The sequence below is a fragment of the Faecalibacterium prausnitzii genome (genome assembly GCF_049532945.1).
In the GTDB taxonomy this organism is placed as follows: Bacteria; Bacillota; Clostridia; order Oscillospirales; family Ruminococcaceae; genus Faecalibacterium; species Faecalibacterium prausnitzii_N.
Genome location: NZ_CP186691.1, coordinates 1023493 through 1081163, shown reverse-complemented (window position 1 = coordinate 1081163; position 57671 = coordinate 1023493). Strand labels below are relative to the sequence as shown.

At 56.2% G+C, this 57671-nt stretch carries 51 protein-coding genes, 1 pseudogene and 1 riboswitch (1 of these 53 running past the window's edge); of the genes and pseudogenes, 27 read left to right on the top strand and 25 right to left on the bottom strand.

Annotation, left to right across the window (positions count from 1 at the left end; translation table 11 throughout):
- Window positions 1-295 precede the first annotated feature (295 nt).
- From ACNQFG_RS05405 to ACNQFG_RS05375, 7 genes are all read right to left on the bottom strand, one after another.
- Window positions 296-1651, bottom strand: coding sequence for a GntP family permease (locus ACNQFG_RS05405; RefSeq protein WP_249236492.1), 1356 nt, complete (start codon window positions 1649-1651; stop codon window positions 296-298).
- A 97-nt stretch (window positions 1652-1748) separates the two neighbouring features.
- Entirely contained in the window at window positions 1749-3536 is a 1788-nt protein-coding gene (gene ilvD, locus ACNQFG_RS05400; protein WP_423406266.1) for a dihydroxy-acid dehydratase, read from the bottom strand.
- 282 nt (window positions 3537-3818) lie between these two features.
- Window positions 3819-4559 (bottom strand): FadR/GntR family transcriptional regulator, encoded by a 741-nt coding sequence (locus ACNQFG_RS05395; RefSeq protein ID WP_423406265.1) that lies wholly within the window; start codon window positions 4557-4559, stop codon window positions 3819-3821.
- Between the two features lie 88 nt (window positions 4560-4647).
- Window positions 4648-5658: a hypothetical protein gene (locus tag ACNQFG_RS05390; RefSeq protein WP_423406264.1), complete on the bottom strand. Its 1011-nt coding sequence runs from the start codon at window positions 5656-5658 to the stop codon at window positions 4648-4650.
- 18 nt (window positions 5659-5676) lie between these two features.
- On the bottom strand, window positions 5677-6024 hold the full coding sequence (locus tag ACNQFG_RS05385) for a hypothetical protein (protein WP_423406263.1): 348 nt from the start codon (window positions 6022-6024) through the stop codon (window positions 5677-5679).
- A gap of 196 nt (window positions 6025-6220) precedes the next feature.
- Window positions 6221-7378, bottom strand: coding sequence for a 23S rRNA (uracil(1939)-C(5))-methyltransferase RlmD (rlmD, locus tag ACNQFG_RS05380; protein ID WP_423406262.1), 1158 nt, complete (start codon window positions 7376-7378; stop codon window positions 6221-6223).
- 151 nt (window positions 7379-7529) lie between these two features.
- Window positions 7530-7952, bottom strand: coding sequence for a BlaI/MecI/CopY family transcriptional regulator (locus ACNQFG_RS05375; protein WP_118552500.1), 423 nt, complete (start codon window positions 7950-7952; stop codon window positions 7530-7532).
- Between the two features lie 317 nt (window positions 7953-8269).
- Here ACNQFG_RS05375 and serC point away from each other — a divergent pair, with 317 nt between their 5' ends.
- From serC to ACNQFG_RS05330, 9 genes are all read left to right on the top strand, one after another.
- Window positions 8270-9352 (top strand): 3-phosphoserine/phosphohydroxythreonine transaminase, encoded by a 1083-nt coding sequence (gene serC, locus ACNQFG_RS05370; protein WP_423406261.1) that lies wholly within the window; start codon window positions 8270-8272, stop codon window positions 9350-9352.
- The gene (locus tag ACNQFG_RS05365) at window positions 9352-10512 is read left to right on the top strand and encodes a phosphoglycerate dehydrogenase (RefSeq protein ID WP_423406260.1); all 1161 of its coding nucleotides are present in this window, start codon (window positions 9352-9354) and stop codon (window positions 10510-10512) included. Before serC ends, ACNQFG_RS05365 begins: the two co-directional genes overlap by 1 nt.
- Window positions 10513-10789: 277 nt before the next feature.
- Window positions 10790-12577, top strand: a complete 1788-nt coding sequence (locus tag ACNQFG_RS05360; RefSeq protein ID WP_423406259.1) for an extracellular solute-binding protein — start codon at window positions 10790-10792, stop codon at window positions 12575-12577.
- 37 nt (window positions 12578-12614) lie between these two features.
- The gene (locus ACNQFG_RS05355; protein WP_423406258.1) at window positions 12615-14903 is read left to right on the top strand and encodes a hybrid sensor histidine kinase/response regulator; all 2289 of its coding nucleotides are present in this window, start codon (window positions 12615-12617) and stop codon (window positions 14901-14903) included.
- A 334-nt stretch (window positions 14904-15237) separates the two neighbouring features.
- A complete protein-coding gene (locus ACNQFG_RS05350) occupies window positions 15238-16944 on the top strand; it encodes a diguanylate cyclase (protein ID WP_423406257.1) in 1707 nt (568 codons plus the stop codon).
- A 22-nt stretch (window positions 16945-16966) separates the two neighbouring features.
- The gene (locus ACNQFG_RS05345; RefSeq protein WP_423406256.1) at window positions 16967-17794 is read left to right on the top strand and encodes a substrate-binding periplasmic protein; all 828 of its coding nucleotides are present in this window, start codon (window positions 16967-16969) and stop codon (window positions 17792-17794) included.
- The gene (locus tag ACNQFG_RS05340; RefSeq protein WP_423406255.1) at window positions 17784-20363 is read left to right on the top strand and encodes a response regulator; all 2580 of its coding nucleotides are present in this window, start codon (window positions 17784-17786) and stop codon (window positions 20361-20363) included. The genes ACNQFG_RS05345 and ACNQFG_RS05340 overlap by 11 nt, the downstream gene beginning before the upstream one ends.
- Before the next feature lie 56 nt (window positions 20364-20419).
- Window positions 20420-21496, top strand: coding sequence for an AvaI/BsoBI family type II restriction endonuclease (locus ACNQFG_RS05335; RefSeq protein WP_423406254.1), 1077 nt, complete (start codon window positions 20420-20422; stop codon window positions 21494-21496).
- Between the two features lie 20 nt (window positions 21497-21516).
- Window positions 21517-23016, top strand: a complete 1500-nt coding sequence (locus ACNQFG_RS05330) for a DNA methyltransferase (RefSeq protein WP_423406253.1) — start codon at window positions 21517-21519, stop codon at window positions 23014-23016.
- Window positions 23017-23071: 55 nt separating this feature from the next.
- Here ACNQFG_RS05330 and tig read toward each other — a convergent pair whose 3' ends face one another.
- On the bottom strand, window positions 23072-24214 hold the full coding sequence (gene tig, locus ACNQFG_RS05325; RefSeq protein ID WP_423406252.1) for a trigger factor: 1143 nt from the start codon (window positions 24212-24214) through the stop codon (window positions 23072-23074).
- 190 nt (window positions 24215-24404) lie between these two features.
- Here tig and ACNQFG_RS05320 point away from each other — a divergent pair, with 190 nt between their 5' ends.
- The 4 genes from ACNQFG_RS05320 to ACNQFG_RS05305 all read left to right on the top strand — a co-directional run bounded on the left by ACNQFG_RS05320 (window position 24405) and on the right by ACNQFG_RS05305 (window position 27555).
- Window positions 24405-25577: an NAD(P)-dependent malic enzyme gene (locus tag ACNQFG_RS05320; protein ID WP_005937919.1), complete on the top strand. Its 1173-nt coding sequence runs from the start codon at window positions 24405-24407 to the stop codon at window positions 25575-25577.
- Between the two features lie 15 nt (window positions 25578-25592).
- Window positions 25593-26432, top strand: a complete 840-nt coding sequence (locus ACNQFG_RS05315) for a fumarate hydratase (RefSeq protein ID WP_423406251.1) — start codon at window positions 25593-25595, stop codon at window positions 26430-26432.
- Window positions 26433-26482: 50 nt separating this feature from the next.
- Entirely contained in the window at window positions 26483-27037 is a 555-nt protein-coding gene (locus ACNQFG_RS05310) for a Fe-S-containing hydro-lyase (protein ID WP_423406250.1), read from the top strand.
- A 167-nt stretch (window positions 27038-27204) separates the two neighbouring features.
- Window positions 27205-27555 (top strand): metal-dependent transcriptional regulator, encoded by a 351-nt coding sequence (locus tag ACNQFG_RS05305; RefSeq protein ID WP_423406249.1) that lies wholly within the window; start codon window positions 27205-27207, stop codon window positions 27553-27555.
- 57 nt (window positions 27556-27612) lie between these two features.
- On the opposite strand, the gene ACNQFG_RS05300 is transcribed toward ACNQFG_RS05305, so the two are convergent.
- Window positions 27613-27963, bottom strand: a complete 351-nt coding sequence (locus tag ACNQFG_RS05300) for a type II toxin-antitoxin system PemK/MazF family toxin (RefSeq protein WP_423406248.1) — start codon at window positions 27961-27963, stop codon at window positions 27613-27615.
- A 93-nt stretch (window positions 27964-28056) separates the two neighbouring features.
- Window positions 28057-28476, bottom strand: a complete 420-nt coding sequence (locus ACNQFG_RS05295) for a holo-ACP synthase (RefSeq protein ID WP_423406247.1) — start codon at window positions 28474-28476, stop codon at window positions 28057-28059.
- A 186-nt stretch (window positions 28477-28662) separates the two neighbouring features.
- Here ACNQFG_RS05295 and ACNQFG_RS05290 point away from each other — a divergent pair, with 186 nt between their 5' ends.
- Entirely contained in the window at window positions 28663-28908 is a 246-nt protein-coding gene (locus ACNQFG_RS05290; protein WP_005936452.1) for an IreB family regulatory phosphoprotein, read from the top strand.
- Between the two features lie 51 nt (window positions 28909-28959).
- On the opposite strand, the gene ACNQFG_RS05285 is transcribed toward ACNQFG_RS05290, so the two are convergent.
- Both ACNQFG_RS05285 and cysK read right to left on the bottom strand, forming a co-directional pair.
- Window positions 28960-29901 (bottom strand): tRNA dihydrouridine synthase, encoded by a 942-nt coding sequence (locus ACNQFG_RS05285; RefSeq protein WP_423406246.1) that lies wholly within the window; start codon window positions 29899-29901, stop codon window positions 28960-28962.
- 94 nt (window positions 29902-29995) lie between these two features.
- A complete protein-coding gene (gene cysK, locus ACNQFG_RS05280) occupies window positions 29996-30928 on the bottom strand; it encodes a cysteine synthase A (RefSeq protein WP_423406245.1) in 933 nt (310 codons plus the stop codon).
- Between the two features lie 326 nt (window positions 30929-31254).
- Here cysK and ACNQFG_RS05275 point away from each other — a divergent pair, with 326 nt between their 5' ends.
- Window positions 31255-31686, top strand: a complete 432-nt coding sequence (locus ACNQFG_RS05275; protein ID WP_423406244.1) for an RrF2 family transcriptional regulator — start codon at window positions 31255-31257, stop codon at window positions 31684-31686.
- 118 nt (window positions 31687-31804) lie between these two features.
- Window positions 31805-32218: an EamA family transporter gene (locus tag ACNQFG_RS05270; protein WP_423406243.1), complete on the top strand. Its 414-nt coding sequence runs from the start codon at window positions 31805-31807 to the stop codon at window positions 32216-32218.
- A gap of 149 nt (window positions 32219-32367) precedes the next feature.
- Here the strand turns inward: ACNQFG_RS05270 and ACNQFG_RS05265 are convergent, their stop codons facing one another.
- From ACNQFG_RS05265 to ACNQFG_RS05245, 5 genes are read right to left on the bottom strand one after another with little or no spacing between them, the layout of a single operon-like run.
- Entirely contained in the window at window positions 32368-34200 is a 1833-nt protein-coding gene (locus ACNQFG_RS05265; RefSeq protein ID WP_423406242.1) for an amylosucrase, read from the bottom strand.
- A gap of 3 nt (window positions 34201-34203) precedes the next feature.
- Window positions 34204-35136: a carbohydrate kinase family protein gene (locus tag ACNQFG_RS05260; protein ID WP_423406241.1), complete on the bottom strand. Its 933-nt coding sequence runs from the start codon at window positions 35134-35136 to the stop codon at window positions 34204-34206.
- Between the two features lie 43 nt (window positions 35137-35179).
- On the bottom strand, window positions 35180-35797 hold the full coding sequence (locus ACNQFG_RS05255; RefSeq protein ID WP_423406240.1) for a hypothetical protein: 618 nt from the start codon (window positions 35795-35797) through the stop codon (window positions 35180-35182).
- A complete protein-coding gene (locus tag ACNQFG_RS05250; protein ID WP_390509612.1) occupies window positions 35784-36434 on the bottom strand; it encodes a YesL family protein in 651 nt (216 codons plus the stop codon). Before ACNQFG_RS05250 ends, ACNQFG_RS05255 begins: the two co-directional genes overlap by 14 nt.
- A 17-nt stretch (window positions 36435-36451) precedes the next feature.
- Window positions 36452-37507: a LacI family DNA-binding transcriptional regulator gene (locus ACNQFG_RS05245; protein WP_097781456.1), complete on the bottom strand. Its 1056-nt coding sequence runs from the start codon at window positions 37505-37507 to the stop codon at window positions 36452-36454.
- Window positions 37508-37865: 358 nt separating this feature from the next.
- On the opposite strand from ACNQFG_RS05245, the gene ACNQFG_RS05240 reads away from it, so the two are divergent.
- The 4 genes from ACNQFG_RS05240 (at window position 37866) to ACNQFG_RS05225 (ending at window position 42979) form a co-directional block, all read left to right on the top strand.
- A complete protein-coding gene (locus tag ACNQFG_RS05240; protein ID WP_005945026.1) occupies window positions 37866-38813 on the top strand; it encodes an ABC transporter permease in 948 nt (315 codons plus the stop codon).
- On the top strand, window positions 38797-39732 hold the full coding sequence (locus tag ACNQFG_RS05235) for a carbohydrate ABC transporter permease (protein ID WP_005945023.1): 936 nt from the start codon (window positions 38797-38799) through the stop codon (window positions 39730-39732). Before ACNQFG_RS05240 ends, ACNQFG_RS05235 begins: the two co-directional genes overlap by 17 nt.
- A 76-nt stretch (window positions 39733-39808) precedes the next feature.
- Window positions 39809-41479, top strand: a complete 1671-nt coding sequence (locus ACNQFG_RS05230) for an extracellular solute-binding protein (protein WP_097781458.1) — start codon at window positions 39809-39811, stop codon at window positions 41477-41479.
- A 24-nt stretch (window positions 41480-41503) separates the two neighbouring features.
- A complete protein-coding gene (locus tag ACNQFG_RS05225; protein WP_423406239.1) occupies window positions 41504-42979 on the top strand; it encodes a glycoside hydrolase family 32 protein in 1476 nt (491 codons plus the stop codon).
- Between the two features lie 85 nt (window positions 42980-43064).
- Here ACNQFG_RS05225 and ACNQFG_RS05220 read toward each other — a convergent pair.
- The 5 genes and pseudogenes from ACNQFG_RS05220 to ACNQFG_RS05200 all read right to left on the bottom strand — a co-directional run.
- Window positions 43065-43220: pseudogene (locus ACNQFG_RS05220) on the bottom strand (DUF6061 family protein); the annotation flags it as partial.
- A gap of 382 nt (window positions 43221-43602) precedes the next feature.
- Window positions 43603-44835 carry a tyrosine-type recombinase/integrase gene (locus tag ACNQFG_RS05215; protein ID WP_423406238.1) on the bottom strand — a complete coding sequence of 411 codons (1233 nt, stop codon included), beginning with the start codon at window positions 44833-44835 and terminating at the stop codon, window positions 43603-43605.
- Window positions 44836-44943: 108 nt separating this feature from the next.
- Window positions 44944-45165 carry an excisionase gene (locus tag ACNQFG_RS05210; RefSeq protein WP_173015371.1) on the bottom strand — a complete coding sequence of 74 codons (222 nt, stop codon included), beginning with the start codon at window positions 45163-45165 and terminating at the stop codon, window positions 44944-44946.
- A gap of 143 nt (window positions 45166-45308) precedes the next feature.
- Window positions 45309-46649, bottom strand: a complete 1341-nt coding sequence (locus tag ACNQFG_RS05205; RefSeq protein ID WP_423406548.1) for a hypothetical protein — start codon at window positions 46647-46649, stop codon at window positions 45309-45311.
- 396 nt (window positions 46650-47045) lie between these two features.
- Entirely contained in the window at window positions 47046-48365 is a 1320-nt protein-coding gene (locus tag ACNQFG_RS05200; RefSeq protein ID WP_423406237.1) for a DNA primase family protein, read from the bottom strand.
- On the opposite strand from ACNQFG_RS05200, the gene ACNQFG_RS05195 reads away from it, so the two are divergent.
- The 7 genes from ACNQFG_RS05195 to ACNQFG_RS05165 all read left to right on the top strand — a co-directional run bounded on the left by ACNQFG_RS05195 (window position 48337) and on the right by ACNQFG_RS05165 (window position 53566).
- Window positions 48337-48708 carry a hypothetical protein gene (locus tag ACNQFG_RS05195; protein WP_162789056.1) on the top strand — a complete coding sequence of 124 codons (372 nt, stop codon included), beginning with the start codon at window positions 48337-48339 and terminating at the stop codon, window positions 48706-48708. The genes ACNQFG_RS05200 and ACNQFG_RS05195 overlap by 29 nt on opposite strands.
- Before the next feature lie 272 nt (window positions 48709-48980).
- A riboswitch (FMN riboswitch) is annotated at window positions 48981-49095 on the top strand.
- A gap of 151 nt (window positions 49096-49246) precedes the next feature.
- Window positions 49247-50371 (top strand): bifunctional diaminohydroxyphosphoribosylaminopyrimidine deaminase/5-amino-6-(5-phosphoribosylamino)uracil reductase RibD, encoded by a 1125-nt coding sequence (gene ribD, locus ACNQFG_RS05190; RefSeq protein WP_005920567.1) that lies wholly within the window; start codon window positions 49247-49249, stop codon window positions 50369-50371.
- Complete coding sequence (locus ACNQFG_RS05185; protein ID WP_423406236.1) at window positions 50335-50976, top strand: riboflavin synthase; 642 nt, start codon at window positions 50335-50337, stop codon at window positions 50974-50976. The genes ribD and ACNQFG_RS05185 overlap by 37 nt, the downstream gene beginning before the upstream one ends.
- 12 nt (window positions 50977-50988) lie before the next feature.
- Complete coding sequence (locus tag ACNQFG_RS05180; RefSeq protein ID WP_349935482.1) at window positions 50989-52185, top strand: bifunctional 3,4-dihydroxy-2-butanone-4-phosphate synthase/GTP cyclohydrolase II; 1197 nt, start codon at window positions 50989-50991, stop codon at window positions 52183-52185.
- A gap of 21 nt (window positions 52186-52206) precedes the next feature.
- Window positions 52207-52683: a 6,7-dimethyl-8-ribityllumazine synthase gene (gene ribE, locus ACNQFG_RS05175; RefSeq protein ID WP_097781396.1), complete on the top strand. Its 477-nt coding sequence runs from the start codon at window positions 52207-52209 to the stop codon at window positions 52681-52683.
- A gap of 20 nt (window positions 52684-52703) precedes the next feature.
- The gene (locus ACNQFG_RS05170) at window positions 52704-53120 is read left to right on the top strand and encodes a winged helix-turn-helix domain-containing protein (protein WP_097781395.1); all 417 of its coding nucleotides are present in this window, start codon (window positions 52704-52706) and stop codon (window positions 53118-53120) included.
- A complete protein-coding gene (locus tag ACNQFG_RS05165; RefSeq protein ID WP_015565338.1) occupies window positions 53117-53566 on the top strand; it encodes a low molecular weight protein-tyrosine-phosphatase in 450 nt (149 codons plus the stop codon). Before ACNQFG_RS05170 ends, ACNQFG_RS05165 begins: the two co-directional genes overlap by 4 nt.
- A 341-nt stretch (window positions 53567-53907) precedes the next feature.
- Here the strand turns inward: ACNQFG_RS05165 and lysS are convergent, their stop codons facing one another.
- The 3 genes from lysS to ACNQFG_RS05150 all read right to left on the bottom strand — a co-directional run.
- The gene (lysS, locus tag ACNQFG_RS05160; RefSeq protein WP_417338133.1) at window positions 53908-55419 is read right to left on the bottom strand and encodes a lysine--tRNA ligase; all 1512 of its coding nucleotides are present in this window, start codon (window positions 55417-55419) and stop codon (window positions 53908-53910) included.
- A gap of 25 nt (window positions 55420-55444) precedes the next feature.
- Window positions 55445-55930, bottom strand: coding sequence for a transcription elongation factor GreA (greA, locus tag ACNQFG_RS05155; protein WP_005945007.1), 486 nt, complete (start codon window positions 55928-55930; stop codon window positions 55445-55447).
- A gap of 307 nt (window positions 55931-56237) precedes the next feature.
- A protein-coding gene (locus tag ACNQFG_RS05150) for an elongation factor G (RefSeq protein ID WP_423406235.1) crosses the window boundary here: on the bottom strand, window positions 56238-57671 show its 3' portion. Its footprint extends 651 nt past the window's final position; only the last 1434 of its 2085 coding nucleotides appear in the window; its start codon lies beyond the right edge, outside the window — the gene reads right to left on this strand; the stop codon is at window positions 56238-56240.

Sequence of the window (57671 nt, the reverse complement as noted above, 5' to 3'; positions counted from 1 at the left end):
TGTTTTTTTCAAAGGGGGCCGCAGCATCGGTTTTCTGCCGAGGTGTGCGGTTTTCATTGCCTGCATTGGCATCCTGCGGGAGGATCGTTCGTTCCTCCCTGACTGCACCCTTATTGTACCGGATAAAAATGGAGTTTCTTTGTGAGGTTTTTGAACAAATTGAAAATATAAAAATCAGCCGCTCCGGGCAAAGCAAAAACCGGAGCGGCTGATTTCGAAGGAGGTAAACAGGTAAACGAATCGGATCGGAGAACATCCAGACGCTCATCCGGGGGTGCAGGCCCCGGACGGGCGGTCAGGCAAAGAAGGAGATGATGAGTGCTACCAGGAAGCCCACACCGCCAACCAGAGTTTCCATGATGGTCCAGGTCTTGAGGGTGGTCTTTTCATCCATGCCCACCAGGCTCTTCACCAGCCAGAAGCCGGAGTCGTTGAAGTGAGAGCAGACGGTGGAGCCGCCTGCAATGGCAGCGGTGACACAGGCCAGGTACAGCGGACTCAGCTCGCTGAGGCCGGGCATGGCGGAGATGATGCCGGCTGCCATGGTCATAGCCACGGTAGCGGAACCCACCGAGATACGCACCAGAGCAGCCACGATGAAGGCCACCAGCACCAGCGGCAGGCTGGCGTTTGCCACGGCGTTGCCGATGACATCGCCCAGACCGGAGTTCTGCAGCATATAGCGCAGCACGCCGCCGCAGGCAGTGACCAGCAGGATCATACCGGTGGGCTCCAGAGACTTGGTCATGATCTTTTCCAGCTGGGCGTTAGTGTAGCCGTGGCGGGTGCCCAGCAGGTACATAGCAGCGATGGTAGCCAGCAGCAGCGCCATGAAGGGCTCGCCGAGGAAGGCCAGAACGGGCTGGATGCCTGCCAGTGCGGGCACTACCTTTGCCACGGAGTTTGCGATGATGAGCAGCAGCGGGATCATGATGATGCCCACGATGGTGCCAAACTTGGGCAGCTTGCTCTCGTCAATGTCTGCCTGCTGTGCAACGTGCTCGGGGACTTCAACCATGTACTTTTTGCCGCAGATGCTGCCCCAGATGGGACCGGCGGCGATCATGGCGAAGATGCCGCAGAAGATGCCGATGAGGATGACCCAGCCCAGATCAACGCCCAGCATGCTGGCCACCAGAACGGGGCCCGGCGTGGGAGGGATGAAGGCGTGGCCGACAGCCAGACCGGCCAGCAGAGGGATGACATAGTACAGGACCGAGCGCTTGGTGCGCTTTGCCAGAGAGAAGGCCAGCGGGATCAGGATGATCAGACCGGCATCAAAGAACACCGGCATGGCCACCACCAGACCTGTGATACCCAGCGCCCATGCGGCTTTTTCGTCGCCGAACTTGCGCACCATGGTCACGGCCAGCGTCTGTGCGCCGCCGGATTCTTCCAGAATGGCACCGAACATGGAGCCAAGGCCCACCAGAAGAGCGATGCCCTTTAAGGTGTTGCCGATGCCTTCGTTGACCGAGCCGATGATGTCAGACAGGGGCATACCGGCCATCAGGCCGATGCCCACCGCACCGATCAGGATGGAGATCATGGCATGCACTTTGAACTTGATGATAAGGATGAGCAAAAGGATCAGGCCTGCTACGGCAGCAAATACCAGCCGTGCCGCATCGGGAGTCGCAACTGCTGTCATAATAGTTCCTCCATTTTTTGATTTTTGGTTGCACTTATCCAAGCCGTCCGGAAAAACGCACCGGGCAGTTTCCTTTTTGTTATTTCTTCGGCGTGTTTTACTCCATGTATGCACCCTTCATGGGGCTGACAGCGTGCTGAGAGTAGAGCTTCAGCAGGCCCTTGGTGTACTTGGGAGCCTTGGGCTTCCAGTTGGCACGGCGCTGGGCAAGGATAGCCTCCATCTCTTCGGGGGTCTTCGGCTCGCCCTTCACGCCCACAATGGCCAGCTTGCGGTTGTGGACGTCGATCTGGATCAGGTCGTCCGGCTCCACCAGAGCGATGGGGCCGCCCACAGCGGCCTCCGGGCTGACATGGCCAATGACCGGGCCGCGGCTTGCGCCGGAGAAGCGGCCGTCGGTGATGAGCGCCACGCTGGAAGCCAGCTTCGGGTCGGCGCAGATGGCCTCGCCGGTGTAGAACATCTCGGGCATGCCGCTGCCGCGGGGGCCTTCGTAACGGATGAAGATGGCGTCGCCGGGCTTCACCTCGCCGTGCAGGACAGCGGAGATGCACTCTTCCTCGCTGTCAAAGGGCCTTGCGCGCAGGGTGGCGTGGAACATGTTCTTGGGGCAGGCGGTGTGCTTGATGACACTGCCCTCCGGGGCCAGATTGCCCTTCAGGATAGCGATGCTGCCGTCGGTGCCCTTGGCGTTGTCAAAGCTGTGGATGATATCCTCGCGGCTGACCGGGCGGGCAAAGTCGGCGGTCTTTTCGGCCAGGATGGCGTCGCAGTGCTCGTAGAAGCCGTTCTTCTTCAGGTCTTCCAGGTTTTCGCCCAGCGTCTTGCCGGTGACAGTCATCACGTCCAGATGCAGCATGGACTTGATCTCTTCCATCACGCGGGGCACGCCGCCTGCATAGTAGAAGTACTGCGCGGGCCAGTCGCCGGAAGGACGGATGTTCAGCAGATAGTGTGCGCCGCGGTGCATCCGGTCAAAGGTGTCGGCATCGATCTCAAAGCCGAACTCGTGGGCAATGGCGGGCAGATGCATGGTGGCATTGGTGGAGCCGGAGATGGCGGCGTGCACCATGATGGCGTTTTCAAAGCTCTTCATGGTGACGATGTCCTTGGCCTTGATGCCCTTGGCCACCAGCTTCATCACCTGAACGCCGGCATCATAGGCAGCCTGCTTCAGCTCCGGGGCGGTGGCCGGCATCAGGGCGGTACCGGGCAGCATCAGGCCCAGAGCCTCGGCCATGATCTGCATGGTAGAAGCGGTGCCCATAAAGGAGCAGGCACCGCAGCTGGGGCAGGCATTGTGCTTGTAGTAGTCCAGCTGCTCGTTGGGGATCACGCCCGTCTTTTCCCATGCGTCGAACTTGCCGATCTGTTCCAGCGTCAGCAGGTCGTTGATGGCGCAGGCGGGGTCGTTGACCACGTACTTCTTGGGCAGGGTGTGGGCTTCCATCACGCCGCCGGTGACCACGATGGCGCTCATATCCTTCAGGCGGCCAATGCTCATCAGCATGGCGGGCATGGACTTGTCGCAGCTGGCGATGAACACGCCGCCGTCGTACACGGTGGCGTTAGCCTGAGCCTCCACCAGATTCACGATGGCGTCACGGTGGGGCAGCGAGTAGTTGATGCCGTCGTGGCCCTGTGCGATGCCGTCGCACATATCGGTTGCAAAATAGCGTGCAGCCTTGCCGCCGTGGGTGTTGACTGCCTGTACAGCCTCCTTCACGAACTGATCCAGATGGGCGCTGCCGGGGTGGCTGTCGCCAAAGGTGCTCTCCACCATGATCTGGGGCTTTGCAAGGTCGTCCACCTTCCAGCCCATGCCGATCTTCAGCGGATCGTTTTCCGGTGCCAGCGTGCGGACTTCCTGTGAACGAAGTTCCATAATCCTTACCTCCAAATATCGCTTGTTTCCGTTCTTTTTTCCGTAGAGCCTTTTGTGATTTCATTGTAAATCTGCGGACATCTTTTTGCAAGTTGTTCCATATACGTCCTGCTATTTGTGCAAAAAATCTGGGATACATCATGCACTTTGCCCAATTTCGGGCGACTTTTTCATAAAATTCACCCTCACAGCCGGGTTTTGCAAACTGCCGGAGCAAAAAGTCATCAGATGACTTTGGATATAAAAATACCCTGCACGGTATTTCGCCGTGCAGGGCCGGTATCATTTGAGAAATCCCGCCATTCCAACTGTCCCGTCATCGGGATCTTCGCCGTCGTAGATCTTCTTGATATAGGTGCGGTTGAAGTTCAGGTGCATCACCATGGCAGACCGGGCGCCAATGGGGTCATGCCGGGCAATGGCTTCAGTGATCATGCGGTGGGTCAGGATGGTCTCCTCCGTCAGCTTTTTGTGGGTGACGTTCACGAACATCATGACCGCCGTATCGATAATGGGGATCAGCTGCTCCACCACCATGTTCTTGCTGCTCTCTGCGATGCAGGTATGGAATGCGATGTCGTCCTCAATGTAGCGGTCGCCATTGTGGATCTTGCTCTCCACCCGGTCGCACAGGCGCTGGATGCGCTCGATGTCCTCGTCGGAAGCGTTCAGCGCTGCCATCTCGGCCATGCCCGGTTCCAGCAGCAGGCGCACGTTCACCAGATCCAGCGCCAGTGCGTTCTTGTCCTGCACGCTGCGCAGGTTCAGCGGGTCCGAAAGGCCCTTGGCGGTCGTGACCACATAGGTGCCGGAGCCCCGCCGCACCTCCACGATGCCCTTGCTGGAAAGCAGCTTCACCGCTTCGCGCACCGTGCTGCGGCCCACACCGAATTTTTCGCCCAGCTCAAATTCATTGGGCAACTTGGCTCCCGGCTCCAGCGGGGTATCCAGAATATAGTGGTAGATCTGGTCTTCGACCTGCTCAGCCAGCAGCTTGTTTTTTAAGTGTGAAAATTCGCTCATTTTTGTTTTACCTTCTTATAGTGCTCCATCGTCCTGCACAACCCACAGACTACTTCCGCGCAATTCTACTCAATCAAAAGCTGCCATGTTATTCGGGTATCTCATCGACTTCTCTTGCAATTGATTCAAAAATTTCGGATTCTTCTTTTGTTTCCACGTGATTCGGATTTGACAACATTGTATCCATTAGACTCGTTTTCAGCCTCTCACAGCAGGGCTTAAAGGAGACATATGTAATGCCTCCACCAATGATCCCACCAGCAACTGGGATAGCCTTCTTGAAGAAGCCAGAGAACACTTCTTTTGTCATTTTGACACCGAACCATTTCGCAATACTTTTTACGATTGGGTAGATTGCTCCTTTTGTCAGGGCTTTTTTCATCAGTTGCTTCTCAACACCTGCACCAAGTGCTTTCGCCATCGCTTTGATTGCATTATTGGCACCTGCCACCCCAAACATCACACCCATAGCCAGAATCAAGGTGTTCATCGTAGAGGTATCGATCTGTGCTTCATTATCAGCAGATATAATTTCCGGAAAGCCATATAGATACATCAGTTCCTGTGCCGCCCTAAGCGTGTATCCATAATACTGCATAATATCTGTTGGAATGGTCGCCGCCATAGCTGCACCGCCGGGTGCTCCCAGTGCGGCTGAGATTCCAGACACAAAATACCGCTCGTGCTGAATCATTGCATCTGCAATTTTATTGATTTCCTCTATTGGTATACCAGCTTCCATCGGGGTTATTGCAATCGCTTTCTCAATGATTTCAGTCTCATAATGTACTCGAAACTCATTCGTCAAGAACTTGCTTCGTTCCACTTTCACGCCCGGTGTTTTTAATCCAAGAACGATAATGTCTTCAATATCTACCTTGCCATCGTGGTTTGCATCCAGTTGTTCCATAAGAGCGGCTTTGATATTCGAGCCAGCATCCAACACCACAGTTTTTCCAGCTGTCAGTGTATTCCCTGTCTTCTGAACTGTATCTCCGATATTCTGAACTATTTTAGGCGTCACTGTATCATTGAATTTCTTTGCACCAGATTGTACAGAACTCAAACTTTTGCTAAAAACATCTTTTATTGTAGCCATTGCGATTTTCCTTTCTCCTCAGTCTATCACGTTTTCTGCCGTTACATCATTTGTCCACTGACACCGAACACAAGCCCATTCTCCATTCGCTGTCGTAAACCCCGGTTGAACATTCAAAAACTCACCACATCCATCGCAGAACCAGAACACTGCACCGTTGAGCATATCATTTTGTGATATGCAGTACGCGCAATTCTGGCATTGCCACACATTCTCCATAAGAAACATCGTTCCGAAACAGGATGGGCAGTCCATCGTTTCAAGTTGTTTGAATTTTTCGGTCTGCTCCCGCTTTGCCGCATAAGCTCCCAATTTTTTAGAAGTGTTCACTACTTTATGACGGGCAGAAAGTTTGATTTTTTTCATTTTGTACCTCCATGATAAGGTGTGTATTCGTATCATAAGGGAAAATGAAAATTTCGCGTGTGCTCTGTTTATGGCTTGCCACATTCGTTCCGCTCAACCTACGCACCATATCAACACGCTCCGCGCAAAGGCCAGAAAAACTATTTCTGCTTTTTGTTCCGGAACTTGCTGAACGTTGTCCGGATGCACAGGAAGCTCAGCGCTTCTGTCGGGACAGGGCACAGACCACTTCAATATGTTCGCTGTTCGGGAACATATCGACCGGGGTGAAGCCCTCGGCCCGGTAGCCTTTTTTCGTCAGCAGGGCCAGGTCACGGGCCATGGTCTCCGGGTTGCAGCTCACGTAGACCACACGTTTCGGGGCCATGCGGGCCACGCTTTCGATAAACTGCGGCGTAGAGCCCTCCCGCGGCGGGTCCATAAAGATCACGTCTGCGCGTTCACCAGCCGCAGCGGCTTCGCCGATCCAGGCCGTGGCGTCGGCGGCAAAGAAGCGGGCGTTCTTCACGCCATTGTGCTTTGCATTGCCTATGGCATCGTGCACCGCTTCGCGGTTCACCTCCACGCCCACTACCTGCTTTGCATGGTCGGCGGCGGTCAGGCCGATGGTTCCGATGCCGCAGTAGGCATCCAGCACCACTTCTCTGCCGGTCAGCTGGGCAGCCTCCACGGCCAGACCGTAGAGCACCGCCGTCTGCACCGGGTTCACCTGATAGAAGCTGCGCGGGCTGAGCGCATACGTCTTGCCGCAAAGCTCGTCCAGAATGAATCCCTTGCCGTACAGCACCTTTTCCATATCGCCCAGCACCACGCTGGTGCGGCGGGGGTTGTAGTTCTGCACGATGGTCGTCACGGGGACCTTCCGCTTTTCAGCCTCTGCCAGCAGGGCGCGGACAAAGTTCTTTGCGCCGGGCAGAATGGGCTGAGCCGTCACCAGCACCACCATCACCTGCCCGGTGGCGGCGCCCCGGCGCAGCAGGCAGTGACGCAGAAGGCCGGTGCCCTGATCTTCCCGGAAAGGCTGATACCGGCAGGCCGCTGCCGCTGCGCGGACGGCTTCCAGCACGGTATCCAGCACCTCGTCTTCCAGCAGGCAGCGCTCCACCGGCAGCACCTTATGGGTCCCGGCGGCATAGATGCCGGACACGAGTTTTCCACCCTGCCCGGCGGCAAAGGTGGAGATCACCTTGTTCCGATAGTGGTACGGCGTTTCCATGCCCCGGATGGGGTGCACCGGGCCGTATCTGCCCAGCAGGGCGCGGACTTTTTCCTCCTTCTGCTTCAGCTGGTCTGCATAGGGCAGTTCCAGCAACGGGCAGCCGCCGCAGTTCTTTGCACGATTTTTACAGTTCATTTTACTCTCCTTTATCTCTGCTCCCGCTGCCCAATCAGCGGAGCCCTGTCGTTCCTCATTTACAAAAGCCTTTTCACCCAGCACAACTTGACCGGCCTGCCAATGGCTCTCCCTTCGGGAGAGCTGGCACGCGAAGCGTGACTGAGAGGGCTCACCCATACGGGTCATACAGATCGTATTCTTCGGCCTCGGCGTGCTTTTCTTCCAGCACGGCCATCGCCTGTTCCAGCTGGCTCTGGGAGCAGCCGCTCTCGCTGACAAGGGCGCGGACGGCCTCGGCCAGGTCGCCGCCAAAAACGGCATCCAGACGCTGGCGCATGGTCCAGACGCCGTAGGCGCGTTTCGTGAGGGTGGGCGTGTAGGTGTTACGGTTCTGTTCCTTGCCGCTCTTCACCCAGCCCTTGTCTTCCAGCCGGTAGAGAAAATTCAGCACGGTGGCCGGCCGCCAGCCTTTTGCGGCCAGCTTCTCTCCGATGTCCCGCCGGGAGGCGGGCTGTTTGCAGCTCCACACGGCCAGCAGCACCTGTTCTTCCGCCGCCGAAAGCGGTCTCAGACGGTCCGGGATGCCATACATTGCAGGGTTCGCCCTCCTTTTTTGATTTTACATTTGTCTCTGTTTGTTTGATTTTACCGAAAAGTCCCGCTTTTTTCAAGGGCAGAATTTCGGCTGTTCTGCCCTGTTTTTCCGTCTATTTTACATTTGTCTCCGTTTCTGTATTTGTATCAAACACATTTGTGCGTTCCGTGCTTTCAGTGCACGGTCAGACGCGCATCTTTGTGCAAAGATGCTCTTGTTTTCGCACCCTCAAAACCATTATACTACGGACAAAACCAGAGCACAATGCCGCCGGAGATTCGGGCGGCGCGGAATCAGGAAAGGGAGAGTTCATTATGGCACGAGTTTACAACTTCAGCGCAGGCCCCAGCATGCTGCCCGAGAAGGTGCTCAGGCAGGCACAGGCAGAGCTGCTCGAGTATGGCGACAGCGGTCAGAGCGTGATGGAGATGAGCCACCGCAGCAAGTGGTTCGATGCCATCATCAAGGACACCGAGGCCACCCTGCGCCGGGTAATGGACATTCCCGACAACTACAAGGTCGGTTTCTTTCAGGGCGGTGCCACCCAGCAATTTGCCATGGTCCCGCTGAATTTCATGACCACCGGCAAAGCAGATTACCTTGTCACCGGCAACTTCTCGAACCTTGCCGCCAAGGAAGCCGCCAAGTTCGGTGAGGTGAACATCGTTGCTTCCAGCAAGGACAAGAACTTCACCTACATCCCGAACGTGAACGCCATCAACTATGATAAGGATGCCAGCTACATCCACATCTGCCAGAACAACACCATCTTCGGCACTCAGTTTGTCGAGGTACCGCAGGTGGAGGGTGTGCCTCTGGTAGCCGACATGAGCTCCATGATCCTCTCCAAGCCCGTGGATGTGACCAAGTACGGCTGCATCTACTTCGGCGTGCAGAAGAATGTAGCTCCCGCCGGCATGGCAATTGCCATCGTCCGCGACGACCTGCTGGGCCATGCCGCCGACAATGTGCCCACCATGATGAACTACACCACCCTGCTGGGCAAGGACAGCATGTACAACACGCCCCCCTGCTGGTGCATCTATATGACCGGTCTGGTGCTCAAGTATCTGGAAAACGACATCGGCGGTCTTGCCAACATGCAGAAGATCAACGAAGCCAAGGCCAAAGTGCTGTACGACTATCTGGACGGTCAGGGCTTCTTCACGAATCCTGTGGAGCACCGCTACCGCAGCACCATGAATGTCACCTTCACCAGCCCCAATGCAGATCTGGACAAGAAGTTCTGCGCCGAAGCTGCAGAAGCAGGCTTCGTGAACCTAAAGGGCCACCGTCTGGTGGGCGGCATGCGCGCTTCCATCTACAACGCCATGCCTGCCGAGGGCGTGGATAAGCTGGTGGACTTCATGGAGAAGTTCCGCAAGGAGAATGCGTAATGTTTACCATCAAAACTTTGAACGCCATCAGCCCGGTGGGTCTGGCAAAGCTGAATAAAAACCTTTTTGACGTCTCGGTGGGTGCCGACGCGCCGGACGGCATCCTCGTTCGCAGCGCCGACATGCTGAATACCGCCTTCAACGACAATCTTCTGGCCATCGCCCGCGCCGGTGCCGGCGTGAACAACATCCCGCTGGACCGCTGCAGTGAGCAGGGCATCGTGGTGTTCAACACCCCCGGTGCCAACGCCAACGCTGTGGCCGAGCTGGTGATCGGCATGCTGATCGCCGGCAGCCGCAATGTGGCTGTTGCTGCCCAGTGGTGTCAGGGTCTTGTCGGCGACCCCGCCATGGCAAAGACCGTGGAAAAGGGCAAGAAGCAGTTCGTGGGCAACGAGATCAAGGGCAAGACGCTGGGTGTCATCGGTCTGGGTGCCATCGGCTCCCGCGTGGCCAACTGCGCCATTGAGCTGGGCATGGAGGTCTACGGCTACGACCCCTACATCTCCATTGACGCCGCCTGGAACCTGAGCAGTCAGGTACGCCACTGCGTGAACCTGAACGACATGCTGCCCCTGTGCGACTACATCACCATCCATGTGCCCTACCTGCCCACCACCAAGGACACCATCAACGCCCAGACCCTTGCCCTGTGCAAGGACGGCGTGAAGATCCTGAACTACGCCCGCGGGGAACTGGTGAACACCGAAGCCCTGCTGGAAGCCATGGAGACCGGCAAGGTGTCCGGCTACATGACCGACTTCCCGTCTGAGGCCATTCTGGGCAAGTCCGGCATCGTGTGCACCCCCCATCTGGGCGCTTCCACCCCGGAAGCCGAGGACAACTGCGCTGTCATGGCCGCAAAGGAGCTGAGCGACTACCTGAAGAACGGCAACATCATCCACTCGGTGAACATGCCGGAGGTCAACCAGCCCCGCGCCGGCGGCAAGCGCATCTGCATCATCCACAAAAATGAGCCGGGCATGATCAGCCAGATCACCGCCCTGACCACCGAAGCCGGTCTGAACATCGAGAACATGGTGAACAAGAGCAAAAAGAACATGGCCTACACCATGCTGGATGCTACCGGTGCTGTGGACAAGAAGCTGGCCGAAAAGCTGGCTGCCATCCCCGCCGTGATCCGGGTGCGCATCCTGTAATTTTCTGCCATTCTCCATTTCCTATATTCCTGATCGCTGCATCCGCAGCCAAAAAAGCCTGGGGCCTTTTCTGCAAGGTCTCAGGCTTTTTTGGCTCTATTCTCCCGCAAAGAGGACGGTGCGGCCGTCCTCCTGCGCTCTAATGTGCCGCATTTTGCCAAAATCCGCATGGGTTTGCAGAAATATGAACGAATTTTATGTTGCGTTTGTTCCAACTTTGCTGTAAAATGAAGAAATGACAGTCTTGGAAATATCAGGAAACCGCGAGGACGATACTATGATGAAAAAGATCTCCCGCCGCTCTTTTTTGCAGGCGTCCGGCGTGCTGGCAGCCATGGCGGCTCTGACCGCCTGCGGCGGCAGCCAGACCGAGACCGGCAAAACAGCGGATGCGCACGAAGCCATCACCTTTATGGCACCTTATAAGGAGATAGAAGCCTTTATTGAGCAGGTACACAGCGTTTACCCGGAAGTGAACATCGAGGTCGTGCCCTACAGCGGCGATAACACCACCACCTGTTTGCAGAATATGTTTGCGGCGGGCGACCTGCCGGACGTCTGCACCTTGACCTACTACGACCCCCGGATCGATCTGGTCTCCGACAAACTGCTGGACCTTTCCGGCTACGATTTTACGGATAACTATGTGGAGTCCCGTCTGCAGGACGTGTTCGACAACGGTGCCATCTACCTGCTGCCCTCGACCTACAACTGCTACGGCATCACCTACAACAAGACCCTGCTGAAAAAATACGGCTGGGAGCTGCCCAATTCTTTCGCTGAGCTGGAAGAACTGGCTGCAAAGGCCAAGAAAGCAGAGGTCGATCTCTGTCTGCCGCAGATCCAGTATCCGGGCTATGGTTTCCAGTATCTGTGCAACATTGCGGACGCCGATTTCCTCGGCACACTGGACGGCAGGCTGTGGCAGCGGGATTATCTGTCCGGTAAGGCGAATGTCAGCAATACCCCCGGCATGATGCAGGCGATGGCCTATGTCCAGAAGTGGAAGGACATCGGGATGCTGAACGACACCGGCGACGCTCTTGACGACAATGTGACCCGGCAGAGGATGACCGAAGGTAACACCCTGTTTTTGATGGGCGGCACCAACGGCATCGTGGAGGCAGACGGCAACGCCGATAAATACGGGCTGATGCCGTTTCTCTCGGAGGACGGCACCCAGAACGTTTTTGTGCTGAATGTGAACCGCTTCTACGGTCTGAATAAAAAGCTGGAGCAGGACCCCCAGAAGCTGGAAGATGCGCTCAAGGTGATGCGTGTGCTTTCCACCGTTGCAGGCACCAGCGCTCTGCAGCCCGCAACGGCGCTGAAAAGCAGCCTGCTGCCCTTCAAGGACGCAAAAGCGGACGGCACCTACTATGCCGACATCGCCGATGCCCTGAATGCAGGCAACACCGCGCCCTTTATCTATTCCGGCTGGGAAAACACCATCGTGACCACCGGCCTTAAAATGCTGGACTTCATGAAGGGCAATGCCACCATGGAGGATGTGGTCCGTCAGCTGGACGAGGATCAGGATAGTGTGGTGAACAACACCCCGGATACCATCACTACCGTTACGGAGGAGCTTTCGCAGGAGGACTGCGCCATGCTGGTGGGCCGCTGTTTTGCACAGGCTACCGGCAGCGACCTTGCGCTGGTGTCGCTGAGCACATGGATCCCCGGCAACCCCACCGATCAGAACCATCACGGCGTAGCGGCCAAGCTGTACGCCAAGGGCATTACGGATTACGACCTTTCGGTGATCCTGCCCACCGGCTGGAACCGCACCATCCAGACCGTTACCCTGACCGGGCAGCAGATCAACGACCTGCTGGCCACGGGCTACGATGCCTACGGCAACGGCAAGGGATACCCCTATGTGCTGGTAAGCCCGGTGCAGCCGGATGCGGGCAAGACCTATCAGGTTGCCATCTGCGGTGTGAGCGACCAGTTGGCTGCGGAGACCACGGTCACAGACAGCGGCGTGGTGGGCATGGATGCTGCAAAAGCCTTCTTTGGTGCATACACCACCATCAGCCGGGCAGATACCGCATGGAGCTAGGGTGCGTCTGAAACAGAACAGACAGGAGATACCAGATGTGAACAACAAACTATATATAAAGCTGCTTTGGGGCACCGGCTTTGTCATTGTTGCGGTCATCCTGACCCTTTTTATCATGAGCCAGACCTACATCCAGAACCTTGTCTACCATGAGCGGCTGAACCAGATGGAAGAGGTCACCCACCAGATGTTCCGCAGTCTGGAGGATGTGATCGACACCCACTGGGACGAGGTGAATGTACAATGCAATTATTTGTACTGCACTCCGTTAAAGACCGATACCGAGTTCTATCGCTATCTGAAAAAGCTGTCGGAGCTTTCCAATTACCATGAAAGACAGATCGAACTGGTTGCCGTGGACTCTGACGGACATTACTATACCGAGAATGGCGGCATGGGGCTGCTAAGGGAAATGAACTATCTGGCAGACTCTCCGCAGTGGGTCAGCTACGTTTCCAACTCGCTGACCGTGGACGACTCCCGGATGGTGTTTCTGGAAAAGCTCTCCACCCCCATCACACTGCAAAGCGGAGAAAAAGAGATCACCCTGTGCTACTTTGGTATTTCGCAAAGCATGACCCAACTGAACGATTATTTCCGCTGTGATGCCTACGAAAATAACAACAGTGTCTATGTGCTGGACGACAACGGTTTCAAGCTGTTCAACGCCAATGATACCGAGCTGCTGAAGGGGCATAACGTATACACCGTGCTCTCCCGGATGTCCTATCTGCACGGTTCTTCCTTTGCGGAGGCAAAGGAGCGGCTTGACCGCACAGGCTCCTGCTATTCCAACGCCGTGCTGGACGGGACCGAGTATTTCTACGCCCTGAAGCAGATGGAAAACGCCCAGTGGACACTGGCGTTCCTTGTTCCGGCAAAATATGTGGCCGTGAATACGCAGAAGCTGGTCAGCATCGTCATGATCATCATCATCGTCATTGCAATGGTGTTCTCGGTCATAACAGTTTTCGTCGGCTGGTTTCTCCTGCGGCAAAAGCAGCAGCAGGAGCTGCAGGCAGAAAAAGAAGCGAACCTCCGTCTGGAGCAATACAACATCCATCTGACGCAGGTAAACGATGAGCTGCGGCAGGCACAGGACATTGCCGCAGAGGCGTTACAGTCCGCCGAGCGCGCCAGCAAGGCTAAGACGGACTTCCTTGCCAACATGAGCCACGATATCCGCACCCCCATGAACGCCATCATCGGCATTACCACTCTGATGAAAAACGAGCTGCACCAGCCGGAAAAGCTGGCCGAACATCTGGGCAAGCTGGAAAATTCCGGCCAGTTGTTGCTGGGCATCATAAACGATATTCTGGACATGAGCCGCATCGAGAGCGGCAAGACCACCCTGAATGTGGAAAAAATGAATCTGCCCCAGCAGATCAGCCAGCTAGACAGCATCATCCGCCAGCAGGCAGGCCAGCGCCGCCAGACCTTTACGGTAAACACCCATCTGCAGCACGAAAACGTGCTGGCAGACCCCAACCGTCTGAATCGGGTGCTGATGAACATCCTCTCCAACGCAGTCAAGTATACGCCCACCGGCGGGCATATCCGGTTTGAGGTGGACGAGCTGCCCCGAAACGAGCACTACGCCCGATACCGCTTTGTGGTGCAGGATGACGGCATTGGCATGAGCGAGGCCTACCAGAAGACCCTTTTTGACCCCTTTACCCGCGAGGAACGCTCCGGCACCAACAAGGTGCAGGGCACCGGCCTTGGTATGGCCATCACCAAGAACATTGTGGACCTGATGGGCGGCTCTATCAATGTGGAGAGTACCACCGGCAAGGGCACTCGCTTTGAGGTGGTGCTGGAATTTCCCATCGACACCGAAGCGGATGCGGTACCAAAGGTGCAGGCGCTCCCGGAGGAGCCGGAGGACGTCTCTCCCCTGTGCGGGATGAAGTTCCTCTGCGCCGAGGATAACGCCATCAACGCCGAAATTCTGGAAATGCTGCTGGAAGCCAATGGCGCACACTGCAAAATTTACCCCAACGGGCAGGAGCTTGTGGATGCCTTTGCCAGCGTAAAGCCCGGCGAGTACGACATGATCCTGATGGATGTGCAGATGCCGGTGATGGACGGCTTGGAAGCCACCCGCCGCATCCGCAGCGGTGAAAACCCGCTGGGCAGGATCATTCCCATCCTTGCCATGACCGCCAATGCCTTCCTTGAGGATATGCAGAAGAGCAGGGAAGCCGGCATGGACGAGCACCTGTCCAAACCTGTAGATATCGCTGCGCTGGAGCAGACGGTAAAACGCTTCCGTGTTATCCCCCCGAAAATAAATAGTGGAATCGCACGGTTTCGCAGATGACCGACACCCACGACCTGGCAGGGCCGCCCATTTGCGGCCCTGCTCTTTTTTGTGAGAGAGCAATCATGATGAATCAAAGGATTGGATGGTATTGCGTATGGAACAACAGCCAAATAAAATTCAGCCTATGTTGCTATCGGCACTTGCCCAATTGAGCGCCTGCCTGATCGTCTGGAATTTTCATATTCCAAATCCAAATATCGTGCTTTTTGTTGTTCTTTCTGCTGTGCTCGTGAAATGCGGCTATGCAGCAGGAATCGTAAGCGGCCTCATTGCATTCCTATACTCCGCGTTTTTCTTTTCTACCGACCACAGCTTTTTTCTTTACACCTCTTTGAACCTTCAAAAGCTCATCGTGATCGGCCTTGGTATCGCTGCGAACATTCTGCTGATCGGTCACCTGCAAAGGCAGTTCGAGCGCTCCAACATGGAAAAGATGCAGGCCGAAACCGAGGAAAAGCTTCAAGAAACAACAGAGAGCTACCGTGCAAAACTTTACCACGATGCCTTGACTGGCACATACAACCGCCGCTACTATGAGGATATCGCATCCCGTATCGTCGGCCCCGCAGGCATCGCGCTGATCGATGTGGACGATTTCAAAATCTGCAACGACACCTATGGGCATCACGCCGGAGATCTGGCGCTGGAAGCAGCGGCAAACGCCATCCGCTCCTGCATCCGAAACGCCGACCTGCTCATCCGCTACGGCGGGGATGAATTTCTGCTGGTGCTGCCCGGCATTCCGAGCGACATCCTGCAAGCCAAGCTGGAGCAGATCAGAGCCGCCGTGCAGCAGGCTACTGTACCCGGTTATCCGCATTTTCGCCTCTCACTGAGCATCGGCGGAACGATGCAGGCCATCACCGACTCGATGGAGAATGCGGTTCGCCGGGCAGACCGGCTGATGTATCAGGCAAAGGGCCGCAAGAATGCCGTCATGGTGGAGGTTCCGGGGCATAGTCTTGCAGCGCTGGAAAAACTTTTACAGAAGAAGTCGCAGATCTTACTTGTGGATGACTCCGCAATGAACCGCATGATACTAAAGGAGATCCTGGGCGGCGATTACAGCATTCTTGAAGCAGAAAACGGACAAGAATGCCTGGAAAAAATGCAGGCGGAGGCCGGGAACATCGCACTGGTGCTGCTGGACATCAACATGCCGGTCATGGATGGCTTCGAGGTGCTAAAGGCCATGAACACCAACCACACCATCGAGGACATCCCGGTCATCATGATCTCCAGCGACGACTCCGACGACGCGATCCGGCGCTCCTATGAGCTGGGAGCCAGCGATTACGTCAACCGCCCCTTCGATGCTCGCATCGTCTACCGCCGCGTGACCAACACCATCAAGCTGTACGCCAAGCAGCGGCGGCTGGTGCAGATGGTGTCGGACCAGATCCGCGCTCGTGAAAATAATACGGATACGCTGGTGGGTGTGCTGAGCCATGTGGTGGAGTTCCGCAACAGCGAGAGCGGCCAGCATGTGCTGCACATCCGCATCATCACCGAGCTGCTGCTCCACCGCCTGCTGGAGATCAGCAGCCAGTACCCCATCACCGCCGAGCAGCAGGACAACATCCCGCTGGCCTCCGCCCTGCACGACATCGGCAAGATCGGCATCGACGAAAAGATCCTCAACAAACCCGGCAAGCTGACCCCGGAAGAATACGAGGTCATCAAGACCCACAGTATGCTGGGGGCCGAGATGCTGCACCAGCTGGGAAACTTCAACGAGCAGCCGCTGCTGCAGACCGCCTACGAGATCACCCGCTGGCACCACGAGCGCTGGGACGGGCGCGGCTACCCGGATGGGCTGAAGGGCGATGAAATTCCCATCAGCGCACAACTGGTCGCGCTGGCCGATGTGTACGATGCACTGACCAGCGAACGCTGCTACAAAAAAGCCTTCTCCCACGAAAAAGCCGTGCAGATGATCCTGAACGGCGAGTGCGGAGCGTTCAACCCTTTGCTGCTGCAATGCCTGACGGATATGCAGACCGACCTGAAAGTCCAGTTGCAGCAGCGGACGCAATAACAACAGGAGAACGAAAGCCCCCATGAAACACATCCTCTCACGCCGTGCATTCCTGAACGGATGCACGCTGCTGGCGGCCTCGGCGGCCCTCGGCGGCCTGACTGCCTGCGGCGGAACGGACGCGAAGAACAGCGATCTGCCGCAGATCCTCATCGGAAGCGACACCTACCCGCCCTATATTTATCTGAACAATGACGGCACCCCGGCCGGGATCGATGTGGAGATCGCCACCGAGGCGTTCCGCCGCATGGGGTATGCTGCCCGGTTTGAAACGATCAACTGGGAGCAGAAAACAAATCTTGTGGAAAGCGGCGCCATCGACTGCATCTGGGGCTGCTTTTCCATGGATGGACGCGAAGAGGTATACCGCTGGGCGGGGCCTTACATGGTGAGCCGTCAGGTGGTTGCGGTGGATGCCCACAGCAGCATCCGATCCCTCAGCGACCTTGCCGGCAAGACCATCGCCGTGCAGAGCACCGGAAAGCCGGAGGAGATCTTTCTCAGCGGCTCCGACCCGCGCATCCCGCAGACGGTGGAGGTGCTCAGCATCGAAAACCGCAGTGTGCAGTACGCAATGCTGGCCTGCGGCTATGTGGACGGCATCGCCGCCCACGAGACAGGCATCCTGCAATATATGAAGGACAATGCCATAGACTTCCGCATTTTGGAGGAACCGCTGCTGGTCACCGGGCTGGGCATCGCCTTTGCCAAGAACGACACCCGCGGGCTGGACAGCCAGCTGACCGATACCCTTGCGCAGATGCGCGCGGACGGCACGCTGGAGCGGATCATTGGCCGATACCTTGAAAATGCTTCGCAGTATCTGGAGGTGGACACAATTGGCGCGTAACAACAAAGCCACTCCGAACACGCGGACCTGGGTGCTCTACGTTCTCGTCGGTGTGTTCTTCATGGCGGGGGTCATCCTGGCCTCCGGCTGGAAAGCCCTGCATGTGACCGAAGAGCATTTCTGCCAGACGATCAAGTTCGTCAAATCCCAGTCCACCAGCTTTGAAAAGCACAACGATACCATCACGGCAAAGGCACTCCGCCGCACGGCGGTCTCGGTGCACCAGCTGGCCGGTGACGCCGCACTCGACCTCTCCGACCCGCAGTGCCTGAACAGGCAGACAGAAAAGCTCTGGCTCACCGGCATTTCGGTTCTGGGACCGGATGGCACACTCCTGTGTGAGTACACAGCGAACGGCATCGGCTATGCCCAGCTGGAAGACCAGCTCAAAAAGGAGACCGCGCTGGACGTCTTCCGCTTCCCGCAGAAGACCTACCTGAAGCGCGTCCTGCTGGAAGATGGCTCTGCTGTGGATGTTGCGGCGCACCGGGCCGACCACGAAGAGGTCATCCTGCTGGCCTATCGCTGCACCCCGGCCAGATTTGTCGAGGGGACGGCACTGTCGGTACAGAGCATACTGGATGGCTACCCGGCAGAAACCAGCGGCACGCTGTTCATCGTGCAGAACAATCAGGTCGTTGCCGCAAACCGCCCGGAGCTGATTGGGCAGGACACCACCGACAGCCCGCCGGTGCAGGAGATCCGCAGCACCGGGCTTGCGGAAAAACTGACGCACACCCACGGCTGGAACGGCTCCGGCTGCTATTTCGGCATGTACAGCCACGGCCAGTCGTTCGATCTCTATGCATACACGGATGAAAAAGCCGTGTTCCACGAGTCGCTCACGCTGGTCTTAACGGCGCTGGTCTGTTACATCCTGCTCGTTTCGGTCTTGCAGATGCTGCGCCGCCGCTCCGTGCAGGAGATGGAGCTGCAGAAAAAAGAGCAGGAGAGGAAGTATCAGACCCAGCTGGAGGAACAGAACCGCAAGCTGGAGATCGCGCTTCAGCACGAAGGGGCGGCAAACCGCGCCAAGCGGGAGTTCCTGTTCAATATGAGCCACGATATCCGCACCCCCATGAACGCCATCATCGGCTTCACCTCGCTGGCTGCGACCCATATCGACAATAGGGAACAGGTGCTGGACTACCTCAAAAAGATCTCCACCTCCAGCCAGCATCTGCTTTCCCTCATCAATGATGTGCTGGATATGAGCCGCATCGAGAGCGGAAAGGTAAAGATCGAGGAAAAAGCGGTGCATCTGCCGGACCTCGTCCACGATGTGCGCTCCATTATTCAGCCCAATGTTTCGGCAAAGCGGCTGTCGCTTTTTATTGATACCATGGATGTGGAGAACGAGGATATCATCACCGACCCGCTGCGGCTGAACCAGATCCTGCTGAACATTTTGTCCAATGCCATCAAGTTCACTCCCACAGGCGGCATGATCAGCATTCGCATTGCTGAGAAAAACGGTGCGCCTGCGGGCCGGGCCTGCTATGAGTTCCGCATCAAGGACAACGGCATCGGCATGAGCGAGGAATTCCAGAAGCACATCTTTGAGGAGTTCGCCCGTGAGGAAAACTCCACCGTCAGCGGCATTCAGGGTACCGGCCTCGGCATGTCCATCACCAAGAACATTGTGGACCTGATGGGCGGCACCATCGCCATTGAGAGCGAGCCGGGCAAGGGCAGCGAGTTTATCGTGAATCTCTGCTTTGCGCTCAGCGGACAAAAGGTGGAGCTCAGGCAGCTCCCGCAGCTGGAAGGGCTGCGGGCACTGGTGGCGGACGACGATACCGACACCTGCCTGAGCGTCAGCACCATGCTGTCCAAGATCGGGATGCGGCCGGAGTGGACGATCTCCGGCAGGGAAGCGGTGATCCGCACCCGGTATGCCATGGAGCAGGGGGATGAATTCAGCGTTTACATCATCGACTGGCTGATCCCCGATATGAACGGCATCGAGATCGTGCGGCAGATCCGCAAGGTGATTGGAAAAAGCCGCCCCATCATCATCCTGACCGCCTACGACTGGGCCGATATTGAAGAGGAAGCCCGTGCGGCCGGTGTTACCGCCTTCTGTGAAAAGCCGCTGTTCCTCTCGGAGCTGCGCAGAGTGCTGGCAGAGCCGTTCGGTGCAGAGCCTGCCTGCAGGCCGGTGCAGCTGAACGCGGAGGCCTTCAAAGGGAAAAAGATCCTGCTGGTGGAGGACAACGAGCTGAACCGTGAGATCGCAGTGGAGATCCTGAAGGAAGCGGGCTTTGAGGTGGAATCTGCCGAGGATGGCGAGATCGCCGTCCGGAAGATGAAGCAGGCGGCAGACGGACAGTATGACCTGATCCTCATGGACATCCAGATGCCCAACATGGACGGCTACGAGGCAACGCGGCAGATTCGTGCGCTGCCGGATGCCGCAAAGGCTGGCATCCCCATCTTTGCAATGACGGCAAATGCCTTTGAGGAAGACCGTCAGAACGCACTGAAGGCCGGTATGAACGGCCATATTGCAAAGCCGCTGGACGTCCCGCACCTGCTGCGCGTCCTCGCAGATGCCCTGAAAAAATAACCCCAAAAAAAGCCGAAACGGCCTGAACTCTGTGTCGCACAGAGTTCAGGCCGTTTGTGGTCTTATTCGGTTTTGGGGGCGGCTTCCTTTTTGCAATCCCCCTCAAAGTATGTTATACTGAGAAACACAAGTTTTCCACTTTTATAGCCTCTCTCAGACAAAAGGAGAACGCAATGGCTTTCAACAAATATATCCGGAACGCAGGCGATCTGGTCACCTCTCACGAGCAGACACGCGCGGGATTTTTGAAAATCGCGCTGGAAAAGAATCGTCTCGGTGACCCCTACATAAAAAATTCACTTGCCTTCAAGAGTATGGTCTCCGGCGCGACTTGTCCGGAAGCACTTCTTTCCATACCCGAAGTGCGGCCATTTCTCCTGAGTGCCTCCGGTTTGTCTGATAAAAGTCTGAATTACCTCGACGAATCTGACCAAACCAAAGCCATTGAAGAGCTCATCAAGAATTTTTTGAAGCCCGCAGGTAAACATTTCATTGACGAAACGATCTACCGATATCTTCTTATTAAAGGAGACGCCGTGGGCGGGTCGATGCGGAACCGTATCGGGGCCCTGGGGCAGGAACGTCTGATCCGCTGCATCTTATCGTGTATGGCTGTACAGAACATCTCCTACCAGTGGGCAGAAAACATCTCCGGCAAATTTCCGTGGTACGATCAGACAGACAACGACCTTGACATTGAGCGTCGGATGAAAGCCCTCTGCTGGCAGACCGCCGCAGGGAAAAAGCGGCTGCTTGCTTTCAATATGAACATTTCCACAGTCCGGAAAAATGTGGATATCTGCCTGTTCGATTCCGATGCAGTCGGATTCCGAAATGGAAAAATCGCTTTTGAACCAGACAAAGCCCTTATGATGGGCGAGCTCAAAGGCGGAATCGACCCCGCCGGGGCAGACGAACACTGGAAAACGGCCAACACCGCCTTGGAACGTATCCGGACGACCTTCGCTTCTGCTGGTCATCCCGTTCAGACCTCGTTCGTTGGAGCTGCCATTGAAACCGCCATGGCGGAGGAAATCTATTCGCAGCTTCAAGCCGGGGTCATGACCAACGCCGCCAACCTTACCAACGACAACCAGCTGGTCGCTTATTGCAACTGGCTGCTGAATCTTTAACGCAGACAAGTGAGAACCGAATGGAACAATTATCCTTTTTGAATCCTTCCTCCCAAGATTATCTGATCGAGCAGTTTTCTTCTGACGCCTTATGCAGCGACATTGAGCGCAAAATGCTCGAATCTCGTTATGCTCCCCTTCTCGAGGTCACTGACCGTTTCGACCGGCGAAGCGTCAGCTATCAGCTCAGCAAGAACGAGATCCTCCACAGCTGGCTCAAATACAAAGAAGGTTTTTCAGCGGACCTTGTCCAACTGTTGCTCCATGAGATGGGGGCTCACCCCGGCGATCTCGTCATGGACCCTTTCATGGGCTCCGGCACCACGGCGCTCGTCTGCCAGATGCAGGGCATCAACAGCATTGGCTACGATGTGATGCCCATTGCGGACGTCTCCTTAAAAGCAAAGGCTGCCTGCATGGAGTACGATCTTCCTGAACTTCGTGCCATGCTGGAAGAGCTGAAGTCTCTCCACATGCCAGACAGCTATTCCTTGAAAACACCTTGTATTCCCATCACACAGGATGCCTACCCGGAATACAACGAACGCTACCTTCAGTTCATCGAAGACTGGCGTATCCACTGTATCTATTCAGAGAATGCCAAAAATCTTCTTCGGCTCTGCATTCTCAATTCTCTGGAACCGTGCAGCTACACCGTAAAGAGCGGCCAATATCTCGGCTGGGACAGCCGTTCCCCAAAGGTGATCCATGCCAATGAGCTTCGCGCAGCCAAAGGCAAAAAGCCGTTGTCCGCTAAAACAGTCCGTTCAAATATCCTCGACAGCCGTGATACCGTTCTATTGGAACTATCGCATGTGATTCACGACCTTGAGGTGATCCAGCATTCCAGCCAGACGCACGAAAAAGCACAGATCACCTACAAACAGAACAGCGTTCTGTTCGAACTGCCCAGGCTTCCAGATAACATTCTGAAAGGCGTTATTACCTCGCCGCCGTATTGCAACCGATACGATTATACCCGCACCTATGCACTGGAACTTGTTTACCTTGGACTTGATAACGATTCGATCAAACAGCTGCGGCAGGACTTGCTTTCCTGCACCGTTGAAAGCCGATCCAAATTGGAACAGTTGAAGCTCTTCTATACCAAGATCGGTCAAATTGACCGGTTCCATACGATCCATCAGACACTTTGTTCCAACCCTGCTTTTTGTGAGGTGCTGGATGCCTTACACAAGCGCGAACAGCATGGTGATTTGAACAACAGCGGCATCGTCCGAATGGTAGAAGGATACTTTACAGAGCTGGCCTTTATCTATGCCGAACTTTTCCGCGTTTGCAAAAAGGGCGCCATGGTCGCGTTCGTCAACGACAATGTCCGTTATGGCGGTGAAGTCATCCCAGTTGATTTTTTGAGTTGTTCTCTTGCCGAGCAGTTTGGCTTTACCGTCAAAAAAGTCTACTGTCTCAAACAAAAGAAAGGCAACAGCAGCCAGCAAATGGCCAAATTCGGCCGCGTCGCACTCCGAAAAAGCATTACAATCTGGGTAAAAGCATAAAAAAATACCGCTGCACAGCTATTTTCTGCGCAGCGGTATTTTCTTTTTGGCTTTTTTACTTCACCTGTGCCCCGGTGGTCAGCGCCTCGGACACGGCGTCCATCAGCGCGACCATGGTGCAGTAGTTGGCACCGTAGGTCTCGGTGTAGGCAGAGTAGGTGTCGATCTGCTCCTGCGTGGGGGCGATGTCCATCGCCTCAGCCACTGCCTGGTAGAGCAGCGCTTCGCGGGCATACTCGGTGATGCTGTCGCTCATGGCATCCAGCAGGTCGTCGGCACTGTTGTAACCGGCAGCAGCCTGCAGGAAGCTGTCGAGATCATAGCCGTAATGCTGGGCCATGGTGTAGTAGTAGTTCAGGCACTGGTTGACCTGATAATCGGTCACTTCTTTGGGCAGATCCTTGAAAGTGGAGTTTGCCAGCAGATAATCCATCACCGCAGTGTTCAGGTTGTTCTGATACAGCATCTTCTGGTATTCGGCCCGCAGGTCTTCCACGGTGTGGACGCCGTCGGTGCTGCTGAAATTCTCCTCGACCCAGGCGTCGGTCAGTTCCGGCAGGATCTCCTCGCTGATGTAGTTCAACGTGACGGAGAAGACCGCCTTTTTGTTGCTCAGGACCACCGCATTGCCCTCGGCATCGGTGGAATCGCCGTAGCCGTCCGGGAAGGTGACGGTCACATCAAAGATATCGCCCACATTGTGGCCGATGATCTGGTCCTCAAAGCCATCGATGAAGGAACCGCTGCCCAGCGTCAGGTCGTAGCCGGTGGCAGTGCCGCCGGTAAAGGCCACGCCGTCCACGGTGCCCACGTAGTCGATGTTGACGGTGTCGCCGTCGGCAGCGGCACGGTCGGTGATCTGCTGCGTGGTGGTGTTCTGGCTGAGCAGGCTGTCGATCTGGGACTGCACGTCCTCCTCGGTCGGCTCGATGTCCGCCTTCTTCAGCGGGATGGAAGCGTAGTCCTCCGGCAGGGTCACATAATCCAGTGCGCGGATGCCGGACCAGTAGCCGTTCTCGTCCAGACCGTCACTGTAGGCAAAGTTCTGATAGTCATAATCCGAAGCGCTGCCGTAGACAGACGTCTCCGAGCTGGCCGATGTGGAAGAGGACGCCGCAGACTTCGAGCAGCCCGCAGCCGTCAGCGCCAGCGCACCGGCGCAGAGAAGGCAGACTGCCTTCGAGATGATTCGTTTCAAGTGGATACCTCCTGTATCCCGGACGCCGCCGGGAACTGCAATTTTTTCAGACAAATCTTATTATAAAGGGTAAAAATGAAAAAGAAAAGGATTTTGCGAAATTTCCACAAGTTTCACGCAGCCTCTTGCGCTGCCGGGCCTGCGGCTTTATTATAATAAGAGAAGCACATCAACACAAGGAGGAACATCCATGGATTACAATAAAGCTGCTCTGGAAATGCACGAGACCCACAAGGGCAAGGTGGGCATCGTAAGCAAGGTGGAGGTCGCCACCCGCGATGACCTGTCCACCGCCTACACTCCCGGTGTGGCCGAACCCTGCCGCAAGATCAAGGAAAACCCCGACGACGTGTATAAGTACACCTTCAAGGGCAATATGGTGGCAGTCGTTTCCAACGGCACCGCCGTGCTGGGCTTGGGCGATATCGGCCCGGAAGCCGGTCTGCCGGTCATGGAGGGCAAGGCGGTGCTGTTCAAGGAGTTCGGCGGCGTGGATGCCTTCCCCATCTGCATCGATGCCCACGACGCTGCCAGCGTGATTGCAGCCTGCAAGGCCATTGCGCCCACCTTTGGCGGCATCAATCTGGAGGACATCAAGAGCCCCGAATGCTTTGAGATCGAAGAAACGCTGGAGCGTGAGCTGGACATCCCTGTGTTCCACGATGACCAGCACGGCACTGCTATCGTCGTTACTGCTGCCCTCATCAACGCCCTGCGTGTGGTGGGCAAGAAGATGGAAGATGTGCACATCGTGCTGAACGGCCCCGGTGCTGCCGGTACTGCCATCATCAAGATGCTCATGACCGCCGGTGCAAAGGACATCATTGCAGTGGACCAGTTCGGCACCCTGTACAAGGGCTGCAACAGCGCCGAAGCCCACAAGAACTGGCTGGGAGAGGTGACCAATCCCCGTCAGGTCAAGGGCGGCCTGAAGGAAGCACTGGAAGGTGCCGACGTGTTCATCGGCGTTTCCAAGCCCGGCATCCTGACCACTGAGCTGTGCAAGACCATGAACAAGGACGCCATCGTCTTTGCCATGGCCAACCCCACCCCGGAGATCATGCCGGACGAGGCCAAGGCCGGCGGCGTGCGGGTGATGGCCACCGGCCGCAGCGACTTCCCCAATCAGGTCAACAACGTGCTGTGCTTCCCCGGCCTGTTCAAGGGCGCACTCAGCGTCCGTGCCCGGGACATCAACAATGAGATGAAGCTGGCTGCAGCCTACGCCATCGCCGACCTCATCACCGATGCCGACCGCAGTGAGGAGAACATCATCCCCGGCGCGTTCGACCCCCGCGTGGCCGAGGCTGTGGCAAATGCCGTGGCAAAGGCTGCCCGCGAGACCGGCGTTGCCCGTCTGTAAGCGGAGGAAGCGTTTATGAGAACCATTTCCGCACAGGAGATCACGGATACCGTTGCACGGCTGTGCATCGAAGCCAACACCCGCCTGCCGCAGGACGTGCAGGCGGCGCTGGACAAGGCCCGGCAGGAAGAGCCGTGGCCGCTGGCAAAGAGCACTCTCGACCTTTTGTGGTCGAACCTTTCCGCCGCAAAAGAAGAAAACCTGCCCATATGTCAGGATACCGGCATGGCCTGCATGTTCGTGGAGCTGGGCACCGATGTGCACATCGACGGCAGCTTTGAAGCCGCCATCCATGAGGGCGTGCGCCGGGGCTACACCGACGGCTATCTGCGCAAGAGCATCGTAGCCGACCCGCTGCGCCGGGGCAATACCGGCGACAACACCCCGGCGGCCATCACGGTGCATCTGGTGGACGGCGAGGGCTGCCGCATCACGGTGGCACCCAAGGGCTTTGGCAGCGAGAACATGAGCCGCATCCAGATGCTCAAGCCCGCCGACGGCGTAGAGGGCTTCAAGAAGTTCGTGCTGGACACGGTGAAGCTGGCAGGCTCCAACCCCTGCCCGCCCATCGTACTGGGCATCGGTGTGGGCGGCAGCTTTGACAAGGTGGCGTATCTGGCCAAAAAAGCTCTGCTCCGCCCGCTGGACATCCCAAACCCGGACCCCTACTATGCCGCCCTCGAACGCGAACTGCTGGCCGCCGTCAACGAGACCGGCATCGGCCCGCAGGGCTTTGGCGGCAGGACCACCTGTCTGGGCCTTGCCATTGAGCAGATGCCTACCCATGTGGCGGGTCTGCCCGTGGCGGTGAATGTTTCCTGCCATGTGACCCGCCGCGCCAGCGCGACGCTGTAAACGATTCCCTTTCCGTCAAAGGCGTGAGCCTATTAGGAGGCTTGATGAACATGCAATACGAACTGACCACCCCCTGCACCGCGCAGGACCTTGCCCCGCTCAAGGCGGGCGACACCGTGCTGCTTTCCGGTGTGGTGTACACCGCCCGCGATCAGGCGCACAAACGGATGCTGGAAGCACTGGACCGGGGCGAGCCGCTCCCCTTCGACCTCGAAGGCAGCGCCATCTACTACGTTGGCCCCACGCCGGAACGCCCGGGCCAGGTGATCGGCTCGGCGGGACCCACCACCAGCGGCCGCATGGATGCCATGAGCCCGCGCCTGCTGGACCTTGGCAATAAGATCATGATCGGCAAGGGCAAGCGGGACGATACTGTAAAGGCAGCTGTGGTGCGCAACGGGGCTGTGTATCTGGCCGCTCTGGGCGGTGCCGGTGCCCTGATGGCAAAAAGCGTGCAGACGCTGGAAGTGATCGCATGGCCGGACCTTGGCTGTGAAGCCGTGCGCCGCCTGACTGTGAAGGATATGCCGCTGACGGTGATCCTGGATGCCCACGGCGGCGACCTCTATCTCTCTGGCCCGGAAGCCTACCGCGCGTCCAGATAAGCACGTTCCACAAGATTTCAGGCCCTGTTTCCGGTCAAAATAGCAAAATCATGCAGAAGAAGCTCAGTTTGTTTTAGCAAACTTCTGCCGAACGACTTGCATCCCCCGGCAGAATGTGGTATCCTATAATAAACCGAACCGCAGAAGATTATCTCGAAACGATCCTTATGCTCACCCAGCGTATGGGCCGTGTGCGCTCCATCGACGTGGTCAATGAGCTGGGCTTTACCAAAGCCAGCGTCAGCATTGCCATGAAGAAGCTGCGCGAGAACGGCTATATCGCGGTGGACGGCGAGGGCAACCTGACCCTGCTGGCACCGGGCCGCGAGATCGCAGAGCGCATCTATAGCCGTCACCGTCTGCTGACCCACTTCTTTATGCAGCTGGGCGTGGACGAAAAGACCGCCGCCGAAGATGCCTGCAAGGCAGAGCATATTCTCAGTGAGCAGACGCTGGAAAAGATCCGCGAGTATGCCCTGCTCCACGACGCCGAGAGCACCCTGAAAAACGAAGACTGACCCAAAACCACAAAAGGGACTGCCCGAACCGGCAGTCCCTTTTCTGGTTTCACATCTTCAGTAGGCATCCAGCCCCAGGCTTACATCCAAAGCCTGATCCACACGTTTCTGATCTTCCGGCGTGATCTGCCCGGCCCGCTCCCGCAGGCGGTGCTTATCCAGCGTGCGGATCTGCTCCAGCAGCACCACGCTGTCCTTGGCAAGGCCGGTATCCGCTGCCCGGATATTGATGTGGGTGGGCAGGCGGGCTTTGTCCAGCCGGGATGTAATGGCCGCAGCGATCACGGTAGGGCTGTGCCGGTTGCCGATCTCGTTCTGCACGATCAGTACCGGGCGCACGCCGCCCTGCTCCGACCCCACCACCGGCGAAAGGTCTGCGTAAAAAACTTCTCCTCTGTGTACCTCCATGGAATCAACCCTCCCTGTCTGCCTCTAGTATGGGCTGTGCCGGGCGGCGGTATGCACGCGGGGGCTTTCTTCCATTTTATGCAGCGGAGCGGATCAGGTTTCCGCCTGTTCCAGGACGCAGAACGCCAGCGCCATCCCACCGTCGTGGCTGAGGGAAAGGCGAGCCGTCACGTGATGCTCCTCCACCCAGGCCGCCGTCCGCCCGGAGAAGCGATACACCGGTGCCCCGGAGGGCAGGCGCAGCGCCTCGATCTCACACAGGGAGAACGGCTCCCGCAGGCCGGTGCCTGCCGCCTTGAGGAAGGCTTCCTTCGCCGCAAAATCCGCAGCGGCGCTGGCGGCTCTGTGGGTGCACCTGCGGGCGGAAGGGTCGGCCCGACACTCGGCCAGCGCAAGCGCCTGCCGCTCCCCGGTGCCAAACACCCGCGCCTCAAACGCCGCCCCGTGCGCCCCAAACAGGCTTTTTTCCATCCGTGCGACCTCACAAAGATCACATCCTACCCCGAACAGCATGAAATTCTCCCCTTTCCAGGGCAAACGCCCCGTTGTTTTGACTTAAAATTTCCGTTGATTTTGGTGAATATGTGCAAATAGAGTCTGGAATCTTGAAGTTTACACGCGCTTCGTGTACAATGAACTATAGTTCTAGTTCCACTTCCGCTTTGGGCGTGGATAGAAATACCGAAGGGGGTGTACTGCGTGGGCGACGCAACTGCTATTTTTTCGATCCACGACAAAAAGGACTATGAGATCCATGAGATCGTACAGCAGGTGTACGATGCTTTAAAGGAAAAAGGCTATAATCCGGTCAATCAGCTGGTGGGCTATATCCTGTCCGAAGACCCCACCTACATCACGACCTACAAAGGAGCCCGCTCCCTCATCCGTAAAGTTGACCGGGACGATCTGCTGCAGGCCATGCTGCGCAGTTATCTGAACGTCTGATCCGCTTTGTCCTTTCCGGCCCGCTGTCTCGCAGAAGACGGCGGGCTGTTTTCAGTTCAGCTGCCGCGTGAAGATCTGGTTCACCACCGTCTCATACTCCCACCCCTCGCGGGCCTTGCGAAGAGGCTTTTCCAGCGGGTCGGCCCCTTCGAACCGATGGATGAGATAGAACCAGTGCGCCTTCATCCGGCTGACGGCACAGCTGGCCGCGCCAAAGGCCTCGGTGTAGCCGTGGTAGAGGTCGTCGCAGTAACCGCGCAGTTCCTCTCTGGAAGCCGGTGCGCCGCCCCGCGCACGGCGGAACAGGGCCGGGTCTGCGATGAGCCCCCGCCCCACCATGATGCCCGACAGCTGCGGGAACTCCGCTTCCAGCGCGTGCAGTTCTTCCGGCGTTGTGACATCGCCGTTGTAGCAGACCGGCATCCGGCACTCCGGCAGCGCCGCAGCAAAGGCGGCACGGTCGACCTCGCCCCGGTACAGCTGCTTCATCACGCGTGGATGGATGGTCAGCTCACAGATGGGATAGTGATTGTAGATATCCAGCAGAGCCGCAAACTCCTCCGGCTTCTGGACGCCGATGCGGGTCTTGACCGAGACCGGACCCTCCACCGCCGAAAAGACGGCGTCCAGAAAAGCGTCCAGCTTGACGGGGTCGTGCAGCATCCCGGAACCCTTGCCTTTGGCGGTGACGGTGCCGGAAGGACAGCCGAGGTTCAGGTTGATCTCCGTGTAGCCCAGCTTCCGCACTTCGCCGATCATCCATGCGGCAAGTTCGCCGTCCTTTGCCAGCAGCTGCGGGATCACGACCGTGCCTGCATTGGCCTCCGGGGCCAGCTCCGCCATCTTTTTCGGGATGAGGACGCGGTTTTCCGGCGGCGACAGGAACGGCGCATAGTAGCGCGTGGGGGCATCGGCTGCGCCAAACCATTTCTGGTGTGCCTGCCGCCACACCCGGTCGGTCAGGCCCTCCATGGGGGCAACATAATAGTTCATAGAAGACCTCACAATGTTAGAATGGCTCTATTGTAGCACAAAAAATGCCGCCGCGCATCTGTTTTGCGCAGCGGCATCGAATCTATCTTGCGGGTTATTCGGCGAACAGCGGGGTGGACAGGTAGCGGTCGCCGGTATCGGGCAGCAGGACCACGATGTTCTTACCGGCATTCTCCGGGCGTTTTGCCAGCTGCAGAGCAGCATAAACAGCAGCACCGGAGGAGATACCCACCAGCACGCCTTCCTTGTGGCCGATCAGACGGCCGGTGGCAAAGGCGTCTTCGTTGGTGACGGGGATGATCTCATCGTAAATCTTGGTGTCCAGCACAGCGGGGACGAAACCGGCACCGATGCCCTGAATCTTGTGTGCGCCTGCGGTGCCCTTGCTCAGCACAGGAGAGGAAGCAGGCTCTACAGCCACCACCTTGACGTTCGGGTTCTTGCTCTTCAGGTACTGGCCCACGCCGGTCACGGTGCCGCCGGTGCCCACGCCTGCCACAAAGATATCCACCTTGCCATCAGTATCCTCCCAGATCTCGGGGCCGGTGGTCTCGATGTGGGCCTGAGGGTTGGCCGGGTTCACGAACTGACCGGGGATGAAGGAATTCGGAATCTCCTTTGCCAGCTCATCGGCCTTGGCAATGGCACCCTTCATGCCCTTGGCACCCTCGCTCAGCACCAGCTCTGCACCGTAAGCCTTCATCAGCTGGCGGCGCTCCACGCTCATGGTCTCGGGCATCACGATGATGATGCGGTAGCCCTTGGCGGCTGCCACAGCGGCCAGACCGATGCCAGTATTGCCGGAGGTAGGCTCAATGATGACCGAACCGGGTTTCAGCTTGCCAGTGGCTTCTGCATCATCGATCATCTTTTTGGCGATGCGATCCTTGACAGAACCGGCCGGATTGAAGTATTCCAGCTTGGCAATGATGTGGGCAGGCAGCTCCTGCTCCTTTTCAATGTGGGTCAGCTCCAGCAACGGAGTATGACCGATCAGCTGATCTGCGGCAGTATAAATCTTGCTCATAAGAATGTTCCTCCCTCTGCGGGCCCCCGGCCCGGAACGATTTCGTCTCTCCATATTCCCTGCAAACCAACATTGTTTGTGGGTTTGATGGTATTATAGCCCTCTTTGCCCCGGTTGTCAATGGAAAAGTGCAAAAAACAGATTGAAAAGTTATAAACCCTGTTGTATAATAGGTTAAAATCAAAATTTCTCCCTCCCCTGCGGTAACATCTCCCCTGTTCGGAGGTCGGGCGGGCCGGTCTACGGCGTTGTCGCCTGCGGCTGCTGCCCATTTCCGCAGGACCAACGGTGAGACGGAGAGGTTGCTATACAATAAGGAGTGCACTATGATCGTGTCCACCAAAGGGCGCTATGCACTGCGCGTGATGATCGACCTTTCCGAGCATCAGTCTGAAAAATATGTCCCTCTCAAGGAGATCGCTGCCCGGCAGGAGATCTCGGAAAAATATCTGGAAAACATCCTTAAGGTGCTGGTGCAGAACGGCTTTCTGGAGGGCTTGCGCGGCAAGGGCGGCGGCTACCGGCTTACCCGCAGCCCGGATCAGTACACCGTGGGCGAGATCCTGATGCTGACCGAGGGCAGCCTTGCGCCGGTGAGCTGCCTGACGCCGGGAGCCCCGGCCTGCGAGCGGATGGCAAACTGCCGCACCTACGAGATGTGGAAGGGGCTGGACGATCTGATCTCCAACTACTTCGGCAATATCACGCTGGCCGATCTCGCCGCACCGGAGCAGGCTGGAAATGATTATGTGATCTGATCCGCATCCCCCGCATGAAAACGCAGGGGGTGCAGAACAGCCCCACAGCGGCCGTCATACCAGCCGCGCCCACGCCAGCCTTCATTCAATGGCAGTGTGAGGAAAAGGAGGATGTTTTATGTGGTTTGTTTTTGCGCTGGGCTCTGCGGTATTTGCCGCACTGACTTCCATTCTTGCGAAGATCGGCATTGACGGCGTGAACTCCACGCTGGCCACGGCCATTCGCACCGCAGTTGTGTTCCTGATGAGCTGGGGCATGGTGTTTCTGACCGGAACGCAGACCGGCATCGGGGATATTTCTCACAAAAGCTGGCTGTTCCTGATCCTATCCGGCCTTGCCACCGGTGCAAGCTGGCTGTGCTATTACCACGCATTGCAGATCGGTGCAGCATCCAAGGTGGTCCCCATTGATAAACTGAGCGTAGTCATCACGCTGGCACTGGCATTTTTCATCCTGCATGAGCCGTTCACGGCCAAAAGCCTGATCGGCTGTGCGCTCATTGCCGCGGGGACTTTGTTCATGGTATTGTAAAAGAGTAGAAAGCGGAAAAGGCTGCGGCACGTTGTTGTGTGCCGCAGCCTTTTTTGTGATTCTTCCAGTTGGCTGTGTTACGGTCATGTGCTAAACAAAAATACTCCGGCAACTTTCCAACCAAGAGAAAGTTACCGGAGTATTCCGCTTTACTTATTTGTTTTTACCAGCAGTGCCTGATACGGCTCCAGTTCCACATCCGCCAGCCAGACGGAAGTGCCCTCCGGGGTGTGATACTCGCCGCCCAGAGCGTCCAGACTTGCCCCTGCCGGGTACTCGGTAAAGTTGAACAGCCCCACCAGCGTTTCCTCACCGCGCTTGCGCACCAGCGCCAGCACGCCGGGGTTGTGGCTGTCCCATGTGGTCACCCACGCATCCGGGGCAAAGCAGGGGTCTGCACGCATTTGGCGCAGCTGCTCCATGCCCTGCCACAACTTGTTTTGCAGCGTGCCCTTCCGGGTGCGCTGCTTTGCGTCCTCCCAGTTGAATTTGCTGCGGTGCAGATTGCGGCTGTCCTCCACACGGTCAGGGTCGTTTTTATAATCCCAGCCATTGAGTTGTGCGATCTCGTCCCCGCAGTTCAGCATGGGGAAGCCCTGCAAAAACGCCATAGCAGTGTGCAGCAGCAGGTCACGCTTTACGGCGTAGTCCAGTGCGGTTTTATCGCCTTTTTCCAGTGCCTGTTCGATACCGCACAGGCTTGCGGTGGTGCCGCAGCTCCGGGCATCGCCGGTGGCAGGATCGTAATTGTACAACTCACCCTTTGCCCAGCTGCCGGGGAAATTGCCCTCGTAGAAGTGATACAGATATTCCTTGTGCTTTTGCGGGTCAATGCCAAGCCGTTTCTCTACCGCCTCGTCCAGACCCCAGCCGATATCATCGTGGCAGCGCAGATAGTTCACGAACCAGCAGTTGTCCGGCAGGGCGTGGAGGGCATCCAGCTGCGCCTTCAGCAGCCGGGTATCCCGGCTGGCAAGGGCACCCCACAGGTTGACCATGGTGGACACGTTGTAGAGCATGTGGCATTCCGGTTTTTCCGGGGTGCCGAAATAGGCGGCCAGCTCCTTGGGAGCCATGACCACCTCGCCCTTGAGGATGACCGCCGGGCAGACGCATTCCAATACCATGCGCAGCATCCGCACGATGGTGTGCACCTGCGGCAGATTGCGGCAGGTGGTGCCCAGCTGCTTCCAGATATAGGGTACGGCATCAATGCGGAACACCTCTACGCCGAGATTGGCGAGATGCAGAATGCTCTTGGTCATGTCCACGAACACCGCCGGGTTTGCGTAGTTCAGGTCCCACTGGTAGTCGTGGAAGGTGGTCAGCACCCACTTGTGCATTTCTTCACACCATGTAAAGTTGCCGGGTGCGGTGTTGGGGAACACCTGAGGCACCGTCTGCTCGTACTGGTCGGGGATGGTGCGGTCCTCGTAGAGGTGGTAATAGGCCTGAAACCACGGGTCTCCGGCTTTTGCCGCCATGGCCCAGCGGTGGGTGCTGGCGGTGTGGTTCATGACAAAATCCAGACACAGGCTGATGCCGGCTTTCCGCAGCTCCCGGGTCAGGTTTTCCAGATCTTTGTTGGTGCCAAGGGCCGGGTCTACGGTATCGAAATCCTCCACCGCATAGCCGCCATCGTTGTGGGGATGGGGCATCTGCAGCAGGGGCATCAGGTGCAGATAAGTCAGCTTCTGCTCCTTGAGGTAGGGCAGCTTCTTTGCCAGTTCTTTCAGATTTCCGGCAAAGAGGTCGGTGTACATGGTCATGCCGAACATATTGCCCCGCTTGTACCACTCCGGGTCGGCAGAGCGTGCCTTGTCCAGTGCTTTCAGCTCGGCGCTGCGGGCGTTGTAGGCGTCTGCCATCTCCCGCTCCAGAACTTCCAGCCCTTCCCGGTTGTGGTACAACTCCATAAACAGCCATTCCAGCTCGTCCTTGTGCTTGGCAAACCGGGACTCAAATTCCTGTTTTGCTGCCATGGTTCAGCCCTCCACTTCTGCAAGGGTGGGCATGGCGGGGATAGCGCCGTGGCGGCTGGTGGTGATGCTGGCCGCTTTGTTGGCAAAAGCCAGAATGCCTTCCAGCTTGTCCACCGTCAGGGTGTCCAGCTCCTCCTTGCAGAGCTTGGACAGGGCAGCCCCAAAGAAGGTATCGCCTGCGCCGTTGGTATCACCCACCTTGCAGGGAACACCTGCCACATGGCCAGTCTTGCCCCCAAAGCGGTAGAATACGCCGTTTGCACCCAAGGTGACGAAAATCAGCCGGATGCCGTTCTGTGCCAGTTGTGCCGTGCCGCTTTCGCAGTCAGTGGTTCCGGTGAGCAGGGGAAGTTCTTCATCGGACACCTTCAGAATATCCACCAGCGGCAGGGGAGCTTTCATCTGGGCAATGGCATCCTCTTTGTTCTTCCAGAGGTTTGCACGGTAGTTGGGGTCGTAGGTGATGGTAGCACCCAGCTTTTTGGCACGGGCAGCAGCATCCAGCGTGGCAGTGCGGGAGGGGTCAGCGGTCAGGCTGACAGAGCCGAAGTGGACGATTTTGGCAGCTTTCAGAGCCTCGTCCGAAATGTCCTCCTTGCACAGCATCACGTCAGCGTTTGCGCTGCGGTAGAAGCTGAAATCCCGCTCGCCGGTGGCATCCACCGAGACCACCGCCATGGTGGTGGGGTGGTCTGCATCCACCGCCATACCGGAAACGTCCACCTTGTTTTCTGCCAGAACCTCTTTCAGGTAGCGGCCAAAGGCATCTGCACCCACCTTGCCGATAAAGGCGGTCTGTGCGCCCAGTCTGGAAGCAGCCACCGCCAGATTGGCCGGTGCACCGCCGGGGTTTGCGGCAAACTGGGGGATGCCGCGCGCATCCTTGCCGGTCTGGGTCAGGTCGATCAAAACTTCACCAATCGTTAAAATGTCCATGCGTTTTCTCCTTATTTTTATCCTATAAGCTAAAACCCAACGGTCACCGCTGGAACAGATAATGAATGTAAGCGGCTGCACGCTCCGGGTGCGGTGCATTCTGCACTACCCCAAGATAGACCTTGCCAGAAAAACCTGCCTGCCTGACAAACGGCGTGTCCGAAATATCCAGCACGGTCCCACCGGCGTTCAAACCCGACAGTGCATGGAAAGACGCATCCAGTGTCCGCAGATCGAGAAAATAATCATCTGCCAACAGTCGATCCCGTGCATATTCGTCCATCAGAACAACATCTAACCGCTGGGCACTGACTGCACCCAGCAGCTTCATCTCCGAAGCATATACATACTGCTCCTCTGCGCGGTCGCTTTCGCTGAGCAGCAAGCCGGACAGCAGATCGACCTGTTGCTTTTTGGTCAGACCCTGCGCCTCGGCAAAGCCGGTGGTAAGCTGTTCCGTCAGATCAGACCCGGCAGTGATATTTACCAGACCAAGGTAAAGCACATCCTCTTTTTTCGTCACATGACGGTAGGCTGTATACCCGAGGATATAGACGACGATGAGCACGATCACAATGGGCAGCTTGTAATATGCCCAGATGTGCTCCCACTTTTTGCGCCCATGGAGGGAGCGGAGCGTATCCCGGTCAGTTTTTGTCATGGTCGTATTCCTCGTGTACTGCATCAGGGTCTCCACCGATCAGATAGAGGATCCGAAGCATCAGAAAGGAGCAGAGCATGGCGCACAAGCCCATGCCCAGCAGGAATGCAGGCGTGAACACAAACACAATGACGTACCCCATGATGCCATAGATCGCCGCCATCAGCAGGGTGCAAAACAGATACCGGACACCCACGAGAAACGCTGTTTTCAGGATGCCGAAGGTGGTGTTTTCAAACCGTGCCAGCAGAGGAAAGGCATACAGCAGAACGATGCCGTACAGAACTGCCGCACCAATAAGCACAGCAGTGAGCAGTGTCCAGAAAATGTTTTCGCTCCACATTCGGCGCAGCACAAAGCCATCCACAGCCAGGAAACTGCCGACTGTCAGCAGGATCAGCCAGAGTTTTGTGGCAGGCTTAAAATTTTCCCGGAACGCCTTAAAAAACATCCGGGTCAGACCATCGTCCCGATCTTCCGCCATTTTGAGCGTGACGTAGAACAATGCGGTCGTAGAAGCTCCTATGGTAACAATGGGCAGGCTGCACACGAGCCATAAGATGTTCAGGTAAGCACTGTAAGTCAATTTCGTCAGCACAGCAAACAGCGGCTTGTCCGTATTGCACAGGTCACGCATGGGGATTCTCCTTTCGCTCAATCTCCTGTGGATTCGCGCAGGATCAGGTTGGTTTCCGTATAGACGGTGCGATAGTTCAGCGATGGCTCTTCGATGCGGGTCATAAGCAGGTTGGCAGCGGTGTAGCCCATGATCTGTCCATGGATATGGATCGAAGTCAGATGGGGGGCAAAGTAGGAAGCCTCCTGACTGTCATCGAAGCCGCAGACCCAGATATCATCGGGAACCGAATACCCCAGCTCATTCAATGCCTTGACCAGATCCATGGCAACAAAGTCATTGGCGCAGACAAAGGCATCCGGCATCGTTTTGAACCGGCGTATGGTTTCGTACAGGGATACCGGATAGTTCTGCTGTCCAGATGGCATCGCACAGGTGCTCAGGCCTTCTGTCAGACCAAAGTACTCCACTGCATCCTTATAAGCCATATAACGCTCAAAGAAGGACTGACAGTGGTTTTTATCCCCCGCAAAGCTGATGCGTTTTTTGCCGCGCTGGACCATGTGGGCCACCGCATTCTGGACCTCAATGCGGTTTTCCATATAAAGGCGGTCGGCTTTAAGGGGAGGACGCATATCCATCACAGGGGTGTCTACAAACAGCAGCGGAACATCCAGATCGCACAGCATCTGTGCGTAGTCATAGTCGAATACTTCAATGCAGATGATGCCGGCTGTGCGCTGGATGTTGAGAGAAGATGGAAGCTTTTTCTCTTTCAGCTCTATGGGAGAAATGCGATGAATGGTCGTACAGCTATGCAGATGCTCGATTTCCGACTGGAAACGATCCAGCATCATGGAGGAAAAGTGAGAGCTGCTCAGAAACTGGGTCGTCAGCATGGCAATCTCCCGTTTGTCACTCGGCAGAATGGAATGCTCTGCTGCTTTTGCAGTGTCTTCCTGAAACAGCGGCAGATAGGCAAACTGCTTATAGCCCATTTCGGCGGCTTTGCGCAGGATCTTCTCCCGTGTGGCATCTGCCAGCACACCGGTGTTGTTGATGGCCTTTGAAACTGTGTTGCGGGAAAGCTGCAGTTCGTTTGCAATATCCTGAATGGTGACTTTGGTTGCCATAAGTCATCCTCTTTCTTTATAAATAGGAGCGGGTGTTCTTTCTTTTATAGATAAAGTCTGGTGACGGATCTTATTCTTTGCGACTCCAGTATAGTGCAAATGCACAAATTAGTCAAATGCAAAAATGCAAATCATCATTTTGCATATTTGCGCACTTTTGAATTTGTGCGTCTGTACAAATCCACAATAATTTTTGATGTATACCATGAATTATCGTTGACATTCGCTTGCTTGGGTGGTATAAATAAATCAAAGGATTTTACATTTGCACAATCGAAACGAAAAACGTAAAATTCAAAGGTGCAAATGTAAAGTGCGAATCAAACGGCAAGCAAATCAAAAAGGAGGAGAATGATTCATGAAAGCAAAGACGGCTTCGCCGGAAACGGCTGTGCTGACAGCAGAACGCAAGCTGCACAACACATGGGTCTACATCAAACGGCATTGGCAGCTTTACCTGTTGTTCCTGCTGCCTGCCGTGGCGCTGACGCTGGTGTTCAAGTACGCTCCCATGGGCGGTGTGCTGATCGCGTTCCAGAAGTACAATCCCTTCAAGGGCATCTGGGGCAGCGAGTGGGTAGGCTTCAAAAACTTTACCCGCTTCATGTCCTCGCCGGACTTCCAGCGCTATCTGATCAACACCCTGAAGCTGAGCGTCTACGGTCTGCTGTGGGGCTTCCCGATCCCCATCCTGCTGGCATTCCTGCTCAACCGTATCGAGAGCAAGAAGATCAAGCAGAAGGTGCAGCTGGTGCTGTATATGCCCAACTTCATCTCGGTCATCGTGCTGTGCGGCATCGTCCGGGTGCTGCTGAGTGTCACCGGTCCGGTGAACGGCCTGCTTCACACCAGCATCAACTTTATGACGCTGCCGGAAGCGTTCCGCCCCATCTACATCATCAGCGGCATCTGGCAGGGTGCCGGCTGGGCATCCATCATGTACACCGCATCCCTTTCTAACGCCAGCAAAGATTTGAAGGAAGCTGCGATGATCGACGGCGCAAACCTGATTCAGCAGATCATGACGGTGGAGTGGCCCGCCATTAAGGATATGGTCGTTATTCAGTTCATCCTGCAGGCAGGCAACATTATGAGCATCGGTTTTGAAAAAGCCTATGCCCTGCAAACAGACCTGAACCTGAACACTGCCGAGATCATTGCAACGTACGTTTATAAAAAGGGCCTGTTGGACGGCGATTACAGCTTTTCCACGGCAGTCGGTCTGTTCAACACCGTTGTCAACGTCATCCTGCTGATCGCAGTGAACAAGATCGTTGCCAAAATGAACGATGGCAAGGGCTTGTAAGGAGGGGTTTACCATGGCAAAACAGAAAAAATCAAAAATGGCCCTCTACACCAGACAAGATAAGATCATCCTGTACTGCGGCTACGCACTTCTGGGCTTGTTCCTGCTGGCAATCATCGTTCCGATGATCTACATCGTCATCGCGTCCTTTATGGACCCGGTCACTCTGCAAAACAAGGGCATCTCCTTTGATTTCAGCAAGTGGAGTCTGGATGCTTACCAGCGTGTCGTTTCGGACAAGCAGATCTGGGTCGGCTTCAGGAACGCGGTGCTTTACTCGATCATCTTCACCATCATCTCGGTAGCTGTAACGATGCTTGCCGCTTATCCCATGTCGCTGCCGGACTTCAAAGGCAAAAAGATCTTCAACACCTTGTTTGTGATCACGATGTTCTTCAGCGGCGGTCTGATCCCCACCTACCTGCTCATCAACAATCTGGGTCTGCTGGATTCCATGTGGGCGGTCATTCTGCCGGGAGCATTCAGCGTGTGGAACATGATTATTGCCCGTACCTATTATCAAGGCGTCCCGCGTGAGCTGCGCGAAGCTGCGGATGTGGATGGAGCCAGCGAGATGCTTTACTTCTTCAAGATCCTGCTGCCCGTCTGTATGCCGGTGGTGGCAGTTCTGGCTCTGTGGCAGTTCGTGGCAATGTGGAACAGCTACTTTGACGCCATGATCTACCTGAACAGCGCATCGAAGCAGCCGCTGCAGCTGGTGCTGCGTTCCATCCTGATCCAGAGCCAGCCGGAATCCGGCATGATCGCAGATATCCAGAGCACTGCCGAACGTGCCAAGATGGCAGAGCTGCTCAAATATGCAACCATTATTATTTCCAGTCTGCCGCTGCTGGTGATGTATCCCTTCTTCCAGAAGTATTTTGATGCCGGCATCATGGCTGGTTCCATTAAAGGCTGAGGATATTCCAGAATTTTATAAGCAGGTACGCTCATCTGTTACACGAAAAAAGAAACACGAAAAAGGAGAAAATACCATGAAAAAGCTGATCTCTCGCCGCAACTTCCTCAAGGTCTGCGCTCTGGCGGGCTCTGCCGCTGCTCTGTCTGCCTGTGGCGGCAAATCCACCGGCAGCGGCGATTCTGCTGCCGCAGCTGTGGACGTGACCGGTGCCGTTACATTTCCGCTGTCCGAAAAGGTCACCTTTACCGGTATGACCAGCTTCCCTGTGGGCAGCGAACCCGAACCGAACAACCGCACCATCTTCAAGCGTCTGGAAGAGCAGACCAATGTGCACATCGACTGGACCGCCATCCAGTCCGACCAGTGGAGCGATAAGATCACCCTGAATATGTCCAACCCCAACACCCTGACGGATTTTGTTTTTACTGCTGATTTTACCGACAGCAATCTGCTGCGCTACGCAGATCAGGGTGTCATCCTCAATCTGGAAGACTACATTGACAACAATATGCCTTATCTCCAGAAGGTCTTTGAGCAGTACCCGGAGTACCGCACCATGTGCACCGACAGCGATGGCCACATCTGGGCACTGCCCTGGATCGAGCAGCTCGGCTCGGAAAAGACCGCCATCCAGACCATTGGCAACATGAGCTTCATCAATACCAAGTGGCTGAACTTCCTCGGTCTGTCGATGCCCACCACGGTGGACGAGTTTGAGCAGGTGCTGATTGCATTCCGTGATAACGCCGCTTCTATCAAGGCAGAGTATGGCATTGACGGCGACATCATCCCCATGTCCTGCATCGTCAACAACGGCGATCAGGACCCCAGCATCCTCATCAATGGCTTTGGCGAAGGCTACGGCGATGCAGACAAAGACCGCCATATCGCCGTTACCAACGACCGGAAAGTCATCTGTGCCGCCACCCAGCAGGGCTACCGCGATGGTCTGGACTGGCTGCACAAGCTGTATGCCGAGAAGCTCATCGACCCGGAGTGCTTCACGCAGGAGTGGTCCACCTATGTTTCCAAGGGCAAGGCTGGCCGCTATGGTGTCTGCTTCAGCTGGGATGTCGCCAACATTGACAACCTGACCGACTGGGAGCCGCTGCCTGCCCTGACCGCCGATACCCGGAATATCACTCCGCAGAACGGTTCTTTCACCAGCGGCTTTGCCCGCGGCAGATGCGTTGTCACCGCAAAGGCGGATAACCCCGCATTGGTTTGCGCATGGCTGGATCAGATGTACGCACCCCTCCAGTCTCCGCAGAACAACTGGGGTACTTACGGCGATGCGGAAGGCTTTAACATTTTTGAACTGTCCACCAACGATAAGGGCGAGCCCATGCTGAAGCACGCTCCTCTGGGCGATGCTTCTCCCGTGGAAGTCCGTGAAGCGCAGTGTGTCAGTGGACCTCTGGCGGTTCTGGATGATTACTATGGTGTATACGTTACCTGCCCGGACGATGCACAGTATCGTCTGGACTGGATCAAGGAGATCTACACCCCGGATATGAACAACGATTATGTCTATCCCAATGTCTTTATGAGCAGCGAGGACACCGAGCAGGTCTCTAATCTGCAGGCAGATCTGCAGACCTACATGAATACGCAGAAGGCCAACTGGATCATGAACGGCACGAAGGATGCAGAGTGGAACGAATATCTGAGCAAGCTGGAAGACTATGGCCTGTCCGACTATCTGGGCATTATGCAGAAATATCTGGATGCTTACTACGCATAAGAATTCTTTCCTTTGGAGGATTCCATGAACGATTTGACTTTACAAAAAGCCCGTGCCTACGAGGCCGAGCACGGCGCTGCCATTTCCCCGGCGGAACGCCCTGCTTACCACATGACTCCCTATGTGGGTTGGCTCAACGACCCCAACGGTTTCTCTTATTATAAAGGGAAGTATCACCAGTTCTATCAGTATAACCCCTACGATGTGCGGTGGGCGCCCATGCACTGGGGTCACGCGGTCAGCACCGACCTGCTGCACTGGGAGTATCTGCCCTGTGCACTCGCCCCGGATTCCCCGGCGGACAACGGCCCCGGCTGCTTCTCCGGTTCTGCTACCGAGATGGATGACGGCAAGCAGCTGCTGATGTACACCAGCGTGGTGGCAGAAAAGCAGCCCAATGGGGAGATGCGGGATATCCAGACCCAGAGCATTGCCATTGGTGACGGTCTCAACTACGAAAAGCCTGCCTGCAACCCGGTGCTGACCCAGAAAGACCTGCCGGAGGGCTTCAGCAAGTTTGATTTCCGGGACCCCAAGATCTGGCGTGAGGCCGACGGCACCTACTCCGCCGTCACCGTCTGCCTGGCCGAGGACGGCAGCGGCGCAGCAGCACTGTTCCAGAGCAAGGACGGCTTCGACTGGCACTTTGTCACGGTGCTGGAACGCTGCAACAATCAGTACGGCAAAATGTGGGAGTGCCCGGACTTCTTTCCGCTGGACGGCAAACAGGTCTTGATGCTCGGCCCCATGGAGATGCTGCCCAAGGGCGAGTTCCACAACGGTCACAACGTGATTGCCTTCATCGGCAGCTACGACGAAGCCACCCACACCTTCACCAAGGAAAACGTGCAGCTGATGGACGGCGGCATCGACTTCTACGCCACCCAGACCACCCTTGCCCCGGACGGCCGCCGCATCATGACCGCATGGCTGCAGACATGGTCGGACACCGAGGATAAGCCCAAGGGCTGCAAGTGGTTCGGGCAGACCATCTGCCCCCGCGAGCTGCACATCAAGGATGGACGCATTGTTCAGGCCCCGGTGCGGGAGCTGGACGCCGTCCACGGCAAGCGCACCTTCCACGAAAATGTAACGGTGCAAAGCGAAACTTCTCTGGAAGGCATCAAGGGCCGTGTGGCCGACCTGACCGTTACGGTGCAGCCCGGCGAATACCGCTCCTTCACCCTGAAGCTGGCCGCCGATGCAGACCATCACACCAGCCTGACCTACGACCCCTACACCTCCGAGCTGACGCTGGATCGCAGCTATGCCGGTTCCCGTGCCGACATCGTTCACCGCCGCAGCTGCAAGGTGCGCAGCCAGAATGGTGCCCTGAAGCTCCGCATCCTGCTGGATAAAAACAGCATCGAAGTTTTCGCCAACGACGGTGAACAGACCATGACCGCATGGATCTACACCCCCCAGTCTGCCGATGGCATCACCTTTGCCGCCGATGGCAAAGCAACTGTTACGGTGGAACAGTTTGAGCTGAATCTGTAACCTGATATTCCTTTCATTTCTCCTTCATTTGAATACAGCCCCGCTTTGGCTTCTCCTTCGCCAAAGTGGGGCTGTGTTTGTTATGTCATTGATCTTCCAGCCTGCCGTGGTCGCAACCAAGCGAGAGATAATGTCCAATCTCCCCACCCAGCACAAGCTGGGCATACTCCAAGGGCTTGTTGTAGAGCAGCCAGTCCAGCTCTGCCCGCTGTGCCGGGGTGTTGCCGTATTCGTCCTCCACGTTTGGCGTATGGCGTAGTTTTTGCTGGAAATCCATCAAAAGAAAAAGCCTGAAACTTCTCGGTACATCAAGAAGTTTCAGGCTTTGTTTCGCTTAAATTGGAGCTTGTCGGGGCAAGGCCCCTCCATCTTGCTGGCGCAAGACCGCTCGGCCGCTTAAAAGCCCCACTGGGGCTTTCATTGCTGCGCAAACGCGGAATTTACTGCTCAATCGGCTTCATCGTGGGGACAGGTCAAGGAAGGCTCACAAATGGCTTTATTTTCCTTTATAAGCCTATCCATGCGGCTTCCTTTTTCCCGTTCCCGTACGTCACCCTACGCAACTCTCCACAACTTACCGGCAATTTGGTGTAAAAGTGGTGTAGTAGTTGGTGTAGTAGATTTCAGACCGAAATGCCCAGTTTACCGTTCAGATTTGCAAAGGAATGGGCTTTGGCTTCCTTGGTGGCTTCCGCGTAAATCTCCATCGTAGTGCTGATGTCCTTGTGTCCCATGATGTCCTGAATGATCTTCAGGTTGGTCTCATTCTCACACAGCCGGGTGCAGAACGTGTGCCGGAGATTATGGCAGGAGAAGGGCGGCAGCAACTGCGGTTCTCGCTTTTCCTTTTCGGCCTTTTCCAGTTCGGCTTCGTTGTATGCCACGCTGATTCGCTTGATGGCGCGGTTGACCGTCTGCGGGTTCTGCGGCTGGCCGAAGCGGTTCAGGAATACGAAGTCTGAGATTCCGTCGATCTCGTATTCGCACACCAATTCCAGTTCCTGCTGGTTGGCGCACTCCTGCTCCAGTGCCTTCCGCACTTCGGGCAAGATCGGAATTGCCCGCTTACCGGCGGCAGTCTTGGGGGTGGACATGGTGAAGTAGCAGCCGCCCACCTCGTGGTCATGGTACACCAGATTGTGCTGGATGGTGATAAAACCACTCTCAAAGTCGATGTCGCTCCAGCATAGGCCAACCGTTTCCGAGATGCGGCATCCGGTGCCCAGCATGAAGGTGAACATCGGGAGCCAGTGCTGGAACTTCGGCGTTTTCTTGATGAAATTCAGAAACGCCTGCTGCTGGGGCAGGGTCAGAGCGTGTCGTTTGGGCGTTTCGTACTGGTGGGCGGCTTTAATGGCCGTCAGGACACCATCCGTGGGATTCACACGGATGTACTCATCGTCCACCGCCACCGCAAAGACCTGATGGAGAACATTCTGGATGGTTTCCAGCGTGTTCAACGCCATCTTGCCATTGCGGACGATGCCATTGTAGTAGCTGCGGATATCCGACTTGCGAATGTCCTTGAGCTTCATCACGCCAATCTCATCCCGGACGAACCGATTGTACATATAGACGTAATTGGCGAAGGTATGCTCTTTCAAGCCCACCTTGTTCTTACGCCACAGTTCAAACAGGTCATTCAGGGTCAGGCTGCACTCCGGGATGCGGATGCCATCTGCCAAGTCGTGCTGGATCTTCTCTTCCTTTTCGCGCAGCCCCTCCAAGGTTGCATCATAGATGGTATGGCGTTTTCCGTTTTTTGCAGTCCAACGGTACATATACAGCCCGTCGCTCTTGCGGTAGACCTCGCCATCTTTCAAAACACGGCCTTTATTATCTTTACGTCTTTGCATATAAACTCTCCTTTTCATTCACAGAATGTTGAAAAGGAGCCTTACGCCATGAGTATACCATGACGCAAGACTCCCTGCAACATCAAACGGTCAATTTTCTACACCGCATCAGATCGAGAATGCCTTGTCCAGATATTCGTCCAGCTTACGGCGTTTGATCAGCCGTTTGGTTCCGTTCCAAAGGACGAACTTGCATTCATCGCTATCGGTCATTGACCGCAGTTTATTGATACCGATCCCAGAGTAAGCCGCCGCTTCCTCCAAGGTCAGATTACTCTTTTGCCAAATCGGAACTTGTCGGGACTTAGTCCCTCCATCTTGCTGACGCAAGACCGTTCCGTTGCTTAAAGTCCCCACTGGGAACTTCATTGCTTCGCAAACGCAAACTTCTTTCACTTGCACCTCCATATCCTTGTAACCGGGTGCCGGGGCAGAAAGTGCCAGCTTTCTGCCCCAAACGTTCCCGATGAGGTTCAGATTTCCGAGTGCCCCTCCTGTGTGCGGGGTTGTGCCGCTGGTTTGTTTTGTGCCTGTTCTGCCTGCAAGCGGTTCAGCAGTTGCAGAACGGAATCCCGTGCTTTCTCCTTGACCTGTTCCTTGCCTTTCTGCCGGGCCTCCGGCTTCAGCAGCTTCTCCTGCAAGCGGGCAGCGGTGGTCTGCATGGTCTTGAGAAACTTGTCCAGCACGGTGTCCAACCGATGGGCGGCGTATTCTCTCGTGGTCTGCGGAGCCTTACGTTCCGGGGACAGCACCCACTTCTTCGTGTCCTCGATCATCCGCATATCTTCCTTGCGGGTCTCGGTGCGCACCACGTCGGTCACGACCTCCACCGCCTTGTCATAGGCTACTGCCGAAACTTCGTCGATCAGCGTTTCCATGTCGTTGACATTGAGGGTCAGTTCGTCCAGCTTGTTCTGCTGGGCGGCAAGCTGCTCCTTCTGCTTTGCAAGGATGAAATCCTGCTTTTCCAGATATTTGCAGTTGCCGTACTCCGCTTCTTCCTCCAGATCCAGCCCATGCCGCTTGGCAATCTCGAACAGCATCTTCCGGCAGGCTGCATCGAAAGTGATCTTGCGGTTGTTGCGGCGGCTGAGGGGCTTAGCCGGGTCGGGCAGATCAAAACCCAACGCTTCCAGTGCCTTTTCCTGCTGGGGAGCCACCTCACCGTACTTGTTCTCGCAGTCGAACACATGACGCTCATGGATATGGGGTGTGCTCTCATCCAGATGCAGTGCCCAGTCCAGCACATGAACGTGGTCGCCATACTTGGCCTTGAACTCCTCGATGAACTCTGTGACGACGCTCAGCAAGTCCTCTGCGGAGGCGTGTTCATCCAGCGTTCCCAGCTGATAGATGGTTTCTTCCGGGCAGGTCTTGCGGCTGGACAACAGGTCGGGAATGGAGCGGTTGCGCTCTGTGTGCCGGATCTTGGCGTTACGCTCATTCTGGCTTTCGACAAAGGCAGTGTAGTGGGTCTCATAGAATTGCCGTTCCACATCTGAAAAGGTCGCCGCCAGATCATCCGGGTCGGGTGGAGCGAGAGCCGAATGGAAGCCGTGGAAGCAGTCCCAGTAGATGTTGCCCTTGGCTCGTTCCGGGTCGATGTGCTCACTGTTAGCAAGGTTGAAACTGCGGTCATTGTGCTTGGGGTTGTAAGTGCCGTGTGCTCCGGCTCGTCCGTTGTGTCGTGTCAGTTTCAGATAGACATCCCTCCGTTTCAACAGCTTGGCGGGGAGAACGCAGCAGCGGAGCTGCTGGATCTGCCGCCGTTTTGCGCCAGATAATACCCAGTAGGATATGACGCACAGCATCATATCACTGGGGCAAAGAGCTGCGCTCTCTGCACTCTTGCTCCGGGCAAGCTGACAGGCAAAGATTTGCGAATCCCTGCCCGCAGCTCGTCCGGCTTTTTCAGTGGGCCATTTTGACCCACTGATTTTGCCTGTTCCCAAAATGGTAACAGGCAGATAGACGGTCTGATAACGGCCATCCCACCCTGATTCCCATTTTGGGGATTTGGGCAGAAACTGGTAAGTGCCGCTTTCCGGCATTTACCACTACGGGTTGGTTGGTGGTCGTTTTGACCACCAACCAAAGCCCCCTATATGACGCGTTTTCGGCTAATCGCTGCGTACGTGCGTACAGAGAAAAGGCATCTGCCGCGTACGCACGTACGCAGCAAAACGCCAAAATTCTCCTTTATAGGGGGGTTATACCCGCCAGACATTGGAGGTAAGGTCAGGCTGCACAAGGGCTTCAATGCCGACAAAGCCCCGGACACGCCGCCCGGACGAATTGACGATGTTGTTGGTGGATTCCAGATTGTATCTGCGCTGGTTGGCGATCAGCGCATCGCTGAACCCTCTGGCCTTGATCGCATTCAGGCTGTTCTCCTCACACCACATTCGGTAAACCTCATACAGCTCTTTCGAGCTGGTGCAGGCATCCGCCTTCAGGCGGATGTAGCCCTCGGATTCGAGGAAATCGAACACATTGTTGTTGTCCCGCTTCACCAGTTCCCGGTTGCGCTTGGCACGGTCACTCTCGGTGAACTGGAAGCCATTCTTCACCAGCCGCTGCAAGCCCTCAAATGCCCACAGCAGGATGCCCTCGACCTCTGCCGCCATCTTCTCGGCAATGTCCGGGTCGTCCACACGAGACAGGGGCTTGTCCTTGGTGGTCAGGATGAGCTGACGGCGATAGAAACCGTCCGAGCGGTCATACAATGCCTGCAAATCGCCATTGCTAAACGCCAGCAGGCGGGCGTACATCCAACCCTGATAACTCTGCTTGCCCTTGCGCTCCAAGTCCATCTGCCCCTGTGCGGTCACGATGGACTTGACATAGTTGGTCTGGCGCAGGGCTTCCATCCGCATATCATCGTCCACGCAGAGCAGGGTGTGTTCGAGGTCGGCACGGGCAAAGCGGTTCTCCGAGATCTTGCCGATGCTGCCATCCTTCATGTTGCAGCCGAACAGCCGGGACAGCACCACGCCGATCTGCGACTTGCCCTCACCGCCGCTGCCCTTGATGACCATCATGCGCTGACCCTTGTTGCTGGGGATCAGGCAGTAGCCGATGAACTCCTGCACCGTGGGAACGTCCTCCGGGTAGAGCAGGTCGGACAGGAACCGCAGCCAATGGGTGGGCTGTGCAGCTTTCGGGTCATATTTGACCGGGAGCCGGTTGCGGACGATCTCCGGCTTGCCCTCCTGAAAGGTGCCGTCCAGATACAGGGTTCCGTTTGCCAGCGCAATGCGGTCGGTGACAGGTGGAAAGTCCTCCACCTGTGCCGCCAGTTTCAGCACATCCACCACATTGGTGACCTTCTTGGCAAGGTTTGCCCCGACATATTCACGCATCATCTCGAAAATCTCGCAGCGCAGGGGCATGGTATCGGTCATGCGGCCATCCGGGGTGAAAAATGCGCCATTCGAGTAAAGCAGCTGGTGGGTACTCAGAAAATCGTCACAGAACAGGGATTCGTTGAAAAAACCTTTCTTGAACCATGCAGGGGTAAAATTACTCATAGGCATTCCGTCCTTTCTTGGCGTTACGGAAAAACGATGTGATCATTTTGATCACATCGTTTTACTCCGCAACTGGGAAATCAACGTCCTGCCGTTCTCCCTGCATGGCTTTCCTGCCCCCCTTCCGGCGGCGTTTTCCGGCTCTCCTTCTCAGGGTCATCGCCGGGTATCCCATGCAGACGGTCATGTGGTTTTCAAGGTGCAACGGGCAAAACGGCAACAAAAAAGCCGTCACAAAACAGACCAGCCCTGCCTTCGCTTTTTCTGGAAGGTCATGCTAGTCGGTTATGTAACGGCTGAAAGCCAAAATGTTCAGCCCCGCAGGGCCAGAACGAATATGTAAAAATATGTTATATTCAATTGTTGGGATAGATTACCACAAAAATCGAGCCGTGTCAACAAAAAGTTTTGAGAACACGTCACTTTCGGCAGTGTGCAAGAAAAAACGAGGGAAACTTTGGCAAAAAGAGAGAGGGCTGGACGACGCCTACCCTCTTGACAAGGCAATAATAGTCAAAAAGTTTCGTACCCATCTTCATCCCGGTTTCGTCCCGGTTTGCAGAATGCCCTTGCAATCCGAAAGGAGCCGTGCTATAATGCCGCTGTAATTGAATCAGAAATCTTCAGGGCAGGGTGCGATTCCCTACCGGTGGTACAGCCCACGAGCCGTAAGGCATGATTCGGTGAAACTCCGAAGCCGACAGTACAGTCTGGATGAAAGAAGATACCAAGCGCAGAGCCCGCACGGTTCTGCGCTTGTGGAGGCTGCTCTGGGATGCGTTTGCATTCTGGAGCTTTCTTTTTTGCATAAGGGTTCCTTGTGTCTTTTCGGCTTGCCCTGAACGTTTTTGTTCAGGGCTTTTTCTTTTGGAGGCGACACGATGAACGACAAAGAGTATATGCGTCTGGCTTTGCAGCTTGCAAAAAAAGGTTGCGGATGGACATCTCCCAACCCGATGGTGGGTGCCGTGGTCGTAAAAGAGGGCAGGATCATCGGACAGGGCTGGCACCAGAGATACGGTCAGGCTCATGCGGAGCGCAATGCGCTGGCATCCTGCACCGAAGATCCGCAGGGAGCGACCCTGTATGTGACATTGGAGCCGTGCTGCCATTACGGAAAGCAGCCGCCCTGCGTGGATGCGATTCTGGACGCGGGCATTCACCGGGTGGTCGTGGGTTCTGCTGACCCGAATCCGCTGGTGGCTGGAAAAGGAATTGCAATCCTGCGCGCACACGGCATAGATGTGACCGAAAATGTTCTGCAAGAGGAATGCGATGCGCTGAACAAGGTGTTCTTCCACTATATCACCACAAAACGCCCCTTCGTTTCCATGAAATACGCCATGACGATGGACGGAAAAATCGCCACATACACAGGCGCTTCCAAATGGATCACCGGGGAAATTGCCCGGAATCATGTTCAACGGCAGCGGCACCGATTCCGCGGCATTATGGTGGGAGTCGGAACCATCCTAGCAGATGACCCGCTGCTGACCTGCCGGATAGAGGGTGGCCGTGATCCCGTCCGGATCATCTGTGATACACATTTGCGGACACCGCTGCAATCACAGGTGGTCATGACCGCCAAACAAGTTCCGACCATTCTTGCGACCTGCTGCGGCGACCCGGAGAAGCAGGCGGCATATCAACAGGCCGGGTGCCGGGTCCTTTGTCTGGAAGCGCATTGCGGTCATGTGAATCTTCTGCAACTGATGGAACAGCTGGGGCAGGAGCAGATCGACAGCATTCTACTGGAAGGCGGCGGAACCTTGAACTGGTCTGCACTGGAAAGCGGCATCGTGCAGCAGGTACAGGCTTACATTGCCCCGAAGCTGTTCGGAGGAAGGGATGCCAAAGCACCCATTGAGGGTGCAGGTGTCCCGCTTCCGGATGCTGCATTCCGCCTGAAGAACAGCCGATTGGAACAGCTTGGCAAAGATTTCCTGATCGAAAGTGAGGTGGAGTACCCGTGTTTACCGGAATCGTGGAAGAAGTCGGAACAATAAAGTCCATCAATCGGGGACAGCATTCCGCCGTACTGACTGTTCGTGCAAAAATGGTTCTGGAAGGAACCAGGATCGGCGACAGCATCGCCGTCAACGGCATCTGTCTGACCGTCAGGCAGCTCTTCCCGGATAGCTTTGCTGCGGATGTCATGCACGAGACCTTGAACCGCTCTGCACTTGCACAGCTCACCGTTGGAAGTGCTGTCAATCTGGAACGTGCCATGCCGGCCAACGGACGTTTTGGCGGACACATCGTAGCAGGCCATGTGGATGGCGTCGGACGCATTGCTAATATCCGAAAAGACGATACGGCTATCTGGTACACCATTCATGCAGATTCTGCGATCCTTCGCTATGTCGTTGAAAAAGGCTCTATCACAATAGACGGTATCAGCCTGACCGTGGCTGCGGTGGAACCTACGGGCTTTTCCGTGTCCACGATACCGCACACCGTCCGTCAGACGAACCTGAACCAACGGCACAAAGGGGATTTTGTCAATTTGGAAACCGATGTTGTTGGAAAATATATCGAGAGGCTGCTTCCATCAGAAACACCGAAGCAAAACACGCTCACAAAAGAAATGCTGCTGCGCTGCGGCTTTTAAGGAGAGTTTACGATGAACTTCAATACCATTCCCGAAGCTTTGCAAGACCTGAAGCAAGGAAAAATCATTCTGGTAACGGATGACCCCGACCGTGAAAACGAGGGGGACTTCATCTGTGCTGCCGAATTTGCCACCACCGAAAACGTCAACTTTATGGCGACCCACGGCAAAGGTCTGATCTGTATGCCGATGTCCGAGGCTTTCATCCAGAAGCTGCAATTTCCGCAGATGGTGCAGCATAACACCGACAACCATGAAACGGCATTTACGGTGTCCATCGACCACGTTTCTACTTCTACGGGCATTTCTGCCGCAGAGCGTTCCATTACGGCGATGGCTTGTGTGGACGATCACGCAAAAGCAGAAGATTTCCGCAGACCGGGCCATATGTTCCCCCTTCTGGCAAAAAAGAACGGTGTGTTGGAGCGCAACGGTCACACGGAAGCAACCGTTGACCTGTGCCGTCTGGCAGGGCTGAAAGAATGCGGCCTGTGCTGCGAGATCATGCGGGAGGATGGCACGATGATGCGCACCGCTGAACTGGCAAAGCTGGCAGAGCGTTTCCAGATCAAATTCATCACCATCCGTGATTTACAGGAGTACCGCAAGTGTCACGATAAACTGGTCGATCAGGTGACGGCAGTGAACCTGCCCACCAAGTATGGCACCTTCAGAGCTTATGGTTTTGTGAGCCGCCTGAACGGAGAGCATCACATTGCACTGGTAAAAGGTGACATTGGCGATGGAAAGGATATTCTGTGCCGCGTCCACTCGGAATGCCTGACAGGAGATACATTTGGCTCTTTGCGTTGTGACTGCGGCCAGCAGCTGGCCGCTGCCATGACGCAGATCGAAAAAGAAGACCGGGGTATCCTGCTCTATATGCGGCAGGAAGGCCGGGGCATCGGTCTGATCAACAAGCTGCGTGCCTATGAACTTCAGGAGCAGGGCATGGATACGCTGGAAGCCAATCTCGCTCTGGGGTTCCATGGAGATGAACGGGAGTATTATCTCGGCGCACAGATCCTCCGGGAACTTGGCGTAAAAAGCCTGCGTCTGCTTACCAATAACCCGGACAAAGTATATCAGCTCTCCGAGTTTGGGCTGGAGATCTCCGAGCGCGTACCCATTCAGATGACGGCGACCCCGTATGACCTGTTTTACCTGAAAACGAAGCAGGCACGGATGGGGCATCTTCTGGAATATTAACAACGAAAGAGGTATTTAAAAATGAAAACATTTGAAGGTAAGCTGGTTTCTCAGAACATCAAGGTCGGTATCGTAGCTGCCCGCTTCAACGAATTTATCACGTCCAAACTTCTGAGCGGAGCAATGGATGGTCTGCTCCGGCACGATGTGCAGGACGCTGATATTCATGTTGCATGGGTTCCGGGTGCTTTTGAGATCCCACTGGTTGCCTCTAAAATGGCAAAAAGCGGAAAGTATGATGCTGTGATCTGCCTTGGTGCCGTGATTCGCGGTTCTACCAGCCATTACGACTATGTGTGCAATGAGGTTTCCAAAGGCATTGCCACGGTCTCGCTGGAAAGCGGGGTTCCCGTCCTCTTTGGTGTTCTGACCACCGAAAACATCGAACAGGCCATCGAGCGGGCAGGCACCAAAGCAGGTAATAAAGGCTATGACTGTGCAGTCAGTGCCATCGAGATGGTAAACCTGCTCCGGGAAATGGATACCGCCGCAGAGTAAAATACACGCAGGAGTTTGCCATGATCGTTATAAAGACCCGACAGCCTGACCCGGAATTGGAGCAGAAGATCCGGATGCTTCTGGAACGAGAGCACATCGAGGCAGAGCAAATATCCATTGATTCATGGGAGAAGTTGGTTCTTCCGGGGCTTACACTGGACGGAATGGCCCACGAAGTGTCGTGCAACGGCAGAAAAGTCTCCCTTACACGACTGGAGTTCGATTTGCTGCTGATGCTTGCCTCCCACGAAGGACAAATCTTCTCAAAAGAAGAGCTTTTCCGTGCTGTGTGGGGACAAAACTGTGACGACACCTTAAAGGTCGTGGCAAATACCGTTTCCAATCTGCGAAAGAAGCTGGCCGGCTGCGGCAGCTTTATCCGCACTACCCACGGCGGCTATGCTTTTGTAAGCCAAAAGGAGAACGACCCGGCATGACCAGGATCTTATTTATTTGTCTCGGAAATATCTGCCGAAGCCCGATGGCGGAGTATGTGATGAAAGACCTTACGTCCAAGGCAGGACTATCCGAGCAATTTGAAATCGCATCAGCCGCCACCAGTGCATGGGAAATCGGAAATCCGGTCTATCCTCCTGCACGGCAGAAGCTGGCAGAACATGGCATCGACTGCAACGGCAAGACCGCCCGGCAGATGACCCGGCTGGATTATGCACGGTATGATCATCTGATTGGCATGGACGAAAGTAATCTGTGCGACATCCTGCGGCTTGTCGGCGGAGACCCACAGCATAAAGTCTCGCTGCTGATGGCGCATACAGATCATCCCCGTGAAGTGGCAGACCCATGGTTCACGGGAGATTTTGAAGCCACATGGCAGGATATACTGGAAGGATGCACGGCATTGCTTGAGGAACTGCGCTAAATTGGCGTAAATTTGGGCGTATGCCAAATCAGGAGTGTTTGACACTTGCCAACGACAAATTGATTTAACCACAGGAGAAGTTGCCTGTCAGCATAAAATCTCTATACGAAACAAAAAGCGGCAGCTACGTTGTATTTTCACAACATAGCTGCCGCATTTTTGCGTTTGGGGTTCGGTGTACCTACTACACCAATCCGTCTATTCACTTGTTACACCACACCGCTTTGTAAGGCTCCTTTTCGGGAAAACGTCCCAAAATTGGTGTAGTTGTGGTGTAGTACCGCAGATGCCGCTTGAAATTCACTTAAAATTTTATCGTATCTGCGTTTTAATTTCGCATTTTACTGGTCAATGGGCTTCATCGTGGGGAACAGCAGCACATCGCGGATGGAGGCGCTGTCGGTGAGCAGCATCACCAGACGGTCCACGCCGAAGCCCAGACCGCCCGTGGGGGGCAGGCCGTACTCCAGTGCGTTCACGTAGTCGTAGTCCACCTGTGCCTTGCAGTCGGGCTCGATGGCCTTGCGCTCGGCCACCTGACGCTCAAAGCGGCCCTTCTGGTCGATGGGGTCGTTCAGCTCGCTGAAGGCGTTGCCGTACTCGGTGCAGTCGATGAAATACTCAAAGCGCTCGGTGAAGGCGGGGTCGTCCGGCTTGCGCTTTGCCAGCGGGCTGATCTCCACGGGGTAATCGTAGATGAAGGTGGGCTGGATGAGCTTGTCCTCCACGAAGGCATCAAAGAACTCGGCCAGAATGGAACCCTTGGTGGGCACCTCGGGCAGCTCCACGTGGTGCTCCTTGGCGGCGGCGATGGCATCTTCGTCGGACTTCCAGTCGTTGAAGTCTACGCCGGAATACTTCTTCACGGCTTCCACCATGGTCAGGCGCTCCCAGTGGCCCATGTCGATCTGCTTGCCCTGATAGGGGATGACCATGCTGCCGCAGATCTTCTGGGCAAGGCGCTTGTACAGCTCCTCCACCAGATCCATCATGCCGTGGAAGTCGGTGAAGGCCTGATACAGCTCGATGCTGGTGAACTCCGGGTTGTGCTTGGGGTCCATGCCCTCGTTGCGGAAGATGCGGCCAACCTCATACACGCGGTCCATGCCGCCCACGATCAGGCGCTTGAGGTACAGCTCGGTCTCAATGCGCAGCACCATGTCCATGTTCAGGCTGTTGTGATGGGTGTAGAAGGGGCGTGCGGATGCGCCGATCTCGAAGGGGGTCAGGATGGGGGTGTCCACCTCCAGGAAGCCCTTCTCGTCCAGATAGGCGCGGATCTCCTTCAGGATCTGGCTGCGCTTCACGAAGGTGTCCTTCACCTCGGGGTTTGCAATCAGGTCCACGTAGCGCTGACGGTAACGCATCTCGGTGTCGGTCAGGCCGTGGAACTTCTCGGGCAGGGGACGCAGGCTCTTGGCCAGCAGGGTCAGCTCGGTGGCGCGCACGCTCAGCTCGCCGGTCTTGGTGCGGAACACCTCGCCCTTCACGCCGATGATATCGCCCACGTCCAGCTTCTTGAAGGCGGCGTAAGGCTCTTCGCCCAGCTCATCGCGGCGGACGTACAGCTGAATGTCGCCCTTATCGTCCCGCAGGTGGGCAAAGCTTGCCTTGCCCATTACGCGCTTGGACATCATACGGCCAGCCAGCGCCACGGTCTTGCCGCTGTCGGTCTCGTTGGGCAGGTCGGCAAACTCGGCCTTCAGGTCGGCAGAGTAGGCATCCTGCGGGTACTTGGTCAGGGTGAAGGGGTCGTGGCCTGCAGCCTGCAGGTCGGCCAGCTTCTGGCGGCGCACCTGCACCTGCTCGCTCTCGGACAGGCCCTGCGCCGGGTTCTTCTTTTGTTCTTCCATGGTTTCTCCTATTCGTTTGGCCTGCTCAGCCTGCAGCGTGGGTAATGTTCAGCACGGTGTACTCCACGGTGTGGCCGGTGGGCAGCAGCACTTCGGCCTTGTCGCCCACAGCCTTGCCCAGCAGAGCGTGGCCCACGGGGCTTTCGTCGCTGATCTTGCCGTTCAGGGGGTCGGCTTCGGTACGGCCCACAATGTCGTACTCCTCGTTCTCGTCCTCGCCGGTCATGAGGATGGTGACGTGGGTGCCCACAGAGACATTGTCCACGCTCAGCTCGCTCTCATCAATGATGACGGCGTTCTTGATCATCTGCTCCAGTTCGGTGATGCGGTTCTCCACCAGACCCTGCGTATTCTTGGCCTCGTCGTACTCGCTGTTCTCGGAAAGGTCGCCGTGGCTGCGTGCTTCCTTGATCTCTTCGGCCAGCTCCTTGCGGCGCACCGTTTTGAGGTATTCCAGTTCCTCCTGCATTGCCTTCAGACCGGCAGCGGACATCTTGATCTCTTGTGCCATTTGAGAATCTCTCCTTGTCTATTTGTTTTGCACAGCCGCAAAGCCGCGCACGAGTGCTATTTTGACTGTTCTATTATAATGGCAAGCCGGGATATTGTCAACAAAAACGACGGTTCTGCAATGCAAAAAACTGCAAAAGGCCCCACCGGCAGAGGGAATTGCCGACGGGGCCTTGAAGATGTTGATGTTTACCCTCTCAGTCATCGCTGCGCGATGCCAGCTCTCCCGAAGGGCGAGCCATTGGCAGATCGGGCAGCGAATACGGACTGCTTGGGTTCAATTGGCGGTAAAATAGCGGGCGCTGTGCTCAATCATCCGCAGCTTCGTCCAGATTGCCCAGCTTCTTGGCCTGCTCCACAACGGCAGGCACCAGCATCTCGGGCAGAACCTCGTAGCGGGCAAACTCGGTGGTGAACCAGCCGCGGCCCTGCGTGGTCTGCCGGATGAAGGTGGTAAAGTTTGCAAGCTCTGCCAGCGGCACTTCAGCGATGATGGTCTGCAGGCCGTCCTCGTCCGGCTCCATGCCCAGCACGCGGCCGCGGCGCTTGGTCACATCGCCCATGATATCGCCGGTGTTGTCGTTTGGCACATGAGCCTTCAGGGTGTGGATGGGTTCCAGAATGACCGGGCCGGCCTCCGGCATAGCGGCCTTGTAAGCCAGCTTTGCGGCCATAATAAAGGCCATCTCGGAGCTGTCCACGGGGTGGTAGCTGCCGTCCAGCAGGGTGGCTTTCAGGCCCACCACGGGGTAGCCTGCAAGCACGCCCTTTTCGGCGGCAAGGCGCACGCCCTTTTCAACAGCCGGGAAGAAGTTCTTGGGCACGCTGCCGCCGAACACCTTCTCCTCAAACACCACCTGCTCGCTGTCGCAGGGCTCAAAATTGATGACGACATCGCCGAACTGGCCGTGACCGCCGGTCTGCTTCTTATGACGGCCCTGCTTCTGGCAGGCCTTGCGGATGGACTCGCGGTAGGCGATGCGGGGTGCTTCCAGCCCGATCTCCACGCCGAACTTGTTCTTGAGTTTGGCCTTCACCACGTCCAGATGCTGCTCGCCCAGACCGCCGATCACCTGCTGATGGGTCTCGGCGTTGTTCTCGTAGCTCAGGGTGGGGTCTTCTTCCATCAGGCGGGCCAGCGCGCTGCTGATCTTGCCCTCGTCGCCCTTCTTGGCCACAGTGACGGCCATGAACAGGCTGGGCTTGGGGAACACGGGGGCGGGCAGCTTGACCACGCGCTCAGCGTCGCACAGGGTGTCGCCGGTCTTGGCGCTCACCAGCTTTGCCACTGCGCCGATGTCACCGGCAATGATGCCGTCGGAGTCCACCTGCTTTTTGCCAATGACGGTGAGGGGCTTGGAGATCTTCTCCACATCGCCGGTGCGGGCGTTGGTGAGGGGTTCGCCTGCAGTCACCTTGCCGCTGACCACGCGCAGGTAGCTCAGCTTGCCCACGAACGGGTCGGCCACGGTCTTGAACACGTAGGCGGCGGTAGGCTCGTCCACGGTGCAGTGCAGTTCCACCGGCTCGCCGGCGGCATCCTCGGCCAGCGTGCTGGCTTCGTGCTCCGGACTGGGCAGCAGCTTGTGCATGTTGAACAGCAGCATATCCAGCGCCTGCTGGTTCACGGCGCTGCCGCAGAACACGGGGGTGATCAGGCCGTCCTTGACGCCCTTGCGCATGCCCTCCACGATCTCTTCGGTGGTGAAGGCTTCGCCGCCGAAGAACTTTTCCATCAGCTC

Excerpts from the sequence above, each read along its gene's own strand:
- ACNQFG_RS05405 (WP_249236492.1), bottom strand. The coding sequence starts at position 1,651 with ATGACAGCAGTTGCGACTCCCGATGCGGCACGGCTGGTATTTGCTGCC.
- ilvD (WP_423406266.1), bottom strand. The coding sequence starts at position 3,536 with ATGGAACTTCGTTCACAGGAAGTCCGCACGCTGGCACCGGAAAACGAT.
- ACNQFG_RS05395 (WP_423406265.1), bottom strand. The coding sequence starts at position 4,559 with ATGAGCGAATTTTCACACTTAAAAAACAAGCTGCTGGCTGAGCAGGTC.
- ACNQFG_RS05390 (WP_423406264.1), bottom strand. The coding sequence starts at position 5,658 with ATGGCTACAATAAAAGATGTTTTTAGCAAAAGTTTGAGTTCTGTACAA.
- ACNQFG_RS05385 (WP_423406263.1), bottom strand. The coding sequence starts at position 6,024 with ATGAAAAAAATCAAACTTTCTGCCCGTCATAAAGTAGTGAACACTTCT.
- rlmD (WP_423406262.1), bottom strand. The coding sequence starts at position 7,378 with ATGAACTGTAAAAATCGTGCAAAGAACTGCGGCGGCTGCCCGTTGCTG.
- ACNQFG_RS05375 (WP_118552500.1), bottom strand. The coding sequence starts at position 7,952 with ATGTATGGCATCCCGGACCGTCTGAGACCGCTTTCGGCGGCGGAAGAA.
- serC (WP_423406261.1), top strand. The coding sequence starts at position 8,270 with ATGGCACGAGTTTACAACTTCAGCGCAGGCCCCAGCATGCTGCCCGAG.
- ACNQFG_RS05365 (WP_423406260.1), top strand. The coding sequence starts at position 9,352 with ATGTTTACCATCAAAACTTTGAACGCCATCAGCCCGGTGGGTCTGGCA.
- ACNQFG_RS05360 (WP_423406259.1), top strand. The coding sequence starts at position 10,790 with ATGATGAAAAAGATCTCCCGCCGCTCTTTTTTGCAGGCGTCCGGCGTG.
- ACNQFG_RS05345 (WP_423406256.1), top strand. The coding sequence starts at position 16,967 with ATGAAACACATCCTCTCACGCCGTGCATTCCTGAACGGATGCACGCTG.
- ACNQFG_RS05330 (WP_423406253.1), top strand. The coding sequence starts at position 21,517 with ATGGAACAATTATCCTTTTTGAATCCTTCCTCCCAAGATTATCTGATC.
- ACNQFG_RS05320 (WP_005937919.1), top strand. The coding sequence starts at position 24,405 with ATGGATTACAATAAAGCTGCTCTGGAAATGCACGAGACCCACAAGGGC.
- ACNQFG_RS05315 (WP_423406251.1), top strand. The coding sequence starts at position 25,593 with ATGAGAACCATTTCCGCACAGGAGATCACGGATACCGTTGCACGGCTG.
- ACNQFG_RS05310 (WP_423406250.1), top strand. The coding sequence starts at position 26,483 with ATGCAATACGAACTGACCACCCCCTGCACCGCGCAGGACCTTGCCCCG.
- ACNQFG_RS05305 (WP_423406249.1), top strand. The coding sequence starts at position 27,205 with ATGCTCACCCAGCGTATGGGCCGTGTGCGCTCCATCGACGTGGTCAAT.
- ACNQFG_RS05300 (WP_423406248.1), bottom strand. The coding sequence starts at position 27,963 with ATGGAGGTACACAGAGGAGAAGTTTTTTACGCAGACCTTTCGCCGGTG.
- ACNQFG_RS05295 (WP_423406247.1), bottom strand. The coding sequence starts at position 28,476 with ATGCTGTTCGGGGTAGGATGTGATCTTTGTGAGGTCGCACGGATGGAA.
- ACNQFG_RS05285 (WP_423406246.1), bottom strand. The coding sequence starts at position 29,901 with ATGAACTATTATGTTGCCCCCATGGAGGGCCTGACCGACCGGGTGTGG.
- cysK (WP_423406245.1), bottom strand. The coding sequence starts at position 30,928 with ATGAGCAAGATTTATACTGCCGCAGATCAGCTGATCGGTCATACTCCG.
- ACNQFG_RS05275 (WP_423406244.1), top strand. The coding sequence starts at position 31,255 with ATGATCGTGTCCACCAAAGGGCGCTATGCACTGCGCGTGATGATCGAC.
- ACNQFG_RS05270 (WP_423406243.1), top strand. The coding sequence starts at position 31,805 with ATGTGGTTTGTTTTTGCGCTGGGCTCTGCGGTATTTGCCGCACTGACT.
- ACNQFG_RS05265 (WP_423406242.1), bottom strand. The coding sequence starts at position 34,200 with ATGGCAGCAAAACAGGAATTTGAGTCCCGGTTTGCCAAGCACAAGGAC.
- ACNQFG_RS05260 (WP_423406241.1), bottom strand. The coding sequence starts at position 35,136 with ATGGACATTTTAACGATTGGTGAAGTTTTGATCGACCTGACCCAGACC.
- ACNQFG_RS05255 (WP_423406240.1), bottom strand. The coding sequence starts at position 35,797 with ATGACAAAAACTGACCGGGATACGCTCCGCTCCCTCCATGGGCGCAAA.
- ACNQFG_RS05250 (WP_390509612.1), bottom strand. The coding sequence starts at position 36,434 with ATGCGTGACCTGTGCAATACGGACAAGCCGCTGTTTGCTGTGCTGACG.
- ACNQFG_RS05245 (WP_097781456.1), bottom strand. The coding sequence starts at position 37,507 with ATGGCAACCAAAGTCACCATTCAGGATATTGCAAACGAACTGCAGCTT.
- ACNQFG_RS05240 (WP_005945026.1), top strand. The coding sequence starts at position 37,866 with ATGAAAGCAAAGACGGCTTCGCCGGAAACGGCTGTGCTGACAGCAGAA.
- ACNQFG_RS05235 (WP_005945023.1), top strand. The coding sequence starts at position 38,797 with ATGGCAAGGGCTTGTAAGGAGGGGTTTACCATGGCAAAACAGAAAAAA.
- ACNQFG_RS05230 (WP_097781458.1), top strand. The coding sequence starts at position 39,809 with ATGAAAAAGCTGATCTCTCGCCGCAACTTCCTCAAGGTCTGCGCTCTG.
- ACNQFG_RS05225 (WP_423406239.1), top strand. The coding sequence starts at position 41,504 with ATGAACGATTTGACTTTACAAAAAGCCCGTGCCTACGAGGCCGAGCAC.
- ACNQFG_RS05215 (WP_423406238.1), bottom strand. The coding sequence starts at position 44,835 with ATGCAAAGACGTAAAGATAATAAAGGCCGTGTTTTGAAAGATGGCGAG.
- ACNQFG_RS05205 (WP_423406548.1), bottom strand. The coding sequence starts at position 46,649 with ATGATGCTGTGCGTCATATCCTACTGGGTATTATCTGGCGCAAAACGG.
- ACNQFG_RS05200 (WP_423406237.1), bottom strand. The coding sequence starts at position 48,365 with ATGAGTAATTTTACCCCTGCATGGTTCAAGAAAGGTTTTTTCAACGAA.
- ribD (WP_005920567.1), top strand. The coding sequence starts at position 49,247 with ATGAACGACAAAGAGTATATGCGTCTGGCTTTGCAGCTTGCAAAAAAA.
- ACNQFG_RS05180 (WP_349935482.1), top strand. The coding sequence starts at position 50,989 with ATGAACTTCAATACCATTCCCGAAGCTTTGCAAGACCTGAAGCAAGGA.
- ribE (WP_097781396.1), top strand. The coding sequence starts at position 52,207 with ATGAAAACATTTGAAGGTAAGCTGGTTTCTCAGAACATCAAGGTCGGT.
- ACNQFG_RS05170 (WP_097781395.1), top strand. The coding sequence starts at position 52,704 with ATGATCGTTATAAAGACCCGACAGCCTGACCCGGAATTGGAGCAGAAG.
- ACNQFG_RS05165 (WP_015565338.1), top strand. The coding sequence starts at position 53,117 with ATGACCAGGATCTTATTTATTTGTCTCGGAAATATCTGCCGAAGCCCG.
- lysS (WP_417338133.1), bottom strand. The coding sequence starts at position 55,419 with ATGGAAGAACAAAAGAAGAACCCGGCGCAGGGCCTGTCCGAGAGCGAG.
- greA (WP_005945007.1), bottom strand. The coding sequence starts at position 55,930 with ATGGCACAAGAGATCAAGATGTCCGCTGCCGGTCTGAAGGCAATGCAG.